A 41,171-nucleotide genomic window follows, 5' to 3' on the forward strand; every position below is an offset into this window, starting at 1 on the left:
ACGCGTTGGAGCTCGACCCCGAAGACGAGATGCAGCGCCACCTCCAGGAGATCCGCGAGGGGCTCTCGGAACAGGTGTCGGCGGCGATGGTCTCTGAGATCAACCGGCAGCTGGAGATGTCGCACGGCACGCCGGGCGCGTACGAGTCCGCCCTCTTCGACGCGTTCGTCGACGTGATGCGCGAGGAGAGCGACCCGTACGACCGGGTCGTCTTCGACACCGCGCCGACCGGGTCGACGCTGCGGCTGCTCGGGCTCCCCGAGTTCCTCGGCGACTGGATCGACCGGCTCCTCTACAAGCGCAAGCAGTCGATCGACCTGTTCGAGAAGGCCGCGATCGGCGACATGGAGCCGCGGCGTCTGATGGACGGCGACCCCGTGTTAGAGCGCCTCCAGCGCCGCAAGGAGTTCTTCGAGTTCGCGGGCGACACGATGCGGAACGACGCCGCCTTCTTCCTCGTGTTGAACCCCGACCAGCTGTCCGTCAACGAGACGGGCCGGGCGATCGAGGGGTTCACCGAGCGGGACCTGCGGGTCCGCGGGCTCGTGGCGAACAAGCTCACCCCGTCGCCCGAGGAGCACGAGGAGGGCCGCGGGGCCGCCTACCTCCGCGACAAGGTCGCGACCGAGCGCGAGCGGCTCGATCAGGTCCGCGAGGAGTTCGACCCGCCGCTGGTCGCCGAGATCGAATCCCGAACGCGAGAGGTCCGGGGCGACGTGCTCTCGGAGGTCGCGGCCGCGCTCGACGTCGAGACGGGGCAGCCCGTGAGCGCGCGCGAGTAGGCCGAAAGCGCGCGAACGGTCCGGGCGAGCGCGCGCGAGTAAGAACAACCGATTGGGACGCGAAATCAAGTTTCAAATCGGAGAAAGTAATTCCCGTACGGCTCTCAGTCGGACGATTCGCTCGGTACCGCCGCGTAACTATCACGGTCGAAGCCAATATTTAATACGCTCTTTCCGAACCGAATTCACGAGGCAGGGGAACTCATGACAAACGTAATATGGATAATGGTCGCTGTCCTCGGAACGTTCACCGTCGGCTATATGGGGTACTCGCGGTACCTCTCGCGGTTCGTCGAACTCGATGACGAGCGCGAGACGCCGGCGCACAAGTACGAGGACGGACAGGAGTACGTACCGTCGAAGAAGCCGGTACTACTGGGGCATCACTTCTCGAGTATCGCGGGCGGCGCGCCGATCGTCGGCCCGATCACCGCGGGCGCCATCTGGGGATGGGTCCCGGCGATGCTGTGGATCGCGATCGGGAACCCGCTGATGGGCGCGGTCCACGACTTCATCTCGCTGTCGAGCTCGATCCGCCACGAGGGGCGCTCGATCGGGTACATCGTGGGCCAGTACGTCGGGGAGCGAGGGAAGAACCTGCTGCTGTGGTTCGCGTTCCTCACCATCATCCTCGTCGTCGCGGTGTTCGCGCTGGTCGTCGGGATCGTGTTCAACGCGTTCCCGCAGGTGACGACCGCGAGCTTCGTGTACGTGCTGCTCGCGCTCGCGTTCGGGGTGTACCTCTACCAGCTCAACGGGCCGTTCGTCCCGGGGACGATCCTGTTCGTCGCCGGCGTCTTCGCCGGCGTCTGGGTCGGCATCCAGTACCCGTTCGCGCTGTTCGAGCTCGCCGAGGGGAGCCACCCCGCGGGGACGTTCGTGCTGTTCAGCGGGAGCACGGGGAGCTGGGTCCCCGGCGCGGCGGCGCTCGGCGGTAACGCCGCCGGCTGGGTCCCGATCGTGATGCTGTACGCCGGCATCGCGAGCGCGCTCCCGGTGTGGGTGCTCCTCCAGCCCCGCGACTACCTCTCGTCGTTCCTGCTGTACAGCGGGGTCGGCGGGGGCGTGCTGGCGATCATCGTCGGGACCGTCTTCGCCACGTCGAGCCAGCCGCTCGTCATCGACTCCTCGATCGGCGTCTTCGAGGGGTTCTGGGGGATCGAGGCCGCGGGGCTGTTCCCGCTGTTCCCGTTACTCTTCATCACCATCGCCTGCGGGACGATCAGCGGGTTCCACTCGCTCGTCTCCTCGGGCACTACCTCGAAGCAGCTCAACAAGGAGAGCGACGCCCGCCTGATCGGCTACGGCGGGATGCTCGGCGAGGGGCTGCTCGGCGCCCTCGCGCTGTCGACGCTCGCGGTCGCCGGCTTCGCCGGTGACGCCGCGGCCGGCGGCATCGGCGGCGCGCTGCCGAACTTCGCGACCGGCGGCGGGATCATCCTCACCAGCTTCGGGATCCCGGAGGCGATCGGGAGCGTCTTCATGGCGCTCGTCCTGGTGAGCTTCCTGCTCACCTCCACCGACACCGCGGTCCGCCTGGGTCGGTACATGATGGAGGAGATCGTTGGCATGGACGACGGGATGACCGTCTCCGGGCTCTCCGGCGGCATCGGCGCGGCCGCTCGCGGACGGTACACGAACCCGGTCATCCAGATCGGCATCGCGTACGTCCTCGTCATCTCCGGCCAGTGGCAGACGCTCTGGGGGCTGTTCGGCGGCGCGAACCAGCTGCTCGCGGCGCTCGCGCTGCTGACGGCGACCGTGTGGCTCGCCAACTGGGACGAGTCCAAGCAGCTCGTCTCCACCGGCGTCCCGATGGCGATCATGGTGACGATCACCGTCCTGGGGCTGACGTGGGTCGCGCTGTACAACAACCTCTACGTCAACCTCATCCAGGGCGGCGCCGGGACGCTCGGCGCCCAGCTGTCGTCCGCGGCGCAGATGGTGCTCGGCATCGCGCTGATCTACATCGCGCTGTCGCTCGTCCGGATCGGCGTCGGGAACCTCCGGTCCGTGCGGAGCGGCGAGGCGCCCGCGGCCGAACCGAGCGACGACTGACGGCGGCGCCGCTTCGCGGCACCGTTTCGCTTTTCGAACCCGTTTTCGCGTCCGACTAGCGCCAGAACCGCTTCGCGAACTTGGAGAAGATCCCGTCGTCCGGCTTCTCGACCGGCTCCCACAGCCGAAGCGCCTCGGCGCTGCTCGCGGCCTCGCTGGCGACGAGCCGCTCCTCGTCGGGCGCGACGACGACGAGGTTCACCTCGTAGTGGCCGTAGTAGCCGAACTTCAGCAGCGTCCGGTCCCGGAACCCGTCGACGAACTCGGCGACCGACTCCGGGATCCGATCGGCGACGAGCACGACCGTGACGTCGGTGCCGTAGTGCTGCTCGTTCCCCTCCACCCGCTCGTCGGCGACGTCGTGAGCGAACGCCACGAGCCGCTCTAACTCGCCGACCGTCGGGTTCCCGACGCGCCGGGCGAAGAGGTACTCCATCACGTCGTGGTCCGCGTAGCTCAGGGCGGGATGGAGGAACTGCTTCTGGTTGCGCATCCGCATCTCCGCGGTCAGGTCGAACCGCTCCCCGTCGACGACGACGTCGGCGTCGAGGTCGTAGCTGTACATCAGCCGGTCGGAGACCCGGTCGAGGTACTCGTCGTCGTAGTCCGGGACCGCCTCGCGGATCTCGGCCGGCAGCTCCTCGGGGTCGCGGCGGTCGTCGCCGCCGGCCGCGTCACTCATCGTCGGGATCGTACGCGACCGCGTCGTCGTCTGCGGGCGGCGCGCCGACCGCCAGTACGGTCACGGGGCCGTCGGCGTCGGCCGCGTTGTACGCGCGCTGCGGGCTCTCGGGGTCGACGACGAACAGGTCGTCCGCGGGCACCTCGTACGTCCCCTCCGGCGTCTCCACCGAGAGCGTCCCGTCGAGGACGTAGAACGCCTCCTGCTGGGTCTCGTGGTAGTGGTACGCGAGCGGGAGCTGCTCGCCCGGCTCGGCGCGGAACCGGTTGATCGCGGCGGCGTCGAGCCCGCCCGGCTCGGAGAGCTTCCGGCACTCGCAGGGGCGGTCGGGCTTCGGCTCCACCGAGTCCGTGTCGACGACGCGGTATCCCATGGGAACCAATTCCACGGAGCGATTGAAAAGGTCGTCGGGCCGAGTCGGGTCGGCGTCGCCCGGTTCCGCGGTCGACGTCGCCCGGTTCCGCGGCCGGCGCTGTCCGGTTCCGCGGCCGGCGCCGCAGCCCGAGAAAACGCCGTAGCGACGCCAGCGGTGGGTTTTAACTTCGTCGAACACGATCGTTCGGTAGAGAAACTTATGTCCGACGACGAGATCCAAGCGGAGGCGTGCGGACGGTGCTCGATGTCGACCGTCGTGGGCGCGGTGAACGGCGACAAGGACCCGGAGGAGCGGGCCGATCACGACCCGTTCGCGGAGGAGCGCATCGAGGTCGACGAGTCGTCGTTCCGCCGGGTCTCGCCGGGCGGATTCCTCAGCGACCTCAAGGACCGCGTCGACGAGCTCGGGCGTCGGCTCTCGTACGGGAAGTGAACTCCCCCGCACTCCCCCTCACCTGACGCTCGCGCTCGGTCGGAGAGACTTATACGCGTTCGTTCCCTACCGGGTGCCACGCGATGGAAGAGAGCATCTCCGGCTTCAAGATGCGCGGGGACTGGGGAGACGTCGTCGAACACGGCGAGCGGATCGCCTTAGCGCTCCGGGAGACGGGCGCCGACGGCGACGCGTTCTACGAGTTCGACGACTGGCGCCCGAAGTCTCACGAACGCATCGACGAGGACGTGTCGGCGAAGACCGCCGAGCAGGCGTCCGTCGGCGAGGGCGAGGGCGAACAGGCCGGTAAGACGCCGGGCGACGACCTCCAGACGGCCGGCGAGAAGCTCACCGAGTCCTACGAGAAGGTCGAGGAGAACGACACCGAGAGCGCGATGGAGAGCTGGGGCGAGTCGATCGGCCACGTCGCCCGCGCGGCCGACTCGGCGAGCCGCAAGGCGCTCCGGAAGGTCGAGGACACGGTGTACCGGAAGGTGATGACCCAGATGGCGCCGTACTACTTCGACAACGAGCTCGTCAGCGCCAACATCCAGGAGGTCGGCCGCGGCGAGGACGGGGAGACGTTCGAGTTCGAGGTGAACGTCAACGACGACGAGCTGAAGGCCGAGGTGAGCGAGATCCTCGACGAGTACGAGTCCGAGATCGACCGCTGGCACGTCGAGACCGAGAAGCGCACGGACGACGTCGCCGCCGCCGAGGGGGTCGAGCCCCCGGAGACGGAGGGCGGCCCGGACTCGACGATGACGTGACCCGCGAGCGCGGTACGGACGGTTTTAACCCGACGACTCGCGAAGGGAGCCCATGAGCGAGGTACTCCGGATCGAGGCCGGCGAGCTGTCGGCCGACGAGATCATCGACGCCCTCAACGACGGCCGGCGGATCCTCGTCGACGTCGAGCTCGCCGGCGGCCGCCACGAGGTCGTGCTCCGCTACGACGGCGAGACGTACCACTGCGACACCCCGACGAACCTCCACCGGCACGCTGAGGAGTCGGAGATGCGCGGCTGTATCGACCGGATGGGGTACGCCGACCCCGACGGCTGACCGCCCGGGGTGCGCCGACCCCGACGGCCGACCGCCCGGGGTGCGCCGACCCCGACGGCCGACCGCCCGCCGAGCGCGCCCACGCGTCACATCCGCCGGGCCCCCACCGCCGCCGATGACGACTTTTAACCCGACCGCAGTCGAACGGCGCCCATGAGCGACCCCGAGATCGAGGACCTCGTCGGCGACGTCTCCCCCTCGTTCGAGCACGTGCTCTCCTGCGTGTTCGGCGTCCGGGACCACGAGAGCCGCACGTACCTGACGCTGCTCGATCACCCGGGAAGCACCGTCGCCGAGCTCGCCGAGACGCTCGACCGGGACCGGTCGAACGTGAACCGCTCGCTGTCGACGCTGCGCGACAAGGGGCTCGTCGAGCGCCGCCGTCGGCTGCTTGACTCCGGCGGGTACGTCTACCAGTACACCGCGATCCCGGTCCCGGAGGCCAAAGAGCGGCTCCACGACGCGCTCGACGAGTGGGTCGAGGGCGTCCACGAGGCGATCGACGCGTTCGACCCCGACGACCGGGAGTAGGACTACCCGTCGTCCCCGTTGTCGAACGCCAGCGTGACGCCGTCGCCGTCGACGGTCGCGCCCGCGGCGCAGACGGGATGCTCGAAGTCGGCGTCGAGGACCTCGCTCGCGGCCTCTCCCGCGTCCGGCGCGCCGGTCGCGGCCGCCGCGAGCGGGTACGGCTCGGGACTATCGGTCTCGTAAGTGGCGACGATCGTCGGCTCGTCGACGGTCTCCACGAGCAGCGCGTCGCGGCGGACGACGCCGACCGTCGCCGTCTCGCTCCCGACGACGCCGGCGATCCGCGGCGTGTCGTAGTCGTCCTTCTCGAAGTCGAGCGCGAGCAGCGGGGTCGCCAGCGCGTCGCGCGCCGGGTAGCCGAGCTCCAGCTTCTCCGCGATCGGGTCGACGTGGGAGCCGTTGCCGACGACCGCGAGCGGCTCCTCCGTCGGCGTCCGGACCGCTCGCGCGCAGTTGTACGAGACGTACGGGTTGTCCGTCTCGGGGGCGTCCGGCGTCGGGCCCACGGTGAGGGTCTCGCCGCGGTCGAGCACGCGGCGGTTCGGGAACGAGCGCGAGGAGACGCGGTAGGCCCCGATTCCGGGGGCGACGACGACGAATCGTCCGACGTACATACGTCTTCGTGGCTATTCGGTCGGGTAAAACGCATCGATATGCGCACGTTCGTCGATCGCTTCGCGGCCGCGGTCGGGCGGTCGCGTTCCGTCACCGCCTGCGAACGAGTGACAGAGGGCCGGCGACGCGCAACGCTTACAAACACGCACAGGCTATCGGCGGTTGCGCACAGTCCATTGGGGTAGTGGCCAATCCTGAAGCCTTCTGGGGGCTTCGACCCTGGTTCGAATCCAGGATGGACTATTCCCGCGGTCCGCCGCTTCTCGCCCCGACTGCGACGCCCCGTTCCGTCTCGCCGAGAAGGACCGTTTCGAGTGGACCGACTCGCTACTCCGGTTCGACTCGATCGTTCCCTTCGTTTGGAGCCGCATCCTCTCCGAGTACCTCGGTTTCCAGTAGAAACGAAGGGGTGATCGGCCGTGCCAGATCACTTCTCGACGTCGAGCAGCGCGACGCGCTCGCGGACGACGTCGGCCAGGTCGCCGGCCGTCGCCGCGAGCTCGCGGTCGGTAACGTCGTAGAACTCCCGCACCCGGTCCGCGTCGAAGTCGGTGACGGCGTCGGCGCCGACGGTCGTCAGCCCCTCGATCGCGCGCTCGGCCGCGTCGAGGTCCGCGGCGGGCCGGTCCGCGCCGGGCACGTCGCCGAAGTCTGCGGCGAGGACGACCGCGCGCTGGTCCCCCTCGGCGACGCCGAGCGTCAGCGCCCGATCGATCTGCCGCCGGCCGGCCGCGTACAGCAGGACCTCGACGCCCGGGTCGCGCGCGACGGCCTCGCCGCGGGCGATCGCTCGCGCGGCGAGACGGGTCGCGGCGTCGAGGTGGGCGTCGGAGACGACGAGACCGGCGTCGAACGCTTGGACGACCGCGCCGGTGTCGGCGGCGATCTCGTCGAGCCGGGCGAGGAACCCGTCGAGGTCGTCGATGGCGACCGTCCCGCGGACGAGGCGGTGCGGCGGCGTCGGCGGGTCCGGTGGGCCGTCGCCGTCGGCCTCGCCCCCGCCGCCCTCGGAGCGACCGTCGTCGCTCACTCGAAGTCACCCAGGCTCGCCTGTCCGTCGCCGCTCTCGTCGCTCGCGGACCCGGCGGTCGCCGCCGCCGAGGCCGACTTGTCCGGCCGCACGTCGTCCATCGACGGGTCCTCGCGGCCGGCGTGTTCGAGGATGCGCTCGGCGGTGCGCTCGCGGCCGCGGAGCGCGCCGAGCACGACCGCCTTGTCGGCCTCGCGGAGGTCGGCGCGCGTCTCGATCCCGGCCTCGAACAGCCGCCGGGCGCGCTTCCGGCCGACGTTGCGGACGCCGGCCAGGTCGAGCAGCTCCTCGCGGACGCCGTACTCGATCCGCTTCCGCGCCTCGCGGACCGCGACGACGACGTCGCCGTCGACGCCCTCCACGTCGCGCGCGAGCGTCTCGGCCGCGCGCAGCAGCCACTCGGCGGTGTCGACCTTCCCGCGGATGTCGCCCGGACCGACGCCGTACCGCTCCGTGATCCGGTCCTCGTCGACCTCGTTCGCCCAGTCCTCCAGGAGCCGGGCCGTCTTCAGCGACGCGAGCCAGTCCTCGAAGCGCACGTCCTCGTACTCGGAGGGCACGTCGCCGAGGAACTCGGACTCGCGCTCGTAGCAGAGCTCGGTGTACGTCTCGCGGTCCCCCGACTTCAGGTAGAGCTCGTACATGTCGGGGGTGCGGCTGACGAGGTGGTAGAGGCCGAGCGGGGTGACTTCGGGGGACTCCGTCACCTCTCCGCCTTCCGTCCCGCTCACCTCGCCGTCCTCGCCGCCCTCGCCGCCCGCTCCGGCCCGCGTGTACGTCCCGAACCCGGGCTCGTCGGCGTCTCCGTCGCCGTCGGCCGTCATGACGAACTCCCCCTCGCCCTCGCCTCCCGCGCCGGCGACCTCGGCGCTCCCGGCCGCCCCGACCGACCGGAGCCCGTCGAGCATCTCCGCGGCGCTCATCGGGTCGAGGTAGAGCCGCGAGACGGTGTGGCCGATGCCGGTCGCGGTCAGGCCCTCGGTCCCCCCGTCGCGGTCGACGAAGTCGTTGACGGCGAGGTAGTCGAGGACGGTGTCGGTGACGGCCGCGAGCCGGCCCTCGTCGTCGGTCTGCGTGGCGTAGAGGGTGTTGTCGAGGAACGAGAGGAGCCCGTCGCGGGTGGAGGCGAAGCCGGAGGCGATGGTGGCGAGCACGTGGGTCCGGAGCGCGGGCTCGGCGGCGAGCTTCGACCGGACCGGCTCGGGGTCGGCCCAGAGGTACCGCTCGAACAGCTCCTCCTTCGTGTCCGCGTCGTTCGCGAGCAGCACGGCCTCGCCGTACGGGTCGAGCCCGGGTCGCCCAGCGCGCCCGCACATCTGGTGGACCTCCAGCACGTCGAGGGGTTTCATCCCGCCGAACTCCCCGTCGTAGCGGCGCCAGTCGCGCACGATCACCCGGCGGGCGGGGGTGTTGACCCCGGCGGCGAGGGTGGGCGTCGCGGAGATGCACTTGATGAGGCGGTCGCGGAACGCGTCCTCCACGAGCGACCGGTGTTCGCTCGCGAGGCCGGCGTGGTGGAACGCCGACCCCCGTTCGACCGCGTCGGCGAGGTCCTCGGAGGTGTCGGTGTCGGAGACGCCGCGGATCTCCTCGGCGAGCTCGCGGAGGCGGTCGCGCTCGTTGTCGGTGAGCCGCGACCCGGTGACCTCGGCCAGCTTCCGGGCCGACGACTCGGCGTTGCGCCGGGAGTTGACGAAGACGAGCGAGGAGCCGCCCTGCCCGTCCTCCTCCGTGTCGAGGGCGTCCGCGACGAGCCGGGCGGTCTGGTCCTCGCCGCGCTCGACGGGCACCTCGCGCTTGCTCCCGTCGGCGAAGTCGATCGCGTTGCCGAAGTGGACGCCCATCCGGAGGTCGATCGGGCGCCAGTCGGACTCGACGAGGCCGGCGTCGAGCCACTCGGCGATGACGTCGGCGTTGCCGACGGTCGCCGAGAGCGCGACCGTCTGGAGCCCGGGGTTCACCTTGCGGAGCTTCGCGAGGGTCACCTCCAGGGTGGGGCCGCGGTTCGGGTCGTCGACGAGGTGGACCTCGTCGCTCACGACGCAGGTGAGGTCGTCGATCCACGGGGCGCCGTTGCGGATCAGCGAGTCGACCTTCTCCGAGGTGGCGACGATGATGTCGCGCGTCGCCAGCCACTCGCCGTCCGACTCGTAGTTGCCGGTGGAGACGCCGACCGTGACGCCGTGGTCCTCCCAGCGCTCGAACTCGGTCTTCTTCTCGCTGGCGAGCGCGCGCAGCGGGACGATATAGAGGGCCTTCCCCCCGCGCTCGACCGCGGACAGCATGGCGAGCTCGGCGATCAGCGTCTTCCCGGAGGCCGTCGGCACCGCGGCGACGAGGCTCTCGCCGTCGACGACGCCGGCCTCGACCGCGGCCGCTTGGGGCGGATACAGCTCGGCGACGCCCTCCGCTTCGAGCGCCTCGCCGACGCCCGCGGGGAGCCCGGAGAGCGAACTCGGTTGCATTGGTGGAGGGTGGGTCCCGACCCGATTTAAACCGTCGGAACGGGGCGGAGGGCGGCCGGGCCACCCCCGTCCCCGCCGCGGTCGGCCTAGAGCTCGCCCTTCGTGCTCGGCGTGTCGCTGCGGCGCTCGTCGAGCCGCGTCGCGTCGTCGAGCGCCCGCGCGAGCGCCTTGAACAGCGCCTCGACCTCGTGGTGGGCGTTGTCTCCCGTCTCCACTGCGGCGTGGAGCGTCAGGCCGGCGTTGTGCGCTAACGACAGCGCGAAGTGGTCGGCCATGACGCTCGTGAACTCTCCGACCGACTCCTGAGAGAATTCGCCCGAGAACTCGTAGTACGGCCGGCCCGCGACGTCGACGACGACGCTCGCGACCGCCTCGTCGAGGGGGACGCGCCGGTCGGCGTACCGCCGGATGCCGCGCTTCTCGCCGAGCGCCTCGTCGAACGCCTCGCCGAGGCAGATCGCCACGTCCTCGACCGTGTGGTGGTCGTCGACGTCGAGGTCGCCGTCGCACCTGACGGTGAGGTCGAAGAGCCCGTGTTTGGCGAACGACGCCAGCATGTGGTCGTAGAAGCCGATCCCGGTGTCGACCTCGCTGTCGCCGTCGCCGTCGACCGCGAGCGTGAGCTCGATCGTCGTCTCGCTCGTCTCGCGGGTGACCGCGGCCGTCCGGTCGTGCTCGCTCATACCGGCCTGTCACGGCCGATTCGTAAGTCGGTTGCGGGTGCGGTGACCTCCGAATCGGAGCGGAGCGAGCGTCACCTGGAAGGAGGCGATCGTCTGTGAGAGCCGGTCGCGGTCGGCGCGCGCCTGTGAGCGCCCGGAGGGCGCGAAACAGCGCGTGCGAGGGAGTCGGACCGGCGCGGCCGCGCCGGTCCGACGAGGCTGGGGAGGTGTGAGGCGCGGTGCTGTGCGGGGCGGGTGGGTCTCAAAGGGGCAGCCGGGAGGATGGCACAGGCGACGCAAGCACCACAGGGAGCGAGCACAGCGAGCGACCGAGGAGCACAGCGAGCGTGTGCCATCCTCCCGGCTGGGGCTTTGGAGGTGTTCTCTGCCGATCCGTAGTCATCCCCGTATCGCCGAGCGACGGGGACTTCGACACCATTCACCCTCGACTCGTCGTCAGCAATTTATAAGCGAGCGGTCGGCGCTTCGCCGACCCCTCCCGTCGATCGCCCGCGTTTTTACCACACGCGCTCGAACAACGCGTATGACCCGAATCGTCGCCGTCTCCGGCAGCCGGAGCGCGGACAGCACCACGCGGGCCGCGCTGGATGTCGCACTCGACGCCGCGGCCGACGCCGGCGCCGAGACCGGGATGATCGACCTCGGCGCGGTCGACCTCCCGCTGTACCACCCCGACGAGGACGCGCAGGGCGACAGCGAGGCGCTGACGCGGCGCGTCCGCGAGGCCGACGGCGTGATCGCCGGCACCCCCGTCTACCGGGGGTCCTACTCCTCGACGTTCAAGAACTTCCACGACTTCTGCGGGTCGAGCGAGTACGAGAACACCGCCGTGGGCCTGCTCGCGACCGCCGGCGGCGGGTCGTACGGCGGGACGCTCGAACACCTCCGGTCGACGTTCCGGAACGTCCACGCGTGGACGGTCCCCCACGAGGTCGGGATCCGGGGCGCGTCGGGCGTCGTCGACGAGGGCGGGATCGCGGACGACGACCTCCGAGAGCGCACGGAGCGGCTCGGCCGGGTCGTCGCGGAGCACGCGGAGCGGCTGCGGCGGTAGCCCGGCGCTCCCGCCCTACCCCGCCCCGGCGTCGACCCGCCGCCCTTTTGACCGCCTCGCGCCTACGGCGCCCATGACCGAACCGGGTGACGACGACCGTGTCCGCTAACCGGAAGGGGGACCGCCGCGAGCGCGAGCTGGTGAACGCCCTCGACGAGGCGGGGTTCGCCGTGATGCGCGCGCCGGCCAGCGGCGCCGCGACGGAGCGGGAGCTCCCGGACGTCCTCGCCGGCGACGGGGAGGCGTTCTACGCGATCGAGGCGAAGTCGAGCGCCGGCGACCCGATCTACCTCACCGGCGAGGAGGTGGAGGCGCTGACCTTCTTCGCGCGGAACTTCGGCGCGAAGGCGCGGATCGCGGTGCGGTTCGACCGCGAGGACTGGTACTTCTTCCACCCGGGCGACCTCTACACCACCGACGCCGGGTCGTATCGGGTGAAGAAGGAGACGGCGCTCGCCGAGGGGACCGACTTCCCCGAGTTCGTCGGCGAGACGGAGAAGGTGACGCTCGACGAGGTCGGCGGCGACGGCGGCGACGGGGTCGACCCCGAGCTCCAAGAGCGCCGCGAGATCCTGGAGGCGGTCCGGGACGGCCACATGCCGGTCGCGGACGCGCTCGACGTGCTGTGAGCGTCGAGGGCGGCGGGCCGCCGGCTCGGCTCGCGGGGGCGTCGCGGTCCCCAGACCCTCTCGCTTATCCCTCGCGACGCCGAACGCCAACGCGAATGAGCGAGGAGTTCGTCCTGCTGGAGCCCGACGAGCAGCCCGGCGACGAGTGGGAACAGCTGGACGTCTCCGACACGGAGGCCGACCGGATCGCCCGCCGGCAGGACCGCGAGTTCGACGAGTTCCGCAAGCGGATCAAAGACACCGAGCAGTTCAAGCTGCAGGAGTCGGTGTTCGACGACGCGACGCTGGCGGCGGTGTACAAGCTCGTGCAGGACGGTTACGTCGACGCCTTCGGCGGCCCGGTGTCGACGGGGAAGGAGGCGAGCGTCTTCGAGGCGCTCGGCGGGCAGGCGGGCGAGCGGCCGGAGCCCGGCTCCGCGGCCGCGAGAGGGGGTCCGGAAGGCGTCACGCCCGAGCGCGAGGTCGCCGTGAAGGTGTACCGGATCAACTCCTCGAACTTCCGGCAGATGCGCGACTACCTGGAGGGCGACCCGCGGTTCGAGGGGATCGCGAGCGACAAGAAGGCGGTCGTGCTGGCGTGGACCCGCAAGGAGTTCGCGAACCTCGAACGCGCGCGGAAGGCGGGCGTCCGGGTCCCCGAGCCGATTGCGGTCCAGCGCAACGTCCTCGTGATGGAGCTGGTCGGCCACGCCGAGGACCGCGCCCGGCGCCTGAACGAGGTCGACGTGGAGAACCCCGAGACCGCCTACGAGGTCGTCCGGGAGTACATGCGCCGGCTCTACCGCGCCGGCCTGATCCACGGCGACCTCTCGGAGTACAACATGATCGTCCACGACGGCGAGCTGGTGATCATCGACCTCGGACAGGCCGTGACGGTCCACCACCCGAACGCCGGCGAGTTCCTCGACCGCGACTGCGAGAACGTGGCGGCCTTCTTCACCCGCGAGGGGATCGACGTCGACCCCGACGACCTCCGCGCGTACGTGACGGAGCCGGAGCCCGACCCGAGCGGGGAGCCCGATTCGAACGCGAATGACGAGTCGATCGACGCGGCCGACGAGTAGACCGCGGCGAGACCGCCCTCAGCGGGCCGAAGAACCACGTTACGCGACCGCACGCCCGGCGCGACCGGAACACGTTTAAAAGGCTTCGCCGGGTATTCCGACGCATGCAACACGTGACGGTTCCGCAGGACCGCATCGGCGTCGTCATCGGCGCCGGCGGCGAGACGATGCGAGAGATCGAAGAGCGGGCGAACGTGCGGCTGGACGTCGACTCGGAGTCGGGCAGCGTCGCCATCGAGGAGCGCGACGACCCCGTGGCCGCGATGGTCGCGCCGGACGTGATCAAGGCGATCGGGCGGGGGTTCACGCCGGAGACGGCGCTGTCGATCCTCGATCACGACCTCCGGACGCTCGACCTGATCGACCTCTCGGAGCACACCCGCAACGACAACGACCTCCAGCGCAAGAAAGGCCGGATCATCGGCGAGAACGGTCGGACGAGGGAGCTACTGGAGGAGCTGTCCGGCGCGAACGTCGTCGTCTACGGGTCGACCGTGGGCGCTGTCGGCCAGCCCGAGGAGCTGGAAGTGGTTCGCCGGGCAGTCGGGATGCTGCTCGACGGCGCCCCGCACGGCGCGGTGTACTCGTACTTAGAGCGGATGTCGAACGAGCTCGACGACGACGTGAGCTTCAACGCGCCGCAGTAGTCGAATCGCTCGTCGGTGTCGCGGTCGGCGTCGCTGTCTGTTTGTACGCGTCCGGTGACAGATCCACGAAGAACACCGCCAAAGTCCCAGTCGCGAGGCGGCCTCACAGGCACGCGCCGCCACAGTCAGTATATACGTAGTCACGTCCCGCCGCCCGATCTGTCGTTCTATATAAACACCCGTGATAACGAGACACATACCGCTCGAATATCCCCCACCGTGCCGCGGTTTCGCACGCGTCGAACGAAGGGTTTATATAGAATCACAAACAATCAAAGGTTGATTATGTCTCAGCGACAGCGGATGGGCAATCAGCCCATGATCGTACTTTCCGAGGAGTCGCAGCGCACCTCCGGAAAGGACGCCCAGAACATGAACATCACGGCCGGGAAGGCTGTCGCGGAGTCCGTCCGCACCACGCTCGGTCCGAAAGGGATGGACAAGATGCTCGTCGACTCCGGCGGGTCCGTCGTCGTCACGAACGACGGCGTCACCATCCTGAAGGAGATGGACATCGACCATCCGGCGGCCAACATGATCGTCGAGGTGGCCGAGACGCAGGAGGACGAGGTCGGCGACGGTACCACGAGCGCGGTCGTGGTCGCCGGTGAGCTCCTCGACCAGGCCGAGGAGCTCCTCGACCAGGACATCCACGCGACCACCCTCGCGCAGGGGTACCGCCAGGCCGCCGAGGAGGCCAAGGCGATCCTCGAAGACGAGGCCATCGACGTCTCCGAGGACGACTACGACACGCTCGTCGAGATCGCCCAGACGGCGATGACGGGCAAGGGCGCCGAGAACGCGAAGGACCTCCTCGCCGAGCTCGTCGTCGACGCCGTCCTCGCGGTCAAGGACGACGACGGCATCGACACGGAGAACGTCTCCGTCGAGAAGGTCGTCGGCAGCTCGATCGACCAATCCGAGCTCGTCGAGGGCGTCATCGTCGACAAGGAGCGCGTCGACGAGAACATGCCCTTCGCGGTCGAGGACGCCGACGTGGCGCTGTTCGACGGCGCCATCGAGGTCAAGGAGACCGAGATCGACGCCGAGGTCAACGTCACGGACCCCGACCAGCTCCAGCAGTTCCTCGACCAGGAGGAAGCGCAGCTCCGCGAGATGGTCGACCACCTCACCGACATCGGCGCCGACGTCGTCTTCGTCGGTGACGGCATCGACGACATGGCGCAGCACTACCTCGCGCAGGAGGGCATCCTCGCCGTCCGCCGCGCGAAGTCCGGCGACCTGAATCGCCTCGCTCGCGCGACCGGCGGCCGCGTCGTCTCCAACCTCGAAGACATCGAGTCGGACGACCTCGGCTTCGCCGGCTCCGTCGCCCAGAAGGACATCGGCGGCGACGAGCGCATCTTCGTCGAGGACGTCGAGGAGGCGAAGTCCGTCACCCTCATCCTCCGCGGCGGCACCGAGCACGTCGTCGACGAGGTCGAGCGCGCCATCGAGGACTCGCTCGGCGTCGTCCGCACGACGCTGCTCGACGGGCAGGTCCTGCCCGGCGGCGGCGCGCCCGAGGCCGAGCTCGCGCTGCAGCTCCGCGACTTCGCCGACTCCGTCGGCGGCCGCGAGCAGCTCGCCGTCGAGGCGTTCGCCGACGCGCTGGAAGTCGTCCCGCGCACCCTCGCCGAGAACGCGGGTCTCGACCCCATCGACTCGCTGGTCGACCTCCGCTCCCGGCACGACGCCGGCGAGTTCGGCGCCGGTCTCGACGCCTACACGGGCGACGTGATCGACATGGAGGCCGAGGGCGTCGTGGAGCCGCTCCGCGTCAAGACCCAGGCCATCGAGTCCGCCACCGAGGCGGCCGTCATGATCCTCCGCATCGACGACGTCATCGCGGCCGGCGACCTCAAGGGCGGCGGCACCGACGACGGCGGCGACGAGGGCGGCCCCGGCGGCGCGCCCGGCGGCATGGGCGGCGGCATGGGCGGCATGGGCGGTATGGGCGGTGCGATGTGAAGTTCGGCGAGAACTCACACAGCCCCCTGACTCCGACCTGACGCCGAACCGCACCGCCTCCCGACCGACCGTCGCGCGCCCCTTACGGGCCTCGACGACACGCGCTTTTTATCGACGACCGCTCGCGGAGCCGACGGCTCGTCGCTCGCGACGCCGTTCCACTCGATCTGCCGACACGACGATAACACCGACGTAACCACCCGACACGAGGGTTCGCGAGCCGTTAAGTGCCGGCCGCCCCTCCGATCGACCACGAGACGCGGGCGCCGCGATCGCGTGCGACGCGGCCCGTCCCGTCCGATTTGATTCATCATGCCACAGCAGAAAGCGGACTACGCGGACGACGCCGAGATCGACGACGCGCTCGACCAGCTTCCCGACGACGAGACCGTCGACTCGGCGGTCGCGGGGCTCGAAGCCAGCGGCTTCGAGGTCGTGGTCGTCGACTCGGCCGCGGAGGCGCTGGAGGCCGTCGAAGCACAGATTCCCGCGGGCGCGTCCGTGATGAACGGCCACTCGACGACCCTCGAAGAGATCGGCTTCGACGACCTCCTGAGCGAGGGCGACCACGAGTGGGAGAGCCTCGCCGACGAGATCTGGAGCATCGACGACGACGCCGAGCGACAGGCCGCGCGCCGGCAGTCACAGACCGCGGACTACTTCCTCGGCGGGATCAACGCGATCGCGGAGACGGGCGAGCTCGTCGCCGCCGACCTCTCCGGCAGCCGCGTCGGGGCGTACCCGTTCGCCGCCGGCAACGTGGTCATCGTCAGCGGCGTGAACAAGATCGTCCCCACGCTCGACGACGCCCTCGACCGGCTGGAGTCGGTCGCGTACCCGCTGGAGAACGAGCGCGCGCAGGAGGCGTACGGCGTCGAATCGTCGATCGCGAAACAGCTCATCTACCGGCAGGAGACCGAGGAGGGCCGGACGACGGTCGTCCTCGTGCGGGAGCGGCTCGGATACTGAGTTCGGTTTCGGCGACACGTCACGCGCTTTTTCCCTCGATTTCGACGACTTGGAGCGGTCGCGTCGCTCTCGGTGTTTTTCGCGGCGAGGAGTACGGGCGCGACGGGATTCGAACCACTGTCACTCCGCTTCGCTCCGTTCTCTGATTCGAATCCCTCCCTCAGCACAGCACCGCCGCTCGCGATGTTGCTCGCGGCGGTACAGCGGGCCGGGAGGGATTCGAACCCCCGACCGTCCGGTTAAAAGCCGGACGCTCTCCCTAACTGAGCTACCGGCCCAGGCACGGATCGGTAGGGCCAGACCACGGATAAACGTTTAGAAACCGCCCGCGACGAGGTTCCAGTCCGGCGGATCCGAAACGGTTTCCCGGCCCTCTACGTCCCCGCGAGCATGGACTTCGACATGCGGGCGTTCGCCGCCGACCTCTGTCGGTTCGCCTCCACCGCCGGCGAGGAGGCGGCCGCGGCCGACTTCGTCGAGGAGACGCTCGACGACCTCGGCTTCGAGACGTACGCGTGGGGCGCCGACGCCGACCTCCTCGCGGACCACCCCTCCTTCCCGGACGACCTCGACGAGACGGACGTGGCTGGGCGCCGGAGCGTCGGCGGCGTGCTCGAACTCGGCGGGGCGGACGCGGCGGGGACGGGACGCGGCGACCCAGACGGCGACGGGACTCCCGCGGTCGTGCTGAACGGGCACATCGACGTGGTCCCGGCCGAGCCCGCGGAGTGGTCGAGCGACCCCTTCGAGCCGGTGTGGGGGGAGGCCAGCGAGGGGATCGACGGCAACGCCGACGGCGACGCCCTCACCGCCCGCGGCGCGGCGGACATGAAGTCGGGGGTCGCGGCGTGCGTGGGCGCCGCGCTCGACGTGCGAGCGGCGGCCGAGGGCGGGGGACTCGACCTCGCGCCGGGCGGGCTCCGGGTCGTCGTCGAGGCGGTCGCGGGCGAGGAGGACGGCGGGTACGGCGCGGCGACCGCCGCGCTCGCGAACCCGTACCCCTTCGAGCGCGACGCGGCGATCGTGGCGGAGCCGACCGAGCTGCGCCCCGTGGTCGCCACCGAGGGGTCGCTCATGGCGCGGCTGGAGCTGACCGGGCGGAGCGCGCACGCCGCCACGCGCTGGCGCGGCGAGGACGTCCTCCCGCGGTTCGAGGCGATCCGGGGGGCGTTCGCCGAGCTGGAGACCGAGCGCGGCGAGTCGGTGACGCATCCCCTGTACGGGGAGTTCCCGGTGCCGTGGCCGGTGGTCTGCGGGACGGTCGAGGCCGGGTCGTGGGCGTCGACGGTGCCGGCGGCGCTGACCGCCGAGTTCCGGATCGGAGTCGCGCCCGGGGAGACGGTCGACGAGGTGGAGGCGGCGTTCCGCGAGCGGCTCGACGAGGTCGCCGCCGAGGACCCGTGGCTGCGCGAGCGCCCGCCGACGTTCGAGCGGTTCTCGGTGCAGTTCGAACCCGCGGAGGTCGCGGTCGACGAGCCGATCGTCGAGGCCGCGCGGGCGGGGCTCGTCGACGCCGGCCTCCCGAACCCGGAGCCGACGGGGGCGACGTACGGCGCCGACTCCAGGCACTACGTCGCGGCGGGGATCCCGACCGTCCTGTTGGGGCCGGGGACCGTCACGGAGGCGCACTACCCGGACGAGACGATCGCGTGGGACGAGGTCGAGAAGGGGCGGGCGGCGATCGCGGCCGCGGTCGGTCGGTTCGCCGCGCGCTACTCGGGCGCGTCGGCGAAGTAGCCGTCGAGCGCCTCGGCGACGAGCGCGCCGGGCTCGACGTTCCGGTTCGAGGCGCGGCGCCGGAGCTCCACGTAGGTGTCGAGGGGGAGGCGGACGCCGAGCGCCCCGAGCTCGGCGCCCACGTCGCGGACGGCGGCCTCGACGTCGGCGCCGTCGTTGACCGCGGAGGCGATGGAGCGCACTTCGCGGACCGTGAGGTCGCCGTCGATGGTCGCCCACGCGAGGAGGTAGCGGTCGGTGCCGCCGAGGCGCGCGACGTGTTTCGCCGCGCTCGGCGCGATGCGCCCCCCGGCGACCTGTCGGCGGATCGCCTGCGGGAGGTCGTGGACGCGGGCCCACTTGCGGATGAACGCCACGGAGACGTCGTCGCCCGCGCGTTCGGCGGCCGCCTTGTACGAGCCGACGCCGCGGACCAGGGCCGCGCACGCGGCCGCCCCGCGCAGCATCAGGACGTTGTCCTCGTCGCCGACGTCGCCGGCCGCGAAGCGGGCCACCGTCTCGGCCGCCTTGGCCACGCTCTCGGGGTCGTCGGGGTCGAAGCCGACCGCCTCCGCGGCCCGCTCGCCCGTCACCTCGGGGTCGGCCCGGACGACGGGCTCGCCGACGGGAGAGCGGCGGTCAGCGCGGGAGTCCTCGTTCATACGCTCATCTTCGGGTGTACGCATATAAGCGACCGGCACCGGGGCAGGATTCGCTCACGACCGGGACGAGCCCGGACGGACCGCGAGACCGCCGATGACGGCCCGAAGAGAGCGACAGCCGCCCGACGGCAACGATGTGGTTTATACGTGTGCCGTGAGGCGGCGTCACGGTTACTTATCATCGAATTGCGGTGGCGCGTGCCTCCGAGGCCGCCTCGCGGCCGAGGAGCACGCGCGAGGGAGCCGGTGAGCGCTCGCAGAGCGCGAACCGCGAGGCTGGGGAGGCGTGAGGCTGCGGTGCGGTTGCGGGCGGGTGGGACTCAAAGGGGCAGCCGCGAGGACGAAGGCGGCCGCAGTAAGCACCGCAGCGAGCATCGCGAGCGAGGAGCGCAGCAAGGCCTCCGAGTCGTCGCGGCTGGGGCTTTGAAGATGTTCACCGTCTATCTGTAGTTAGATGTTTATAAGCGAGCGGCTGGGCCTTTGGAGATGTTCACCGCGCTAGCAACTGCGTATAAGCGATCAATGCGACTCATAACGACGGAAGGTGCGTATAAACCACATCCGTCCAGTCGGCGACGCAACCCTTACGCGTCGTGACCGTCAAACTGGGCCGTATGACCGACGAACGCGACGGCGACCGCCACGAGTTCTCCGCGGGGCAGGGCGTCGACGCCGACTACGAGGAGTTCACCCTCGACCCCGAGGAGCTCGACGCCGACCCGAACACGGTCGACCCCGTCGACTCCCGCGTGCTGACCGACATCCTCGACAAGCGCAACGTCGAGAGCGACGCCATCGACGTGGAGCGACTCATCGACGTCGGGCTCTCGTATATGGGGATCAACCGCTTCGAGGAGGCGACCGAGACGTTCGAGCGCGCCGCCCACTTCGCCGAGGAGGACTCGCTGGAGGCCCAGGAGGCCTGGGTGAACAAGGGCGCGGCTCACGCCGAGTTAGAGGAGTACGACGAGGCCATCGGCGCCTACGAGGAGGCGCTGCGGATCGACGACGACTCGGAGCACGCCGCGACCGCCGAGACCAACCTCGCGTACGCGCTCTGGGAGTTCGGCCGCACCGAGCAGGCGCTCGAACACGCCGAGCGCGCCGTCGAGACCGACCCGCGCTTCGCCGAGGCGTGGTACAACCGGGGGTTCCTGCTGGTCGAGCGCGGGCTCGCCGAGGACGCCGTCACCTGCTTCGACAACGCGATTCGGCTCGGTTACCGGAGCGCGGGCGTCCTCGAAGAGAAGGCGCGCGCCCTCGAAGAGGCCGGCGAGCACGAGCAGGCCGAGGAGGTCGCCGACCGCGCCGACGAGATCCGGCGCGAGGCGGAAGAGCAGATGGTCGAGGAACAGACCGGGCAGGCGCCCGGGCCGGGCGGTGGGGGCGGTCGCGGGCGAGGCGGCGGTCGGGGCGGCGCCGGCGGTCCGGGGGGACAGGCGGGCGGCCGCGGCGGCCGGGGCGGGCAGCCGGGCGAGCGCGACGAGGCGGCCGAGCCCCCGGAGCGAGAGCTCCAGGGCGAGGGGCCAGAGGGCTTCTAGATGGGCGATCCGGCCGCCGCGATGCTCCTCCGCGAGCGCGAGACCGCGGAGGGGACGCTCGTCTCCGTCTGCGACGCGGACTGCCTCGGCGAGACGTACGAGGACGGCGCCGTGACGCTCGACGTCACCGAGGAGTTCTACGGCGGCGACGAGGCCGTCGAGGCCAGCGCCGAGGAGGTCGTCGCCGGGCTCGGCCGCGCGCAGGTCGCGAACATCGTCGGCGTCGAGGCCGTCCGCGTCGCGGTCGAGGCCGGCCTCGTCGACGAGGAGACGGTGCTCGACGTCGGCGGAACCCGACACGCACAACTGCTCTGGCTGTGAGCGGGACCGTATGAAGCGACTCGGACGGGCGGAGCTCGCGGAGCGACTGGGCCCGCGGCCGCCGTCGGACGCGTTCTGGAACCGCGCGATCGAGGCCGAGCGCGCCGTCATCGGCGTCGCGCCGGACGTCGTCGAGGAGGGGACGGAGGGCGACCGCGAGAACCCGGAGCGGGCGCGTCGAAACCGCCGGCGGCGCGGCATTCCCGGCCCGGACGGGCCGCTCTCGACGGGCGACATCGTCGACGTCGGCGACCACTCGTTCGTCGTCGTCGCGGTCGAGGAGACGGAGGCCGGCGGACGCCGGTACCGGATCGAACTGGTCGAGCCGCGGTCGGACGACTGACGGGGTAACGGAGACCGACCGCGCTACAGGTCCGCGACGTCCTCGATGGCGTCGGTGAGCTCCTTCACGCTCTCGACGGTGTGCTCGCCCATGTGACCGATCCGGAACGTCTCCTCGCCGAGGTCGCCGTAGCCGTTCGAGAAGGCCATGTCGTACTCCTCGCTCACGTCCTCGATCGCCCCGGCGACGTCGATCCCCCGGGTGTTCTCGATGCAGGCGACCGTCTGCGACTCGTACCCCTCTTCGGGGAACATCGCGAAGTGCTCGTCCGCCCAGTCGTGGACGTACGTCATCATCTCGCGGTGGCGCTCGTCGCGGGCGCGGTGGCCCTCGTCGAGCATGCGCTTCATCTGCTTGCGGTACGCCAACATGATCGGGATCGCGGGCGTCGAGTGCGTCTGGCCCTTGCGGTCGTAGTAGTCGATGGCGCGGCGGAAGCCGCCGTACCACGAGGAGTCGCCCTTCTCGACCTCGCGGTCGTAGGCGTCGTCGCTGACGACGCAGACCGCGAGCCCCGGCGGCATCGCGAACGCCTTCTGCGTGGACGCGAAGATCACGTCGATGCCGTGTCCCTCGATGTCGACGTAGTCGCCGCCGAGCGACGAGACGGCGTCGACGGCGAAGTAGGTGTCCGGGTACTCCGCGATCACGTCGCCCATCTCCTCGATCGGGTTCCGGACGCCGGTCGACGACTCGTTCATCACGCCCGCGACCATGTCGTACTCCGCGTCGGCGGCCTCGATGGCGTCGCGGACGTCCTCGGGCTTGACCGCCTCGCCCCACTCGTACTCCAGCCGGTCGACGTCCTTCCCGAGGCGCTCGGCGACGTTGGCGTAGCGCTCGCTGAACGCCCCGCAGGTCGGCACCAGGACGCGGTCGTCGACGAGGTTCAGCGTCGACGCCTCCCAGAACTCCGTCCCGGACGCGGTGAGGATGATCACGTCGTTGTCGGTGCCGAGGAATTCCTTCGTGTCCTCGACGATGGTGGTGTAGAGGTCGGTCATCCGGTCCATCCGGTGGCCGAACGTCGACTCCGTCATCGCCTCGATCACGTCCTCGCGGACCTCCGTCGGGCCGGGGATGTACAGCGTCTTGTCCTGGTAGTCGTCTCGGTATTCGCGTTTCTTCGTCACGGGATCCACCTGATGGATCGTATCGGGTCGCGAGACGGTATGGTCCTTGTGATACGCTCGACCGGGGGCGCGAGGCGGACAGACGGACGGACGAACGCACGCGCGTCCCGGAGCGCGACCTCGGGCGCCGGAGACGGCGTCGTTGCCCGGATCAGCCGGGTTTATACCGGACGAGGAGAGAAGTAGCGTATGACAGACGCCCGGCGAGTCACAACCGCCCGAGGTGGACCGGCGTGAGCGGCGACGAGGAGCTCGCGAAGGACCTCGGGCCGCTGGCGGCGCTCACGATCGGGATCGGGACGATGATCGGCGCGGGGATCTTCGTCCTCCCCGGGACCGCGGTCGCGCGGGCGGGCCCGCTCGCGGCGTTCACGTTCGTCCTCGGCGGCGTCATCGCCCTGTTCACGGCGCTGTCGGCCTCCGAACTCGGGACGGCGATGCCGAAGTCAGGCGGCGCGTACTTCTACGTCAACCGGGCGCTCGGGCCCATGTTCGGCTCCGTCGCCGGCTGGGCGAACTGGCTCGGCCTCGCCTTCGCGTCGGCGTTCTACATGTACGGCTTCGGCGAGTACGTCAACGCCCTCGTCGGGCTCGGACCGGTCGGGCTCGGCCCGGTGACGCTGGAGGCCGCGCAGGTGATCGGGCTCGCCGGCGCGCTCCTGTTCATCGCGGTCAACTACTTCGGCGCGAAGGAGACCGGCGGGCTCCAGATCGTCATCGTCATGTCGCTTCTGGGGATCCTCGCCGTCTTCACCGTCGTCGGTCTGTTGAACGCCGAGATGTCGTCGCTGCGACCCCTCGCGCCGCCGGGGACGACGAGTCAGGTGCTCCCGGTGACGGGGATCATCTTCGTCTCGTACCTCGGCTTCGTCCAGATCACCTCGGTCGCAGAGGAGATCAAGAACCCCGGGCGGAACCTCCCGCTCGCGGTCCTCGGCTCGGTCGTGATCGTCACGGTCGTCTACGCGCTGTTCCTCCTCGTGCTGCTCGCGGCGGTGCCGAACGAGTTGGTCGCGAACAACGAGACCGCCGTGGTCGACGCCGCCCGCCTGCTGTTCGGCAACTACGAGGTGTTCGGCTTCTCGCTCGGGGCCGTCGGCGCCGGCATGCTGCTGATCGGCGGGCTGCTCGCGACCGCCTCCTCCGCGAACGCGTCGATCCTCTCGTCGTCGCGGATCAACTTCGCGATGGGCCGCGAGAAGATCGTCACCCCGAAGCTCAACGAGATCCACGAGCGCTTCGGCACCCCGTACAAGTCGATCGCGCTCACCGGCGCGCTCATCCTCGTCTTCCTCGTCGCCGGCGGCGTCGAGTCGCTGTCGACGATGGGCTCCGTGCTCCACCTCATCGTCTACGGCCTGCTCAACCTCGCGCTCATCGTCATGCGCGAGTCTGAGGTCGAGGGGTACGACCCCGACTTCGAGGTCCCCTTCTACCCGGTCGTGCCGATAATCGGGACGGTGTCGTCGTTCGCGCTGATCGGCTACATCGAACCCCGGATCATCGCGATCTCCGGGGGGCTCGTCGCCTTCGCACTGCTCTGGTACCTCCTGTACGCCCGCGGGAAGGTGGAGTCGCGGGGCGTGTTGGGCGCGTGGATCCTCGACCGCTCCGACGAGCTGCCGAAGGCCGCGGTGTCGGCCGCGACCTCGGTCCAGCCGAGCGGCGACGACTACCGCGTGATGGTGCCGCTCGCGAACCCCGCGACCGAGGAGCACCTGATCACGCTCGCGTCCGCCATCGCCAAGCAGCGGAACGGGACGGTCGTCGCGGTCAACATCGCGAACGTCCCCGACCAGACGTCGCTGGAGGCGGCGCGCGACCGCGGCGCTCACGAGGCGGCCCACGGCCTGCTGGACCAGGCGCGCGAGGACGCCGAGACGTTCGGCGTCGACGTGGAGACGCACGTCGTCCTCTCGCACCGCGTGTTCGAGGAGGTGTTCGACGCCGCGCGCACCTACGGCGCCGACATCACGGTGATGGGCTGGGGCGAGGACTCCCACGGGGCGCCGGGGCGCGCCGAGTCCGCCGTCGACGAGCTCGCGCACTCGCTCCCCTCGGACTTCCTCGTCTTCCGCGACCGCGGCTTCGACGCCTCGCGCATCCTCGTCCCGACCGCCGGCGGCCCGGCCTCGGACCTCTCCGGCGCGGTCGCGCGGATGCTCCAGGCCGAGTTCGACGGCGACGTCACCCTGCTGCACGTCGCCGACGACGAGGCGGCGGGCCGGCGGTTCCTCATGGGATGGGCCGCCGAGCACGACCTCGCCGACGCGACGCTGCGGATCGAGAGTGGCGACGTCGAGACGGCGATCGACCGCGCCGCCCGCGACGCCACGATGCTGATCATCGGCGCGACCCAGCAGGGGCTGCTCTCGCGGCTGGTCAGCGGATCGCTCGTGTTGGACGTGCTCAACGAGGTGGAGTGCTCCGTGCTGCTCGCCGAGCCGAAGAGCGACCGCGGGCTCCTCGACCGGCTGTTCGGGAGCGGCGCGCGGGCGACCGACATCACCGAGGCCGCGGAGACGCCCGCGGACACCGGCGTCGAACCCGACCCGTCGACGCCGGGGACCGACGACGACGGCGGCGCGGCGAAGTGAGGCCCGAGCCGGCGGGTAGACGCGTAGACTCGGCCGGCGGGAATCAGGTATCAGCGAACACGGAGGCGATGCGCTCCGTTTCCACTGAGATAGGCAGTGGCGCGTGCCTGCGAGCGCCCGGAGGGCGCGAGGAGCACGCGCGAGGTCGCCGGCGCTACGCGCCGGCTGCCAGAGGGACCTCCGGTCCCTCGCTGGACGCGGTGAGCGCTCGGAGAGCGCGAACCGCGAGGCTGGGGAGGCGTGAGGCTGCGGTCGCGGTCGGGTGGGACTCAAAGGTGCAGTCGCCGGCGGCTTCGCCGCCGGCTGCCAGAGGCGCGAAGCGCCTCGCGGCTGGGGCTGTAGAGGTTCACCGCCGATCCGCAGACACGTATTTATAAGCGAGCGGCTGGGGTTTCCGAGGCGCTTCGCGTGACAGCTACGGTATAAACGATCGATTGTCCGAACGCGCCGATCCGGCGGGTTATTTCCAGTGCCAGAAGTCGTTCCCGTCCGCCTCGACGGGGTCGGTGCGCTCGCGGAGGTCGACGACGTCCGCCTCGGTCGGTTCGTGGTCGTCGGGGAGCGCCTCCATGCACTCGAAACAGAGGAAGAACTCGGCGCCGTCGGTCAGTTCCAGGGTCATCCCCTGCGTCGACTCGAACGCGAAGTTCCACAGGTCGCCGATCCCGCCGGCGATCCTGACGGACCGCTCGCAGACGAAACAGGACTCCGAGGCCATACGAAGGCTAGCGACTCCGAGCGCTAATGCGTGTCGGCGGAAACGTGATCGCTAGCATATCGACGGTGATAACCTCCAAAGCCCCAGCCGCGAGGGCTCCTGCGCCTCGCTGCGCGCTTCGGTCGCTCGCGGTGCTCGCTCCCTGCAGTGCTTACGTCGGCGGAGTTCGCCCTCGCGGCTGCCCCTTTGAGTTCCACCGCCCGCACAGCACCGCAGCCTCACACCTCCCCAGCCTCGCGGTTCGCGCTCTCCGAGCGCTCACCGCGTCCCTCGCGCGCGCTCCTCGTGGCCGCCTTCGGCGACCACTCGGAGGCACGCGCCGACCGCGTCGTTCAGTTATCAATAACCGCTCGTCACGTCCCGTCGACGCTGATAACGTGCGCGTCCTCGGGGTCGAAGCCGACGACGATCTCCCCGGAGAGGGGGTCACGCGTCCGGACCACGAGGTCGCGCCCGCCCCAGTCGAGGGTCACCCGCGTCGTCTCGCCGAGGAACTCCGCGCTCGCGACGGTCGCCCGGATCCGACTCTCGCCGCCGTCGATCCGGAGGTACTCCGGGCGGACGCAGAAGGTGAGGCGGTCGCCGACGGCGACGTCGGTTTCGTCTTCCCCGCCGACCGCGACGCGGAGCGTCTCGCCGCCGGCGTCGACGGCGGCGGTGCGGGCGGTCTCGTCGCCCGTCGCGTCTCTCACCTCGACGTCGGCCACCCGCCCCGCGAAGACGTTGTTGTCGCCGACGAACTCGGCCACGAACCGGGTGGCGGGCTCCCGGTAGACGGTCCGCGGAGGCGCGACCTGCTCGGGCGTCCCGCCGCGCATCACCGCGACGCGATCGGAGATCGCCAGCGCCTCTTCCTGGTCGTGGGTGACGTAGACGGTCGTGATCCCCAGTTCGGACTGGATCGTCCGGACCTGCACGCGGAGCCGTTCGCGGAGCCGCGCGTCGAGCGCGCTCATCGGCTCGTCGAGGAGGAGGAGGTCGGGACCGGGCGCGAGCGCGCGGGCCATCGCGACGCGCTGCCGCTGGCCGCCGGAGAGGCTCTCGGGCTCGCGGTCGGCGGCGTCGGGGAGGTCGACCAGTTCGAGCAGCTCCGCGACGCGCTCGTCGCGGGTGACCCCCTCGGGCGGGTCGGCGAAGTTGAGCCCGTAGCCGACGTTCTCGCCCACGGTCATGTGCGGGAACAGCGCGTAGTTCTGGAAGACGACGCCCACGTCGCGGTCCTCGGGCGGCACGCCCGCGACCGACTCGCCGCCGAACCGGACGGCGCCGGAAGAGGGATCCTCGAACCCCGCGATCAGCCGGAGCGTCGTCGTCTTTCCGCAGCCCGAGGGGCCGACGAGCGTGAAGAACTCGCCCTCGCGCACCCGGAGGCTCACGTCGTCGACGGCGGCGGTGTCCCCGTAGCGCTTGGTGACGCCGTCGAGCTCGACGGCGGGCGGGGCGTCGGAGCCGGGCGACTCGCGGCCGCCGCCGGCGGGACGCCGCGGATCAGAGCCCACGCGTCTCACCCCCGAGCCGGTCGATGACGACGAAGCTGAGCCCGGTGACGACGAGGAGGACGACGCCCATCGCGGTCGCCGGTCCGAGTCGCCGCCCGATGAACCGTTCGATCGCGACCGGCATCGTGTACGCGTCGGCGCCGGTCGCGAGCACCACCGTCGCGGTGAACTCGCCGATCGAGATGGCGAACGCGAACGCCGCGCCCGCGACGACGCCCGGCCACACGAGGGGGAGCTCCACGTCGCGGATCACCCGCGCCCGCGACGCGCCGAGCGCCCGCGCCGACTCGATCAGCGACCGGTCGAGCCCCTCCAGCCCGGGCGCGACCGTCCGGACGACGAACGGGTAGCCCGCGACCGCGTGCGCGACGACGATCGCGACGGCGCCGGTCGCGGCGACCCGCCAGCCCGCGATCTCGACGCCGAAGACCAGCCCGCGGAGAAGCCCGAGGCCGACGACGATCCCGGAGACGGCGAGCGGCGCCATCGCGGCCGCGTCGACCAGCTTCCGCCCGCGGTACCGCCGGGTCGTCAGCACCGCGACGACGACCCCCATCGGGAGGGCCAGGAGGGTCGCGGCGCTCGCGAACGTCAGCGAGTTCCGGACCGCGGGCCACGGCCGCACCTGGAACGCCGCGCCCGTCCGCTGGCGCTCCACGAGGAAGCGGTAGTGCTCCAGCGTCAGCGCGCCGTCGCCGCCCGTGACGCTGGCGAGGACCATCGAGGCGATCGGCGCGAGGAAGAGGACCGCCACGGCGACGGCGTAGGCGGCGAGGCCGACGCGCGGGAGGACCTCCCGGGGGGTCGGAGCCGCGGGCCGGAGGGACTTCCGCGGGAGCGGCCGAGCGCCGCGGGCGCTGACCGTGTTGCGCGCCTCGTAGCGCAGGTACGCGAGCAGTACCCCCAGCGAGATCGCGAGCTCGACGATCGCCAGCGCGGCCGCCTCGGCGTAGTTCAGATCGCGGACGAGCCGGTAGACGAACACCTCGACCGTCGCCAATTCGAACCCGCCGAGCGCGAGCACGATGGGGAAGGTGCCGAAGGTGAAGACGAACGTCAGGGCCGCGCCCGTCAGGACGGCGGGGGACACCTGCGGCGCGACCACGTCGAAGAACGCCCGGATCGGCCCCGCGCCGAGGCTCCGGGCGGTCTCGACCGCGCGCGCGTCGACCGACTCCCACGCCGCCGTCGTCACCCGGGCGACGAGCGGCGCGTTGTAGAAGGCGTGGGCGATCACGACCGCCTCCAGCGTGAACAGCAGCTCGACGGGCGGGAGCCCGAGCGCCGAGAGGACGGCGTTCAGGGTCCCGTTCGCGCCGAAGGTGGCGACGAAGCCGACCGCGATCATGATCGACGGGAGGACGAACGGGACGATCGTCAGCGACCGCAGCGTCCGCCGGCCGCGGAACTCGAAGCGCGCGAGGAGGTAGGCCGCCGGGAGCCCCAGCGCGACGCTGGCGACCATCGACAGCCCGGCCTGGTACGCCGTGAAGCCGACGATCCCGAGCCGCCGGTCCGGCGAGAGCAGGGCGCGCGCGACCGCGAGCGGCGACTCGCCCGCGAACAGCCGGGCGAGCTCCCCGAAGTAGAAGGGGTCGCGCAGCAGCGCGGCGAACACCGAGAGCGTGGCCGCGCCGTCGACGACGACCGCCTCGATCAGGACCGTGCCGACCGGGTAGTAGAAGGCGACGACGAGCGTGAGGCTCGTGACGACCGCGAGCGCGGTCAGCAGGTTCCCTTCGAGCCGGTCGCGGAGCGAGCGCGCGCGGCGGCTCGGGTCGGGGTCGCCGCGGCGGTCCGTCACGCGGTCGCCCTCAGTTCCCGGCGTACTGCCGCTCCCAGGCGTCGATCCACTCACTGACCGAGCCTCGGAGCTCGTCGTACGTGAACGTCACCGGTTCGGCCGGCTCCTTCGCGAGCTCGGCGTAGTCGTCGGGGAGCGTCGCGGTGTCGGTCGCGGGGAAGGCGACGTTGCGCTGGGCGATCTCTCCCTGCACTGCCGGCTCCAGCATGAACGACATGAACTCGCGGGCGAGCTCGGGCTCGTCGGCCTCGGCGAAGACGGCCATCCCCTCCGGGTTCGCGTACGCCTGGTCGTTCAGGAAGCGGATCTGGTGTTCCTCCAGGTTCGCGCCCTCCATGTCCGCGAACACCTGGTCCGTCGAGTAGGAGACGACCATCGGCGCCTCGCCGTTGCTCCAGGCGGTGTACGCCTCGTCCCAGTCCCCGAGCACCCGCACGTCGTTCGCCTGGAGGTCCGCCCAGTAGTCGAGGTAGTCGTAGTCGGGGTCGCCGTCGCCGCCCTCGACCGCCTCCTCGCCGCCGTCCCCGTAACCGCCTCCGCCGTCCCCGTCGCTCGCGACGCCGCCGTCGCCGAACCGGTGGATCGTGTGGAGCAGGAACGAGCGTCCGGTCGTCGATCCGCCCGGGTTCTGCGCGATGAGCGCCCCCGCGTGCTCGTCTGCGAGCAGCCCCTCGAACGTCTCCGGCGCCTCGGTCGCCGTGCCGTCGTAGACGAGGCTCACGTAGCCGGTGTCGAAGGGGACCGCCCGGTCGAACGGGTCGAACAGGAGCCCGTCGCGGACGTCGTCGAACCCTCCCACCTCGCCCCGCTCGGCGAACAGGTCGCCGTCGAGCCGGTCGTCGACGCGCACGAGGTCCTCGGTCGTCAGCCCGACGTAGAGGTCGGCGTCGACGGAGACGCCGGAAGCGGCGCGCTCGACGTAGTAGTTCAGCTCGTTGTCGGGCGTCGCCCACTCAAGCTCGGCGTCGACGCGCGACTCGAACTCCGCTTTGAGCCACTCGCCCGGGCTCACCGAGGGCGCGTCGATGAAGCTGGTGTACGTCGCGACCGTCAGCGTGGGCGTCTCTCCGTCGTCTCCGCCGTCCGAGCCGTCGGACTCGTTCGAGCCGTCGGAGCCGTCCCCGGCGCCGCCGTCCCCGCCGTCGCCGGTTCGCTCCGCGCTACAGCCGGCGAGCGCGACGGCGCCCGCCGCGCCGCCGAGCGCGAGGAACCGGCGGCGGGTCGAGCGGTCGGCGCCCCGCCGCGCTCGCCGGTCGCCCGGGTCCGCGTCGACGGCCGCGTCCGTGTCGTCTGGCATTACCGAGTAGTTACACCCGGTGGTTAAAAGCGATCCGTGTCGGTGACGACGCGGGGACGGCGACGGCGGCGATGGAATTCGGCGGTATCGTTCTCGATAGCCGCGGCAACACCCACTTACGGGGGCGACTCGTCCGGCGAGGTATGAACGACTCGTCGACCGGAGACGCGACCGGCACCGGACGTCGTCGACTCCTCGCCGCGGGCGCGAGCGCCGCGGCCGTCGGCCTTGCCGGCTGTCTCGGGGCCCGCGACGGTCCGGTGCCGGAACCGACCGTGACGAGCGACCGGATCGACGACGGCTGGCGGCTCCTCGACGAGTCGGAGAGCACGGTCTTCGAGCGGGCGTACGGGCCGGTGACGGTGCGCGCGCTCGAACACACGCTGATCTACGAGGACGCCTCCGTCGCCGAGGCCCTCGCCGAGGCGCTCGACGCGAGCGGCTCGCCGGTCGTCTTCTTCGCGACCCGTCTCGACCTCCGGCCCGCGATCGACGGGCTGCCGGGCGGGGTCGGCCGCGACCGGGTGATGTCGGCGGTCGAGACGGCCGCGGTCGACGCGTTCCGCGCGCGGCTCCGGAACGCCGGGATCGAAGACCTCCGGGAGGTCGACGAGGGGGTCACGACGGTGACGGGCGGCCACACCGCGACCGCGTGGCGCTTCGAGGGCGAGTTCGCGCTCGACGGCGAGGTCGCCCTCCCCGACGGCTCGACGACCGCGGTGGACGAGGCGACGGGCGTCAGGGCGCGGCTCGCCGTCTGGCACGACGGCACCGACGCCCTCGTGGCCGGCGGAGCGTTCCCGTCCGAGGCGATCACGGCCGTCATCGGCGACGCTCTCCCCGGCTCGATCGACGGCGAGACCGTCGTCGAATCGACGGCCGGCGCGGCGGCGGCGGACGCGCTGGCGACCGACCCGGCCGCGTTTGACGAGGAGGTCTCGGCGCTGATCGTCTCGGTGACGTAGCGCTCCTCGGAACCGACCCGTTTAATCCGCGCCCGCGACTCTCGGCGCGTATGAGCGGCTTCCCCGAGTTCGAGGTGATCCCGGCGGTCGACGTCCAGGACGGCGAGGTCGTCCAGCTCGTCGGCGGCGAGCGCGGGACGGGCAAGCGGTACGGCGACCCGGTCGCGGCCGCCGAGCGCTGGATCGAGGCGGGCGCGGAGACGCTCCACCTCGTCGACCTCGACGGCGCCTTCGAGGGCGAGCGCGTCAACGCCGACGCGATCGAGGCGGTGGTCGAGGCGGTCGGCGGGGACGGCGTCGGCCTCCAGCTCGGCGGCGGCATCCGCACCGCCGAAGGCGCGCGCGACCTCCTCGACCTGGGACTCGACCGCGTCATCCTGGGCACCGCGGCGGTCGAGACGCCCGAGATCGTCGCCGAGATCGATGAGACGCACCCCGAGAGCGTCGTCGTCAGCCTCGACGCGAAGGGCGGCGAGGTCGTCGTCAGCGGGTGGACCGAGGGGACCGGGTTGGACCCCGCCGAGGCGGCGGTCCGGTACGAGGAACTGGGCGCGGGGGCCATCCTGTTCACGAACGTCGACGTCGAGGGGCAACTGGCGGGGATCGACCGCGAGGCGGTCGCGAGCGTCGCGGACGCCGTCGATATCCCCGTGGTCGCCTCCGGCGGCGTGGCGACCGTCGACGACGTGGTCGCGCTGAGAGAGGCCGGCGCGGCCGCGGTCGTCGTGGGGACCGCGCTGTACGAGGGCGCGTTCACGCTGCGAGAGGCCCAAGAAGCGGCGGACGAGCGGTAGGTCTCGGCGCGGGCGTCGGCGGTGTTCGGCTATAGATCGCCGGTGCGGTGAATACCGCCAAAGCCCCAGCCGCTCGGCGATACATGATCGACAGTGGACCGCCGGTGAACACCACCAAAGCCCCAGCCGCTCGGCGATACATGATCGACAGTGGACCGCCGGTGAACACCACCAAAGCCCCAGCCGCGAGGACTCGGTGCGGTCGCTGCGGTCCTCAGTCGCTCGCGGTGCTCGCTCCTTGCGGTCCTTACGTCCCGCGCCTTCGTCCTCGCGGCTGCCCCTTTGAGTCCCACCCCCGCGACCGTACCGCACCTCAAACCTCCCCAGCCTCGCCGCTCACGCCCTGTCGGGCGTTCGCGGCGTCCCTCGCGCGTGCTGCTCGCGCCGATCGCACGAATATCACCTTCCCGTGGCCGACTCGCCGCCGCAAGGTTCGCGAACGGCACCGGGCATTATTGTCCCGGCCGCCGACGTGGGCCACATGGAGCAGATTTCCTTCGGCACGGACGGCTGGCGGGCGACGCTCGATACCTTCACCGACGAGCGCGTGCGGATCGTGGGACAGGCGGTCGCCGACCACCTCGACGCGGCGGGCCGCGACGAGCCGGTCGCGGTCGGCTACGACGCCCGCGAGACGTCGGAGGGGTTCGCCGAGAGCCTCGCCGAGGTGCTCGCCGGCAACGGCTTCGACGTCATCCTCCCCGAGCGCGACGCGCCGACGCCCGTGATCGCGTACGCCATCGTCGACCGCGGGCTCGCCGGCGCCTGCATGGTCACGGCCTCGCACAACCCGCCCGAGTACAACGGCGTGAAGTTCATCCCGCACGACGGCGCGCCCGCGCTCCCCGACGTCACCGAGGACATCGTGGACCGGCTCGCCGAGCCCGACCTCCTCCCCGAGGCCGAGCGCGGCGACGTCTCGCGGGTCGACCTCGTGAGCGCCCACGCCGACGCGGCCCGTGACCTCGTCGGCGCCGACCTCGACGGGCTCACGGTCGCGTACGACGCGATGCACGGGAGCGGGCGCGGCGTCACCGACGCCCTCCTCGAATCCGCGGGGGCCGAGGTCGTCCGCCTGCGCTGCGAGCGCGACGTGACGTTCGGCGGCGACTCCCCGGAGCCGTCGGCCGAGCACCTCGAAGAACTGGCAGAGCGCGTCACCGACCCCGAGAGCGACGTCGACCTCGGGATCGCCAACGACGGCGACGCCGACCGGATCGCGGTCGTCACGCCCGAGCGCGGCGTGCTCGACGCGAACCTCTTCTACGCCGCCTGCTACGACCGCCTGCTGGAGGGCGACTCCGGGCCCGCGGTCCGGACCGTCTCGACGACGTTCCTCGTCGACCGCATCGCCGAGGCGCACGGCGAGGCGGTGTACGAGACCCCGGTCGGGTTCAAGTGGGTCGCCGAGGCGATGGGCGAGCACGACGCGCTGTTCGGCGGCGAGGAGTCCGGCGGGTTCACCCTCCGCGGCCACGTCAGGGAGAAGGACGGCGTGTTGATGTCGCTGCTCGCCGCGGGCACCCACGCCGCGGAGCCGTTCGACGAGCGCGTGGACCGCCTGCTCGACGAGCACGGCCGCATCGCGGCCGGGAAGGTGTCGCTCGACTGCCCCGACGACCGGAAAGAAGGCGTCCTCGACGAGCTCGAAGACCACATCCCCGAGTCGGTGAACGGCTCCCCCGTCGCGAAGGTCGTCACGCTCGACGGGTTCAAGCTCCTCTTGGAGAACGGCTCGTGGCTGCTCGTGCGCCCCTCCGGAACCGAGCCGAAGCTGCGGGTGTACGCCGAGGCCGACTCCGAGGCGGCGGTCGACGACCTGCTCGCCGAGGGTCGCGAGACCGTCGAGCCGCTGATCTGATCGCCGACGTCCGCGGCGGTCGACGGCGACGCCCCGTGCGACGCTCGCGGTCGTCGTCGGCCGCCTCATCCGGTCGGTTTGAGCGTTTCCGTGCCGGTCGGATCGGGTGCCTTTTTAGGTGATACCGCCCTAGCCGAACGTATATGTTCAAGGCCATCGTGGGCGCGTCGACGTTTCAGGACGCGCTCGATTCGGTGAGCGTGCTGGTCGACGAGTGTAAGATCCGCCTGAACGAGGAGGAGCTCTCGATCCGCGCCGTCGACCCCGCCAACGTGGGCATGGTCGACCTGACCCTCGAAGCCGCCGCGTTCGAGTCGTACGAGGCCGACGGCGGCGTCATCGGCGTCAACCTCGCCCGCCTGGAGGACATCGCCGGGATGGCCAACTCCGGCGACCTGATCCACCTCGAACTCGACGAGGAGACCCGCAAGCTCCACATCGAGATCGACGGCCTCTCGTACACCCTCGCGCTCATCGACCCCGACTCCATCCGCCAGGAGCCGGACATCCCGGACCTCGACCTGGCCGCCGAGATCGTCGTCGAGGGCGCCCAGATCGACCGCGGGATCAAGGCCGCCGACATGGTCTCCGACCACATCCGCCTGCGCGTCGACGAGGCCGACGAGGCGTTCTTCATCGAGGCCGAGGGCGACACCGACGACGTCGACCTCGAGCTCACCCGCGAGGACCTCATCGCACTCACCGCCGGCCCCGCCGACTCGCTGTTCAGCCTCGACTACCTGAAGGACATGAACAAGGCGATCCCCGGCGACGCCGAGGTCACCATCGAGCTCGGCGAGGAGTTCCCGGTCAAGCTCCACTACGGGTTCGCGGAGGGGCTCGGACACGCAACGTATATGCTAGCCCCCCGCATTCAGAGCGACTAAATTGCCTAGGGAGACGTGCCCAGAATGCGGCAAATCGTTCAAGCGGGTCGGTAGTCACTGGGCACGCGGAAGCTGTACTTACCCTGAAATCCCCACATACCTTCGCGAGATGCTTATTGGCTGTTTCGTGGGTGATGGATCCGTCCCAAAGACGAACGACGGGTCTCACGGTCTGTTTCGTCTCCCGATGGTTAACAAGCAATTTTTGGAGTGGTTCGACCACGAAATGGGGATATTGAGTACTGGTGTCGTCCTAAAAAAGACGGCAGCGGAACTAGCACGTAATAACCGTGAATCGGGGTTCAGTCCGAACGCCAAGGCCGAGAACTACCATGATATGTACACCGTCATATCGCGATCTCACCCGTTCATGCGGTCTCTTCGTCGATGGTACCGGTCCGGCGAGAAGCGGTTCCCAGAGAATCTATCGCTAACGCCACGGATCGCGAAGATGTGGTACGTCTGTGACGGATATCTTGATGTTCAAAAGTACGGCGAGCCTAGATCCGCGATACGGATACGACACCGAGACGATCGTCAGGATTTTCTTTTAAATCTATTCGAGGAGGTTGGTCTCTCACCGACGTACAGCCGCGAAACGATCCGCTTCGGCGTCGAAGAGACCCGTTCTTTCCTCAACTGGATAGGCAATCCGCCGCCCGGTTTCGAGTACAAGTGGGTACTTGACTCGCGAGAGCGCTACGATCGCCTGAAGGCACAGGCGTACGGCGAGGCGCGTGCCTTCTAATCAGTCCACGACCGGAATCGACACCGTCACCTTCGTCCCTCGCGGCTCCCGATGGGCGTAGTCGACGTCGGCGCCGACCGCCGCCGCGCCCCACGCGACGACCCACAGCCCGAGCCCGGAGCCGTGTTCGAGCGCCGTCTCGCGCCCGGACTCGACGGTCTCGATCTCGTGGTCGGGGATCCCGGGGCCGTCGTCGCCGACGGTGAGGACGAATCGATCGGGCCCCTCGTCGCCCTCGCCTCCGCCCTCTCGTTCGAGCGTCACCCGGACCCACCGCCCGCCGTCGTCGCGCTCGACGCCCTCGCCGTCGTGGTGAACCAGGGCGTTCTCGACGGTGTTGTCCACGACCGCGCGGAGCGCGTCCGCCCTGACGCGGGTGACCCAGTCCCGAGCGGTCCCGCCGTCCGCCGCCTCCGCGTCCCGCTCGACCTCCAGTTCGACGGTCGCGTCGGGCTCGCGGTCGCGCGCGTCGGCGACGGCGTTCTCGACGAGCTCGTCGACGGCGACCGCGTCCGCCTCGCCGTCGGTGAGGAGCGCCTCCACGGTGCCCGCCTTCTCGCCGAGCGCGGCCAGCGCGCCCGCCCGTCGCTCGATCGCGTCGGCCATCCGGGCCAACTCCGGGTCCTCCAGGCGGTCGGCGAGGAGCTCGCCGTAGCCGTGGACGACGCCGGCGTCGTTCCGCAGGTTGTGCCGGAGCACGCGGTTCAACACCTCCAGCTGCTGGCGGCGGCGCTCCCGCTCCGTCACGTCGGAGAGGACCACCGTGTAGCCGACGCGGGTCCCGCTGGGGTCGGTCAGCGGCGAGGTCGACACCGCGTACGTGCGCCGTCCCGCGCCGGACCCGGCGTCGACCGCGACCGTCTCGCGGGCGCCGGCGTCGGCTCCTCCCGTCCTCCCGCCCTGTTCCGCCTCGTCGCTCCCGTCCGTCTCGCTGTCGCCGCTCGCGCCGTCCCCCTCGTTCACGCCGATCGGGAGATCGAGGAACGCGTCGAGCGGGCGGTCGCGGGCGGTCTCGGCGTCGACGCCGAGCAGCGCCTCGGCCGCGGGGTTGAGCCGGACGACCCGCCCGTCGAGCGCGAGCGCGACGATGGGGTCGGCGAGGTCGTCGATGGCGGTGCGCTCCGCGGCGCGGCTGGTCGTCGGATTGCGGTCGAACATCTCCGCGCGGTTGAACGCGTAGGCGTCCATGAGCACGTGCGGGACGAACAGCAGGGGGGCGAGCTGGAGCTGCGGGACCGGTCCGAGCTCCAGCGCCCACGCGACCAGGGCGAACCCCGGCGGCAGCGAGCTCAGCGCGACCGCGGCGCTCTCCCGGCGGTACAGCGGGCCGTAGCTGAGCAGGGTGTCGACGAGGAGGAAGACGGCGCTGGCGACGAGCACGGTCTCGACGGCGACGACGAGGTACGCCCAGGGGCCGAACGCGTACGAGACGGTCGCGACGCCGAACGCGGGGTCGCTCTCGAAGCCGGTCCAGAACGCCCCGTGGAGCGGGTTCGTGGCGAGCAGCGCGGTCGAGAGGAGCCCGAAGCCGACGACCGCCGCGAACAGGCGGCTCCGGACCACGTCGCTCCGGCCGGTGTACTCCAGCGCGAAGCCGAGGAAGGCGATCCCGGTCCATATCACGCCGAGCCACATCCCCGCCTCCAGCGCGGCCCGGAGCGTCGGGTCCGCGACGAGCAGCCCGACCCCGTACGAACAGCACCACGTCGCCTGCGCGGCGAACACGCCGAGGAACCAGTCGACGCCGGGGCGCCCCCGATGCTCGCGGATCGCCCACGCGAGCCCGAGCGCCCCCGCCCCGCCGGCGAGCGAGCCGACGGCGGGCCACGCGGGGACGGGGTCGAGGACCATGCGTGGGTACGACGGCGACGCCGGGGGTAAAACTGTCGCGCGCCGGCGGTCGGGCCCCCTCGGCCCCGACCCGGTCACCCGGTCCGCCGTCCGAACGCCGCGGCGACGGGGACGAGGAGGAGCGCGCCGACGAGGAACGGGGACGCGACGGCGACCGTGTAGAGGACGGCCATCAGGGGCGGCCCCACGGTCCGACCGAGGCTCGACGCGCCCTGGGTCACTCCGAAGGCGGCCCCCTGTTCCGCGTCGCCGGCCGACGCGGAGACGAGCGTCGCCAGCGAGACGTTCACGAGGGCGTTCCCGAGCGAGAGCGCCGCGAGCGCGAGGAGCAGCGCCGCGAGCGGGAGCGTGAGCCACCCCGGGCCGCCGAGAGCGACGTCCCCGGCAACCCGATCGACGAGGCCGGTCGCGGGGATCGCGACGAGCGCGACGCCGAGCACGACCGACCCGGCCGCGACGAGCGTCCGCGACGGGACGACCCGCGAGAGCCGCCCGACGAGGACGCCCTGATTCACCGCGCCGAGGACGCCGACGTAGGTGAGCAGGAGCGCCGCGGCCGTCGCGTCGTAGCCGAACGCGTCCGCGACGAACGGGATGAACATCACCTGCACGCCCGCGAACGCGACGGCGACGACGAAGTACGCGACCGTCAGCGGCCGGAGCGTCACCGACGCGAGGGCGTCGCGGAACTGCCCGATCGCGGTCGTGCGGCGGGCGGTCTCGCTCGCGGGGCGGGTCCGCTTCGGCTCTTCGAGGAAGGCGAACCCGACGCCGACCGCGAGGAGGCTCATCCCCGCCGCCGCGAAGCTCGGCAGCGAGTACGCCGTCGCCGGGACGAACGCGGGCAGGAGGGCGTCGGCGCGGGCGACCACCGGATCGGCGGCGAGCAGCCCGCCGATCGCCGGGCCGAAGACGAAGCCGAGCGCGAACGACGCGCCGACGAGCCCGAGGGCGCCCGCCCGCCGGTCCCGGGGCGTGATGTCCGCGACGTACGCCTGCGCGGCGGCGATGTTCCCGCCCATCGCCCCGGCGAGCGTCCGGGAGGCGAACAGCGTCGCCAGCGCCGCGACGGGGCCGAAGCGCGCCCCCGCCGCCCCGGCGTAGCCGAACGTCACCCACGCGACGCCGGCGGTCGCGAGCGACGCGAGCAGGACGGGTCGGCGCCCGATCCGGTCCGAGAGCCGACCGAGCGTGGGCGCGGCGAGGAACTGCGCGAGCGAGTACGACGCCGCGAGCAGCCCGATGAAGGCGTCGCTGACGCCGAACGACCGGACGTAGAAGGGGAGGATCGGGATCACGATCCCGAAGCCGACGAGGTCGATGAACACGACGCCGATCACGACTGCGAGCGCGCGCCGGGGGTTGGCGACGGCGGGGGGTCGCTGCCCCTCGTCGCCGTCGGGGTCGGGGTCGGCGACGAGCGTACCGACCTCGTTCCCGCTCGCCGCCGCGCCGGCCTCCGGGTGTGTCACGGTTGCGAGACGCCGCGCGGAAACTTAAGCGGGCGGCCGCGGTACGTCGCCGCGGCCGGCGGCGACTCAGAGTTATAAATGCCGCTCGATGACGCGCTTCGCGGCCTGGCCCTTCTCCTTCCAGCCGTACCCCTCGTCGTACACGTGGCGCTTGGCGTCGACGAGCTCCTCGGGCGTCGACTCCTCGAAGCCGCCGCGGTCCCACGCGCCGGACTCGCGGAGCCACTCGACGACGTTCTCGCGGGTCTCGGGCCACGAGAGCCCGACCATCTCGTACCACGCGACCATCGCGAAGACGGCGTTGTCGTGACAGCCGGGGACGGAGCCGTGCTCGTAGACGGTGCGCATGGGGTCGCGGGTCGGCTCCGAGACGAGCTCCTTGAACTCCGCGGCGGTGAGCAGCCGGAGGCGATCGCCCTCCTCGACGACGCGCTGTTCGCGCTCCAAGGCGTCGAGCGCGGCCTTGTGGAGCCCGCCCCACTCGCCGTGGACCGCCTCGCGGAGCGTGGACTCGGCCATCCCGTCGGGCTCGGCGGTGAGGACGGTCAGCAGGTCCGTGTACGCCTTCTCGATGGTCGGCCAGCTCACGCCCTCGAAGTCGCAGTCGGCGTCGTGGAGGCTGTTGGTCGTCCGACAGCCGGGGCACGGGTAGCGGAACGTCGGCACTGGGTGGGAGTGGGTCGCGCCCCGAGTTAGGGTTTTCGCGACGGCCGCCCGGCGCGGATCGCCGGCCGAGTCCGGAGACGCCCGGAATCGGCACGGTCAATCATGCCGTTCCGAAACGTTTACTCGCCGGCCGGCCGCGGTTTCAGACGGTATGACAAAAGTCAGCGTCATCGGTGCGGCGGGGACCGTCGGGGCGGCGGCGGGGTACAACCTCGCGCTGCGCGACGTGGTCGACGAGCTCGTCTTCGTCGACATTCCGGACCAGCGCGAGACGACGATCGGCCAGGCGGCCGACACGAACCACGGGATCGCCTACGACTCGAACACGACCGTCCGGCAGGGCGAGTACGAGGACACCGCCGGCTCGGACGTCGTCGTGGTCACGGCCGGCATCCCGCGGAAGGAGGGGCAGACCCGGATCGACCTCGCCGGCGACAACGCGCCCATCATGGAGGACATCGGCTCGTCGCTGGCCGAGCACAACGACGACTTCGTCACCGTCACCACCTCGAACCCTGTAGATCTCCTCAACCGCCACCTGTACGAGGCGGGCGACCGCGACCGCCACAAGGTGGTCGGTTTCGGCGGCCGGCTCGACTCCGCGCGCTTCCGCTACGTCCTCTCCGAGCGCTTCGACGCGCCCGTGAAGAACGTCGAGGCGACGATCCTCGGCGAGCACGGCGACGCGCAGGCGCCCGTCTTCTCGAAGGTGCGCGTGAACGGCCGCGACCCCGGCTTCGACGCCGACGAGAGAGAGGAGATCCTCGCGGACCTCCAGGAGTCGGCGATGGACGTGATCAGCCGCAAGGGCGCCACGCAGTGGGGGCCCGCCACCGGCGTCGCGCACACCGTCGAGGCGATCCTGAACGACACCGGCGAGGTGCTCCCCTGCTCGGTCGTGCTCGACGGCGAGTACGGCTACGAGGACACCGCGCTCGGCGTGCCCGCGAAGCTCGGGTCCGACGGCGTCGAGGAGGTCGTCGAGTGGGACCTCGACGAGTACGAGGCCGACCTGCTCGACGAGGCCGCCGAGAAGCTCTCCGAGCAGTACGAGAAGATCGCCTGAGGCGCGCCGGACGCGGCGGTCGAAGTTACACTCCCGATTTCGTTTTTAACGGCCGTGTTGAATCGCTGTAAGGCGTTGGAATTCACTGTTTGACGAGGCGTTTGATGTTATAGACGACACACATCAGCGCGATTTCGCGGAACTCACGGAACCATGACCGCGCTCGCACGGCGAAGC

At 70.9% G+C, this 41,171-nt stretch carries 38 protein-coding genes, 2 tRNA genes and 1 pseudogene (1 of these 41 cut by a window edge); 24 read left to right on the top strand and 17 right to left on the bottom strand.

Going from position 1 to position 41,171, the window contains the following annotated elements:
• Together NO900_RS17230 and NO900_RS17235 are read left to right on the top strand one after the other, a co-directional pair.
• A protein-coding gene (locus NO900_RS17230; protein ID WP_256410165.1) for an ArsA family ATPase crosses the window boundary here: on the top strand, positions 1-782 show its 3' portion. 196 nt of this gene lie to the left of the window's left edge; 782 of the gene's 978 nt are visible here — the last part of the coding sequence; its start codon lies beyond the left edge, outside the window; it ends in the stop codon at positions 780-782.
• Positions 783-986: 204 nt separating this feature from the next.
• Positions 987-2,840 (top strand): carbon starvation CstA family protein, encoded by a 1,854-nt coding sequence (locus NO900_RS17235; protein ID WP_256410166.1) that lies wholly within the window; start codon positions 987-989, stop codon positions 2,838-2,840.
• 55 nt (positions 2,841-2,895) lie between these two features.
• Here NO900_RS17235 and NO900_RS17240 read toward each other — a convergent pair whose 3' ends face one another.
• Complete coding sequence (locus tag NO900_RS17240; RefSeq protein WP_256410167.1) at positions 2,896-3,522, bottom strand: DUF8052 family protein; 627 nt, start codon at positions 3,520-3,522, stop codon at positions 2,896-2,898.
• Positions 3,515-3,895 (bottom strand): cupin domain-containing protein, encoded by a 381-nt coding sequence (locus tag NO900_RS17245; protein WP_256410168.1) that lies wholly within the window; start codon positions 3,893-3,895, stop codon positions 3,515-3,517. Before NO900_RS17245 ends, NO900_RS17240 begins: the two co-directional genes overlap by 8 nt.
• Positions 3,896-4,096: 201 nt before the next feature.
• Between NO900_RS17245 and NO900_RS17250 the strand changes: the two genes are divergently transcribed.
• The 4 genes from NO900_RS17250 to NO900_RS17265 all read left to right on the top strand — a co-directional run bounded on the left by NO900_RS17250 (position 4,097) and on the right by NO900_RS17265 (position 5,926).
• Positions 4,097-4,330, top strand: a complete 234-nt coding sequence (locus tag NO900_RS17250; protein WP_256410169.1) for a DUF8007 family protein — start codon at positions 4,097-4,099, stop codon at positions 4,328-4,330.
• An 83-nt stretch (positions 4,331-4,413) separates the two neighbouring features.
• The gene (locus tag NO900_RS17255) at positions 4,414-5,100 is read left to right on the top strand and encodes a DUF5828 family protein (RefSeq protein WP_256410170.1); all 687 of its coding nucleotides are present in this window, start codon (positions 4,414-4,416) and stop codon (positions 5,098-5,100) included.
• Positions 5,101-5,152: 52 nt separating this feature from the next.
• Entirely contained in the window at positions 5,153-5,395 is a 243-nt protein-coding gene (locus tag NO900_RS17260; protein WP_256410171.1) for a DUF8001 family protein, read from the top strand.
• Positions 5,396-5,548: 153 nt separating this feature from the next.
• Complete coding sequence (locus NO900_RS17265) at positions 5,549-5,926, top strand: helix-turn-helix domain-containing protein (protein WP_256410172.1); 378 nt, start codon at positions 5,549-5,551, stop codon at positions 5,924-5,926.
• Between the two features lie 2 nt (positions 5,927-5,928).
• Here the strand turns inward: NO900_RS17265 and NO900_RS17270 are convergent, their stop codons facing one another.
• On the bottom strand, positions 5,929-6,540 hold the full coding sequence (locus NO900_RS17270) for an IMP cyclohydrolase (RefSeq protein ID WP_256410173.1): 612 nt from the start codon (positions 6,538-6,540) through the stop codon (positions 5,929-5,931).
• A 171-nt stretch (positions 6,541-6,711) separates the two neighbouring features.
• Here NO900_RS17270 and NO900_RS17275 point away from each other — a divergent pair.
• Positions 6,712-6,784 (top strand) — tRNA-Gln (locus NO900_RS17275).
• A 184-nt stretch (positions 6,785-6,968) separates the two neighbouring features.
• On the opposite strand, the gene cgi121 is transcribed toward NO900_RS17275, so the two are convergent.
• The 3 genes from cgi121 to hisB form a co-directional block, all read right to left on the bottom strand.
• Positions 6,969-7,571, bottom strand: coding sequence for a KEOPS complex subunit Cgi121 (gene cgi121 / locus NO900_RS17280; protein ID WP_256410174.1), 603 nt, complete (start codon positions 7,569-7,571; stop codon positions 6,969-6,971).
• Complete coding sequence (locus NO900_RS17285) at positions 7,568-10,036, bottom strand: ATP-dependent DNA helicase (protein WP_256410175.1); 2,469 nt, start codon at positions 10,034-10,036, stop codon at positions 7,568-7,570. Before NO900_RS17285 ends, cgi121 begins: the two co-directional genes overlap by 4 nt.
• An 86-nt stretch (positions 10,037-10,122) precedes the next feature.
• Positions 10,123-10,719 carry an imidazoleglycerol-phosphate dehydratase HisB gene (hisB, locus tag NO900_RS17290; protein WP_256410176.1) on the bottom strand — a complete coding sequence of 199 codons (597 nt, stop codon included), beginning with the start codon at positions 10,717-10,719 and terminating at the stop codon, positions 10,123-10,125.
• 523 nt (positions 10,720-11,242) lie between these two features.
• On the opposite strand from hisB, the gene NO900_RS17295 reads away from it, so the two are divergent.
• From NO900_RS17295 to NO900_RS17320, 6 genes are all read left to right on the top strand, one after another.
• Positions 11,243-11,773 (top strand): NADPH-dependent FMN reductase, encoded by a 531-nt coding sequence (locus NO900_RS17295; protein ID WP_256410177.1) that lies wholly within the window; start codon positions 11,243-11,245, stop codon positions 11,771-11,773.
• An 86-nt stretch (positions 11,774-11,859) separates the two neighbouring features.
• On the top strand, positions 11,860-12,402 hold the full coding sequence (gene hjc, locus NO900_RS17300) for a Holliday junction resolvase Hjc (RefSeq protein ID WP_256410178.1): 543 nt from the start codon (positions 11,860-11,862) through the stop codon (positions 12,400-12,402).
• Positions 12,403-12,497: 95 nt separating this feature from the next.
• A complete protein-coding gene (gene rio1 / locus NO900_RS17305; protein WP_256410179.1) occupies positions 12,498-13,466 on the top strand; it encodes a serine/threonine-protein kinase Rio1 in 969 nt (322 codons plus the stop codon).
• 104 nt (positions 13,467-13,570) lie between these two features.
• On the top strand, positions 13,571-14,113 hold the full coding sequence (locus NO900_RS17310) for a KH domain-containing protein (RefSeq protein WP_049983967.1): 543 nt from the start codon (positions 13,571-13,573) through the stop codon (positions 14,111-14,113).
• Between the two features lie 318 nt (positions 14,114-14,431).
• Complete coding sequence (thsA, locus tag NO900_RS17315) at positions 14,432-16,084, top strand: thermosome subunit alpha (protein ID WP_256410200.1); 1,653 nt, start codon at positions 14,432-14,434, stop codon at positions 16,082-16,084.
• Positions 16,085-16,396: 312 nt separating this feature from the next.
• Positions 16,397-17,053, top strand: a complete 657-nt coding sequence (locus NO900_RS17320) for a lactate utilization protein (protein ID WP_256410180.1) — start codon at positions 16,397-16,399, stop codon at positions 17,051-17,053.
• A gap of 204 nt (positions 17,054-17,257) precedes the next feature.
• Here NO900_RS17320 and NO900_RS17325 read toward each other — a convergent pair.
• Positions 17,258-17,331 (bottom strand) — tRNA-Lys (locus tag NO900_RS17325).
• 112 nt (positions 17,332-17,443) lie between these two features.
• Here NO900_RS17325 and NO900_RS17330 point away from each other — a divergent pair.
• Entirely contained in the window at positions 17,444-18,790 is a 1,347-nt protein-coding gene (locus NO900_RS17330; RefSeq protein WP_256410181.1) for a M20/M25/M40 family metallo-hydrolase, read from the top strand.
• Here NO900_RS17330 and NO900_RS17335 read toward each other — a convergent pair.
• Positions 18,766-19,431 carry a DUF7119 family protein gene (locus tag NO900_RS17335; protein WP_256410182.1) on the bottom strand — a complete coding sequence of 222 codons (666 nt, stop codon included), beginning with the start codon at positions 19,429-19,431 and terminating at the stop codon, positions 18,766-18,768. The two genes, NO900_RS17330 and NO900_RS17335, sit on opposite strands and share 25 nt — an antisense overlap.
• Before the next feature lie 614 nt (positions 19,432-20,045).
• Here NO900_RS17335 and NO900_RS17340 point away from each other — a divergent pair.
• From NO900_RS17340 to NO900_RS17350, 3 genes are read left to right on the top strand one after another with little or no spacing between them, the layout of a single operon-like run.
• A complete protein-coding gene (locus NO900_RS17340) occupies positions 20,046-20,972 on the top strand; it encodes a tetratricopeptide repeat protein (protein WP_256410183.1) in 927 nt (308 codons plus the stop codon).
• 21 nt (positions 20,973-20,993) lie between these two features.
• Positions 20,994-21,293 (top strand): DUF424 domain-containing protein, encoded by a 300-nt coding sequence (locus NO900_RS17345; protein ID WP_256410201.1) that lies wholly within the window; start codon positions 20,994-20,996, stop codon positions 21,291-21,293.
• 10 nt (positions 21,294-21,303) lie between these two features.
• Positions 21,304-21,636 (top strand): hypothetical protein, encoded by a 333-nt coding sequence (locus NO900_RS17350; RefSeq protein ID WP_256410184.1) that lies wholly within the window; start codon positions 21,304-21,306, stop codon positions 21,634-21,636.
• A gap of 23 nt (positions 21,637-21,659) precedes the next feature.
• On the opposite strand, the gene NO900_RS17355 is transcribed toward NO900_RS17350, so the two are convergent.
• Positions 21,660-22,769, bottom strand: a complete 1,110-nt coding sequence (locus NO900_RS17355) for a pyridoxal-phosphate-dependent aminotransferase family protein (RefSeq protein WP_256410185.1) — start codon at positions 22,767-22,769, stop codon at positions 21,660-21,662.
• A gap of 233 nt (positions 22,770-23,002) precedes the next feature.
• Here NO900_RS17355 and NO900_RS17360 point away from each other — a divergent pair, with 233 nt between their 5' ends.
• Entirely contained in the window at positions 23,003-25,366 is a 2,364-nt protein-coding gene (locus NO900_RS17360; RefSeq protein WP_256410186.1) for an amino acid permease, read from the top strand.
• Positions 25,367-25,826: 460 nt separating this feature from the next.
• Here NO900_RS17360 and NO900_RS17365 read toward each other — a convergent pair whose 3' ends face one another.
• The 4 genes from NO900_RS17365 to NO900_RS17380 form a co-directional block, all read right to left on the bottom strand.
• Positions 25,827-26,084 (bottom strand): DUF7561 family protein, encoded by a 258-nt coding sequence (locus NO900_RS17365; RefSeq protein WP_256410187.1) that lies wholly within the window; start codon positions 26,082-26,084, stop codon positions 25,827-25,829.
• A 353-nt stretch (positions 26,085-26,437) separates the two neighbouring features.
• Positions 26,438-27,583, bottom strand: a complete 1,146-nt coding sequence (locus NO900_RS17370) for an ABC transporter ATP-binding protein (RefSeq protein ID WP_256410188.1) — start codon at positions 27,581-27,583, stop codon at positions 26,438-26,440.
• Entirely contained in the window at positions 27,573-29,387 is a 1,815-nt protein-coding gene (locus NO900_RS17375; protein ID WP_256410189.1) for an ABC transporter permease, read from the bottom strand. Before NO900_RS17375 ends, NO900_RS17370 begins: the two co-directional genes overlap by 11 nt.
• A 10-nt stretch (positions 29,388-29,397) precedes the next feature.
• On the bottom strand, positions 29,398-30,684 hold the full coding sequence (locus NO900_RS17380) for a thiamine ABC transporter substrate-binding protein (protein WP_256410190.1): 1,287 nt from the start codon (positions 30,682-30,684) through the stop codon (positions 29,398-29,400).
• A gap of 143 nt (positions 30,685-30,827) precedes the next feature.
• Between NO900_RS17380 and NO900_RS17385 the strand changes: the two genes are divergently transcribed.
• The 5 genes from NO900_RS17385 to NO900_RS17405 all read left to right on the top strand — a co-directional run bounded on the left by NO900_RS17385 (position 30,828) and on the right by NO900_RS17405 (position 35,939).
• Complete coding sequence (locus NO900_RS17385) at positions 30,828-31,649, top strand: DUF6517 family protein (protein WP_256410191.1); 822 nt, start codon at positions 30,828-30,830, stop codon at positions 31,647-31,649.
• Positions 31,650-31,699: 50 nt separating this feature from the next.
• On the top strand, positions 31,700-32,443 hold the full coding sequence (hisA, locus tag NO900_RS17390; protein ID WP_256410192.1) for a 1-(5-phosphoribosyl)-5-[(5-phosphoribosylamino)methylideneamino]imidazole-4-carboxamide isomerase: 744 nt from the start codon (positions 31,700-31,702) through the stop codon (positions 32,441-32,443).
• 481 nt (positions 32,444-32,924) lie between these two features.
• Entirely contained in the window at positions 32,925-34,304 is a 1,380-nt protein-coding gene (locus NO900_RS17395; RefSeq protein WP_256410193.1) for a phosphoglucomutase/phosphomannomutase family protein, read from the top strand.
• A 143-nt stretch (positions 34,305-34,447) separates the two neighbouring features.
• Positions 34,448-35,191, top strand: a complete 744-nt coding sequence (locus NO900_RS17400; protein ID WP_256410194.1) for a DNA polymerase sliding clamp — start codon at positions 34,448-34,450, stop codon at positions 35,189-35,191.
• 109 nt (positions 35,192-35,300) lie between these two features.
• Complete coding sequence (locus tag NO900_RS17405) at positions 35,301-35,939, top strand: hypothetical protein (protein WP_256410202.1); 639 nt, start codon at positions 35,301-35,303, stop codon at positions 35,937-35,939.
• Here the strand turns inward: NO900_RS17405 and NO900_RS17410 are convergent, their stop codons facing one another.
• The 3 genes from NO900_RS17410 to NO900_RS17420 form a co-directional block, all read right to left on the bottom strand.
• Positions 35,940-37,790 (bottom strand): histidine kinase N-terminal 7TM domain-containing protein, encoded by a 1,851-nt coding sequence (locus tag NO900_RS17410; RefSeq protein WP_256410195.1) that lies wholly within the window; start codon positions 37,788-37,790, stop codon positions 35,940-35,942.
• Between the two features lie 74 nt (positions 37,791-37,864).
• The gene (locus NO900_RS17415; protein WP_256410196.1) at positions 37,865-39,262 is read right to left on the bottom strand and encodes an MFS transporter; all 1,398 of its coding nucleotides are present in this window, start codon (positions 39,260-39,262) and stop codon (positions 37,865-37,867) included.
• A gap of 72 nt (positions 39,263-39,334) precedes the next feature.
• A complete protein-coding gene (locus tag NO900_RS17420; RefSeq protein ID WP_256410197.1) occupies positions 39,335-39,928 on the bottom strand; it encodes a DUF7474 family protein in 594 nt (197 codons plus the stop codon).
• 151 nt (positions 39,929-40,079) lie between these two features.
• Here NO900_RS17420 and mdh point away from each other — a divergent pair, with 151 nt between their 5' ends.
• Entirely contained in the window at positions 40,080-40,994 is a 915-nt protein-coding gene (mdh, locus tag NO900_RS17425) for a malate dehydrogenase (protein ID WP_256410198.1), read from the top strand.
• An 82-nt stretch (positions 40,995-41,076) separates the two neighbouring features.
• Here mdh and NO900_RS17430 read toward each other — a convergent pair.
• Positions 41,077-41,171, bottom strand: a pseudogene (locus NO900_RS17430) (IS5/IS1182 family transposase); the annotation flags it as partial.

Source organism: Halorubrum rutilum (assembly GCF_024494565.1).

Excerpts from the sequence above, each read along its gene's own strand:
- NO900_RS17235 (WP_256410166.1), top strand. The coding sequence starts at position 987 with ATGACAAACGTAATATGGATAATGGTCGCTGTCCTCGGAACGTTCACC.
- NO900_RS17240 (WP_256410167.1), bottom strand. The coding sequence starts at position 3,522 with ATGAGTGACGCGGCCGGCGGCGACGACCGCCGCGACCCCGAGGAGCTG.
- NO900_RS17245 (WP_256410168.1), bottom strand. The coding sequence starts at position 3,895 with ATGGGATACCGCGTCGTCGACACGGACTCGGTGGAGCCGAAGCCCGAC.
- NO900_RS17250 (WP_256410169.1), top strand. The coding sequence starts at position 4,097 with ATGTCCGACGACGAGATCCAAGCGGAGGCGTGCGGACGGTGCTCGATG.
- NO900_RS17255 (WP_256410170.1), top strand. The coding sequence starts at position 4,414 with ATGGAAGAGAGCATCTCCGGCTTCAAGATGCGCGGGGACTGGGGAGAC.
- NO900_RS17260 (WP_256410171.1), top strand. The coding sequence starts at position 5,153 with ATGAGCGAGGTACTCCGGATCGAGGCCGGCGAGCTGTCGGCCGACGAG.
- NO900_RS17265 (WP_256410172.1), top strand. The coding sequence starts at position 5,549 with ATGAGCGACCCCGAGATCGAGGACCTCGTCGGCGACGTCTCCCCCTCG.
- NO900_RS17270 (WP_256410173.1), bottom strand. The coding sequence starts at position 6,540 with ATGTACGTCGGACGATTCGTCGTCGTCGCCCCCGGAATCGGGGCCTAC.
- NO900_RS17285 (WP_256410175.1), bottom strand. The coding sequence starts at position 10,036 with ATGCAACCGAGTTCGCTCTCCGGGCTCCCCGCGGGCGTCGGCGAGGCG.
- hisB (WP_256410176.1), bottom strand. The coding sequence starts at position 10,719 with ATGAGCGAGCACGACCGGACGGCCGCGGTCACCCGCGAGACGAGCGAG.
- NO900_RS17295 (WP_256410177.1), top strand. The coding sequence starts at position 11,243 with ATGACCCGAATCGTCGCCGTCTCCGGCAGCCGGAGCGCGGACAGCACC.
- rio1 (WP_256410179.1), top strand. The coding sequence starts at position 12,498 with ATGAGCGAGGAGTTCGTCCTGCTGGAGCCCGACGAGCAGCCCGGCGAC.
- NO900_RS17310 (WP_049983967.1), top strand. The coding sequence starts at position 13,571 with ATGCAACACGTGACGGTTCCGCAGGACCGCATCGGCGTCGTCATCGGC.
- thsA (WP_256410200.1), top strand. The coding sequence starts at position 14,432 with ATGATCGTACTTTCCGAGGAGTCGCAGCGCACCTCCGGAAAGGACGCC.
- NO900_RS17320 (WP_256410180.1), top strand. The coding sequence starts at position 16,397 with ATGCCACAGCAGAAAGCGGACTACGCGGACGACGCCGAGATCGACGAC.
- NO900_RS17330 (WP_256410181.1), top strand. The coding sequence starts at position 17,444 with ATGGACTTCGACATGCGGGCGTTCGCCGCCGACCTCTGTCGGTTCGCC.
- NO900_RS17335 (WP_256410182.1), bottom strand. The coding sequence starts at position 19,431 with ATGAACGAGGACTCCCGCGCTGACCGCCGCTCTCCCGTCGGCGAGCCC.
- NO900_RS17340 (WP_256410183.1), top strand. The coding sequence starts at position 20,046 with ATGACCGACGAACGCGACGGCGACCGCCACGAGTTCTCCGCGGGGCAG.
- NO900_RS17345 (WP_256410201.1), top strand. The coding sequence starts at position 20,994 with ATGCTCCTCCGCGAGCGCGAGACCGCGGAGGGGACGCTCGTCTCCGTC.
- NO900_RS17350 (WP_256410184.1), top strand. The coding sequence starts at position 21,304 with ATGAAGCGACTCGGACGGGCGGAGCTCGCGGAGCGACTGGGCCCGCGG.
- NO900_RS17365 (WP_256410187.1), bottom strand. The coding sequence starts at position 26,084 with ATGGCCTCGGAGTCCTGTTTCGTCTGCGAGCGGTCCGTCAGGATCGCC.
- NO900_RS17380 (WP_256410190.1), bottom strand. The coding sequence starts at position 30,684 with ATGCCAGACGACACGGACGCGGCCGTCGACGCGGACCCGGGCGACCGG.
- NO900_RS17385 (WP_256410191.1), top strand. The coding sequence starts at position 30,828 with ATGAACGACTCGTCGACCGGAGACGCGACCGGCACCGGACGTCGTCGA.
- hisA (WP_256410192.1), top strand. The coding sequence starts at position 31,700 with ATGAGCGGCTTCCCCGAGTTCGAGGTGATCCCGGCGGTCGACGTCCAG.
- NO900_RS17395 (WP_256410193.1), top strand. The coding sequence starts at position 32,925 with ATGGAGCAGATTTCCTTCGGCACGGACGGCTGGCGGGCGACGCTCGAT.
- NO900_RS17400 (WP_256410194.1), top strand. The coding sequence starts at position 34,448 with ATGTTCAAGGCCATCGTGGGCGCGTCGACGTTTCAGGACGCGCTCGAT.
- NO900_RS17405 (WP_256410202.1), top strand. The coding sequence starts at position 35,301 with ATGCTTATTGGCTGTTTCGTGGGTGATGGATCCGTCCCAAAGACGAAC.
- NO900_RS17410 (WP_256410195.1), bottom strand. The coding sequence starts at position 37,790 with ATGGTCCTCGACCCCGTCCCCGCGTGGCCCGCCGTCGGCTCGCTCGCC.
- mdh (WP_256410198.1), top strand. The coding sequence starts at position 40,080 with ATGACAAAAGTCAGCGTCATCGGTGCGGCGGGGACCGTCGGGGCGGCG.